The sequence below is a fragment of the Kitasatospora phosalacinea genome, from assembly GCF_000717185.1.
Lineage (GTDB): Bacteria > Actinomycetota > Actinomycetes > Streptomycetales > Streptomycetaceae > Kitasatospora > Kitasatospora phosalacinea_A.
Window position 1 is genome coordinate 1 of record NZ_JNYE01000048.1, and the last position, 53,541, is coordinate 53,541.

At 73.4% G+C, this 53,541-nt stretch carries 41 protein-coding genes, 2 pseudogenes and 1 riboswitch; of the genes and pseudogenes, 9 read left to right on the top strand and 34 right to left on the bottom strand.

Features of this window, described 5'->3' with window-relative positions:
- From OO57_RS41290 to OO57_RS20720, 17 genes and pseudogenes are all read right to left on the bottom strand, one after another.
- Nucleotides 1-562 (bottom strand): annotated as a pseudogene (locus OO57_RS41290) (thiamine pyrophosphate-binding protein); the annotation flags it as partial.
- A gap of 276 nt (nt 563-838) precedes the next feature.
- Entirely contained in the window at nt 839-3,793 is a 2,955-nt protein-coding gene (locus tag OO57_RS20645; protein ID WP_033254055.1) for a putative bifunctional diguanylate cyclase/phosphodiesterase, read from the bottom strand.
- A gap of 447 nt (nt 3,794-4,240) precedes the next feature.
- Nucleotides 4,241-7,273 carry a helix-turn-helix transcriptional regulator gene (locus tag OO57_RS20650; protein WP_234337429.1) on the bottom strand — a complete coding sequence of 1,011 codons (3,033 nt, stop codon included), beginning with the start codon at nt 7,271-7,273 and terminating at the stop codon, nt 4,241-4,243.
- A 74-nt stretch (nt 7,274-7,347) separates the two neighbouring features.
- Nucleotides 7,348-7,551 carry a hypothetical protein gene (locus OO57_RS20655; RefSeq protein ID WP_033254057.1) on the bottom strand — a complete coding sequence of 68 codons (204 nt, stop codon included), beginning with the start codon at nt 7,549-7,551 and terminating at the stop codon, nt 7,348-7,350.
- Nucleotides 7,552-7,817: 266 nt separating this feature from the next.
- Nucleotides 7,818-9,320 carry an Asp-tRNA(Asn)/Glu-tRNA(Gln) amidotransferase subunit GatB gene (gene gatB / locus OO57_RS20660; RefSeq protein ID WP_033254058.1) on the bottom strand — a complete coding sequence of 501 codons (1,503 nt, stop codon included), beginning with the start codon at nt 9,318-9,320 and terminating at the stop codon, nt 7,818-7,820.
- A gap of 26 nt (nt 9,321-9,346) precedes the next feature.
- Entirely contained in the window at nt 9,347-9,586 is a 240-nt protein-coding gene (locus tag OO57_RS20665; RefSeq protein ID WP_033254059.1) for a hypothetical protein, read from the bottom strand.
- The gene (gatA, locus tag OO57_RS20670) at nt 9,583-11,076 is read right to left on the bottom strand and encodes an Asp-tRNA(Asn)/Glu-tRNA(Gln) amidotransferase subunit GatA (RefSeq protein WP_033254060.1); all 1,494 of its coding nucleotides are present in this window, start codon (nt 11,074-11,076) and stop codon (nt 9,583-9,585) included. The genes OO57_RS20665 and gatA overlap by 4 nt, the downstream gene beginning before the upstream one ends.
- 5 nt (nt 11,077-11,081) lie before the next feature.
- Nucleotides 11,082-11,378, bottom strand: a complete 297-nt coding sequence (gatC, locus tag OO57_RS20675; RefSeq protein ID WP_014138188.1) for an Asp-tRNA(Asn)/Glu-tRNA(Gln) amidotransferase subunit GatC — start codon at nt 11,376-11,378, stop codon at nt 11,082-11,084.
- Nucleotides 11,379-11,522: 144 nt separating this feature from the next.
- Nucleotides 11,523-13,076: pseudogene (locus tag OO57_RS20680) on the bottom strand (putative bifunctional diguanylate cyclase/phosphodiesterase); the annotation flags it as partial.
- Between the two features lie 336 nt (nt 13,077-13,412).
- Nucleotides 13,413-15,746 carry an NAD-dependent DNA ligase LigA gene (ligA, locus tag OO57_RS20685; protein ID WP_418909902.1) on the bottom strand — a complete coding sequence of 778 codons (2,334 nt, stop codon included), beginning with the start codon at nt 15,744-15,746 and terminating at the stop codon, nt 13,413-13,415.
- Between the two features lie 20 nt (nt 15,747-15,766).
- On the bottom strand, nt 15,767-16,720 hold the full coding sequence (locus tag OO57_RS20690) for a methionine synthase (RefSeq protein WP_234337432.1): 954 nt from the start codon (nt 16,718-16,720) through the stop codon (nt 15,767-15,769).
- Nucleotides 16,721-16,838: 118 nt separating this feature from the next.
- The gene (locus OO57_RS20695) at nt 16,839-17,528 is read right to left on the bottom strand and encodes an SDR family oxidoreductase (RefSeq protein WP_033254061.1); all 690 of its coding nucleotides are present in this window, start codon (nt 17,526-17,528) and stop codon (nt 16,839-16,841) included.
- Between the two features lie 11 nt (nt 17,529-17,539).
- Nucleotides 17,540-18,076, bottom strand: coding sequence for a TIGR00730 family Rossman fold protein (locus OO57_RS20700; RefSeq protein WP_033254062.1), 537 nt, complete (start codon nt 18,074-18,076; stop codon nt 17,540-17,542).
- Nucleotides 18,077-18,148: 72 nt separating this feature from the next.
- Nucleotides 18,149-19,282 carry a tRNA 2-thiouridine(34) synthase MnmA gene (gene mnmA, locus OO57_RS20705; RefSeq protein ID WP_033254063.1) on the bottom strand — a complete coding sequence of 378 codons (1,134 nt, stop codon included), beginning with the start codon at nt 19,280-19,282 and terminating at the stop codon, nt 18,149-18,151.
- Nucleotides 19,283-19,353: 71 nt separating this feature from the next.
- Nucleotides 19,354-20,760 carry an MFS transporter gene (locus tag OO57_RS20710; protein WP_033254064.1) on the bottom strand — a complete coding sequence of 469 codons (1,407 nt, stop codon included), beginning with the start codon at nt 20,758-20,760 and terminating at the stop codon, nt 19,354-19,356.
- A 103-nt stretch (nt 20,761-20,863) separates the two neighbouring features.
- Complete coding sequence (locus OO57_RS20715) at nt 20,864-21,355, bottom strand: MarR family winged helix-turn-helix transcriptional regulator (RefSeq protein ID WP_033254065.1); 492 nt, start codon at nt 21,353-21,355, stop codon at nt 20,864-20,866.
- Between the two features lie 48 nt (nt 21,356-21,403).
- Nucleotides 21,404-22,585: a cysteine desulfurase family protein gene (locus tag OO57_RS20720; RefSeq protein ID WP_033254066.1), complete on the bottom strand. Its 1,182-nt coding sequence runs from the start codon at nt 22,583-22,585 to the stop codon at nt 21,404-21,406.
- Nucleotides 22,586-22,688: 103 nt separating this feature from the next.
- Here OO57_RS20720 and OO57_RS20725 point away from each other — a divergent pair, with 103 nt between their 5' ends.
- On the top strand, nt 22,689-23,510 hold the full coding sequence (locus tag OO57_RS20725; RefSeq protein WP_033254067.1) for an IclR family transcriptional regulator: 822 nt from the start codon (nt 22,689-22,691) through the stop codon (nt 23,508-23,510).
- Here OO57_RS20725 and OO57_RS20730 read toward each other — a convergent pair.
- From OO57_RS20730 to OO57_RS20775, 10 genes are all read right to left on the bottom strand, one after another.
- Nucleotides 23,446-24,105, bottom strand: a complete 660-nt coding sequence (locus OO57_RS20730) for a trimeric intracellular cation channel family protein (protein WP_033254068.1) — start codon at nt 24,103-24,105, stop codon at nt 23,446-23,448. The genes OO57_RS20725 and OO57_RS20730 overlap by 65 nt on opposite strands.
- 54 nt (nt 24,106-24,159) lie before the next feature.
- A complete protein-coding gene (locus OO57_RS20735; RefSeq protein WP_033254069.1) occupies nt 24,160-24,939 on the bottom strand; it encodes a hypothetical protein in 780 nt (259 codons plus the stop codon).
- A 123-nt stretch (nt 24,940-25,062) separates the two neighbouring features.
- Nucleotides 25,063-25,974, bottom strand: coding sequence for a DUF6891 domain-containing protein (locus tag OO57_RS20740; protein WP_033254070.1), 912 nt, complete (start codon nt 25,972-25,974; stop codon nt 25,063-25,065).
- Between the two features lie 95 nt (nt 25,975-26,069).
- A complete protein-coding gene (locus tag OO57_RS20745; protein WP_033254071.1) occupies nt 26,070-27,119 on the bottom strand; it encodes an ABC transporter ATP-binding protein in 1,050 nt (349 codons plus the stop codon).
- 28 nt (nt 27,120-27,147) lie between these two features.
- Entirely contained in the window at nt 27,148-28,212 is a 1,065-nt protein-coding gene (locus OO57_RS20750) for an ABC transporter ATP-binding protein (protein ID WP_033254072.1), read from the bottom strand.
- Entirely contained in the window at nt 28,209-29,207 is a 999-nt protein-coding gene (locus tag OO57_RS20755) for an ABC transporter permease (RefSeq protein ID WP_033254073.1), read from the bottom strand. Before OO57_RS20755 ends, OO57_RS20750 begins: the two co-directional genes overlap by 4 nt.
- A 117-nt stretch (nt 29,208-29,324) precedes the next feature.
- Complete coding sequence (locus OO57_RS20760; protein WP_033254074.1) at nt 29,325-31,109, bottom strand: ABC transporter substrate-binding protein; 1,785 nt, start codon at nt 31,107-31,109, stop codon at nt 29,325-29,327.
- Between the two features lie 28 nt (nt 31,110-31,137).
- Nucleotides 31,138-32,136: an ABC transporter permease gene (locus tag OO57_RS20765; protein WP_033254075.1), complete on the bottom strand. Its 999-nt coding sequence runs from the start codon at nt 32,134-32,136 to the stop codon at nt 31,138-31,140.
- A gap of 601 nt (nt 32,137-32,737) precedes the next feature.
- On the bottom strand, nt 32,738-33,562 hold the full coding sequence (locus OO57_RS20770; protein WP_033254076.1) for an enhanced serine sensitivity protein SseB C-terminal domain-containing protein: 825 nt from the start codon (nt 33,560-33,562) through the stop codon (nt 32,738-32,740).
- Nucleotides 33,563-33,689: 127 nt separating this feature from the next.
- A complete protein-coding gene (locus OO57_RS20775; RefSeq protein WP_033254077.1) occupies nt 33,690-34,457 on the bottom strand; it encodes an enhanced serine sensitivity protein SseB in 768 nt (255 codons plus the stop codon).
- A gap of 138 nt (nt 34,458-34,595) precedes the next feature.
- Nucleotides 34,596-34,698, top strand: a riboswitch (glycine riboswitch).
- A 151-nt stretch (nt 34,699-34,849) separates the two neighbouring features.
- On the opposite strand from OO57_RS20775, the gene gcvT reads away from it, so the two are divergent.
- The 4 genes from gcvT to OO57_RS20795 all read left to right on the top strand — a co-directional run bounded on the left by gcvT (nt 34,850) and on the right by OO57_RS20795 (nt 39,250).
- Nucleotides 34,850-35,968, top strand: a complete 1,119-nt coding sequence (gene gcvT / locus OO57_RS20780; protein WP_033254078.1) for a glycine cleavage system aminomethyltransferase GcvT — start codon at nt 34,850-34,852, stop codon at nt 35,966-35,968.
- A gap of 91 nt (nt 35,969-36,059) precedes the next feature.
- Nucleotides 36,060-36,434, top strand: a complete 375-nt coding sequence (gene gcvH / locus OO57_RS20785; RefSeq protein WP_030919412.1) for a glycine cleavage system protein GcvH — start codon at nt 36,060-36,062, stop codon at nt 36,432-36,434.
- 16 nt (nt 36,435-36,450) lie between these two features.
- On the top strand, nt 36,451-37,719 hold the full coding sequence (gene glyA / locus OO57_RS20790; RefSeq protein WP_033254079.1) for a serine hydroxymethyltransferase: 1,269 nt from the start codon (nt 36,451-36,453) through the stop codon (nt 37,717-37,719).
- A gap of 163 nt (nt 37,720-37,882) precedes the next feature.
- Nucleotides 37,883-39,250 carry an L-serine ammonia-lyase gene (locus tag OO57_RS20795; protein WP_033254080.1) on the top strand — a complete coding sequence of 456 codons (1,368 nt, stop codon included), beginning with the start codon at nt 37,883-37,885 and terminating at the stop codon, nt 39,248-39,250.
- A 237-nt stretch (nt 39,251-39,487) separates the two neighbouring features.
- On the opposite strand, the gene OO57_RS20800 is transcribed toward OO57_RS20795, so the two are convergent.
- The 4 genes from OO57_RS20800 to OO57_RS20815 all read right to left on the bottom strand — a co-directional run bounded on the left by OO57_RS20800 (nt 39,488) and on the right by OO57_RS20815 (nt 44,209).
- Nucleotides 39,488-39,922, bottom strand: a complete 435-nt coding sequence (locus tag OO57_RS20800) for an ATP-binding protein (protein WP_033254091.1) — start codon at nt 39,920-39,922, stop codon at nt 39,488-39,490.
- 226 nt (nt 39,923-40,148) lie between these two features.
- Nucleotides 40,149-41,366, bottom strand: a complete 1,218-nt coding sequence (locus OO57_RS20805) for a L,D-transpeptidase (RefSeq protein ID WP_033254092.1) — start codon at nt 41,364-41,366, stop codon at nt 40,149-40,151.
- 180 nt (nt 41,367-41,546) lie between these two features.
- Complete coding sequence (locus tag OO57_RS20810; RefSeq protein WP_081973838.1) at nt 41,547-42,824, bottom strand: L,D-transpeptidase; 1,278 nt, start codon at nt 42,822-42,824, stop codon at nt 41,547-41,549.
- 191 nt (nt 42,825-43,015) lie between these two features.
- Nucleotides 43,016-44,209 (bottom strand): L,D-transpeptidase, encoded by a 1,194-nt coding sequence (locus OO57_RS20815; RefSeq protein ID WP_063737609.1) that lies wholly within the window; start codon nt 44,207-44,209, stop codon nt 43,016-43,018.
- A 219-nt stretch (nt 44,210-44,428) separates the two neighbouring features.
- On the opposite strand from OO57_RS20815, the gene glgX reads away from it, so the two are divergent.
- From glgX to OO57_RS20830, 3 genes are all read left to right on the top strand, one after another.
- Nucleotides 44,429-46,630, top strand: a complete 2,202-nt coding sequence (gene glgX / locus OO57_RS20820) for a glycogen debranching protein GlgX (protein ID WP_033254082.1) — start codon at nt 44,429-44,431, stop codon at nt 46,628-46,630.
- A gap of 90 nt (nt 46,631-46,720) precedes the next feature.
- Nucleotides 46,721-48,565: an ABC transporter ATP-binding protein gene (locus OO57_RS20825; RefSeq protein ID WP_106974053.1), complete on the top strand. Its 1,845-nt coding sequence runs from the start codon at nt 46,721-46,723 to the stop codon at nt 48,563-48,565.
- Entirely contained in the window at nt 48,562-50,394 is a 1,833-nt protein-coding gene (locus tag OO57_RS20830; RefSeq protein WP_033254084.1) for an ABC transporter ATP-binding protein, read from the top strand. The genes OO57_RS20825 and OO57_RS20830 overlap by 4 nt, the downstream gene beginning before the upstream one ends.
- 11 nt (nt 50,395-50,405) lie before the next feature.
- On the opposite strand, the gene OO57_RS20835 is transcribed toward OO57_RS20830, so the two are convergent.
- From OO57_RS20835 to OO57_RS20845, 3 genes are all read right to left on the bottom strand, one after another.
- Nucleotides 50,406-50,855, bottom strand: coding sequence for an SRPBCC family protein (locus tag OO57_RS20835; protein WP_234337431.1), 450 nt, complete (start codon nt 50,853-50,855; stop codon nt 50,406-50,408).
- A gap of 110 nt (nt 50,856-50,965) precedes the next feature.
- Nucleotides 50,966-51,301, bottom strand: a complete 336-nt coding sequence (locus OO57_RS20840; protein WP_033254085.1) for an ArsR/SmtB family transcription factor — start codon at nt 51,299-51,301, stop codon at nt 50,966-50,968.
- Nucleotides 51,298-51,762, bottom strand: coding sequence for an SRPBCC family protein (locus OO57_RS20845; protein WP_033254086.1), 465 nt, complete (start codon nt 51,760-51,762; stop codon nt 51,298-51,300). The genes OO57_RS20840 and OO57_RS20845 overlap by 4 nt, the downstream gene beginning before the upstream one ends.
- A 202-nt stretch (nt 51,763-51,964) precedes the next feature.
- Here OO57_RS20845 and OO57_RS20850 point away from each other — a divergent pair, with 202 nt between their 5' ends.
- Nucleotides 51,965-53,452 (top strand): amino acid permease, encoded by a 1,488-nt coding sequence (locus OO57_RS20850; RefSeq protein ID WP_033254087.1) that lies wholly within the window; start codon nt 51,965-51,967, stop codon nt 53,450-53,452.
- Nucleotides 53,453-53,541: the final 89 nt, after the last annotated feature.

The window sequence follows — 53,541 nt, forward strand, 5'->3', positions numbered from 1 at the left end:
CGTTGGCCTTCAGCACGCCGCCGCCGACGTACAGCACCGGGCGCTTGGCGTTCACCAGCAGCTTCGCGGCCTCGCGGATCTGCTTGGCGTGCGGCTTGGTGACGGGGCGGTAACCGGGCAGCGCGGCCTCGGCCGGCCAGCGGAAGACGGTCTGCGCCTGCAGCGCGTCCTTGGCGATGTCGACCAGGACCGGGCCGGGGCGGCCGGTGGCGGCGATGTGGAACGCCTCCGCGATCACCCGCGGGATCTCGGCCGGCCGCCTCCTGGAAGGCGTCCGTGCCGATCGCCTTGGAGGCGACCTGGCCGGTGATCGCGACGATCGGCACCGAGTCCATGTACGCGTCGGCGATCGGGGTGACCAGGTTGGTCGCACCGGGGCCGGAGGTGGCCATGCAGCGGGCAGGATCGCACCACCGGGGATGCCGAAGACGGTGTCGGCGCCCACGGCCTCGAGCGAGCGGATGAGCGACTGCGCGCCGGTCATGGTCTCGGTGGTCTGGGGACCCGGAGCGTGGGCGGCCGGGTGGTCCCCGCGGCGGGGGGTTGCGGCGTGCTCAGTCATCTGCCTGTCTCTTCTCGGGTTCTGCTCGGGGGGTGCCGGTCCGGGCCGCCGGGCGGTCCCTGGCCGGTCTCCGGCTCTGCCTCAATCGTCCGGATTTCAGGTGGTCGAGGCCAGTTGTGGTGCGGTGGCCCACCAGGATTCGTGCAACAAAAAACCCCTCGTGCCAAGGGCATGCGAGGGGGAGGCGCGTCGGGCTGCTGTTCAGCCGACGCGCCCGCCAAGTACGAGAATTCGGGTGGTCATGGCATCGACCTTCCTCCCACGCAGTGGCGGGTGTCAAGCTGGCGGAACGGCCGTCTCACCATGCGGTCCGCCGCTCGGACCGCCCACGGCGTGCCGCTGCGGCAGCTCCAGGCCGGGGTGCGGGGGGCCGGGGCGGGCCTCGGCCAGACCGCCGCCCGCCCGCGGGTCGGGGGTGAGCAGCGGACGGCGGCCCGGACCGCCCTGGGGCTGGCGCGGCACCGGGTAGCCGCGGCGCAGCAGGGCGCGGCGCAGCCGCAGTTCGTCCAGCGGCCGGTCGAAGGCCAGCCCCTGGCCGCGGCGGCAGCCCAGTTCCTGGAGGACGGCGACCTGCCGGGGGTGGTCGACGCCGTCGGCGCCGGTGACCAGGCCGAGGTCGCGGGCCAGGCGCAGCGCGTGCCCGGCCAGGGCGCGGGTGAGGGCGGAGTCGGCGACGTCCTGGACGAGGGTGCGGTCGAGCTTGAGCGCGTCGAACGGCAGCCGGACGAGGGCGCCGAGCGAGCCGCCCCCGGCGCCGAACCCGGCGAGCGCGGTGGAGACCCCGAGGCGGCGCAGCGCGGCGAGGCGGCGGCCGAGTTCGTCGGCCAGCGCGTCCGGGCCGGTCCGGGCGACCTCGACGACCAGCAGGTCGGGCGGCAGTCCGGTGTCGCGCAGCGCCGCGGCCAGGGTCTCGTACATGCCGGGGGCGCAGATCCGTTCGGCGGCGAGCCGGACGGTGACCGGGACGGGCGGGGCGGCGGGGCCGTCGGCGCGGCGGCGGGCGGCGGCGGCGACGGCCTCGGTGAGCAGCCAGCGGGTGAAGCGGGTGGCGGCGTCGCCGGAGTCGGCGGTGCGCAGGAACTCGGCGGGGGTGAGCAGCAGTCCGCCGGCCGAGCGCCAGCGGGCCTGGGCCTCGACGCCGGTGAGGCGGCCCCCGGCGAGTTCGACCACGGGCTGGTGCAGCAGCGTGAAGGAGCCCTCCCGGACGGCGGCCCGCAGCCGTTCCTCCAGTTCGCTGCGGCGGTCGAGCTCGGCCCGCATCGCCGGGGTGTAGAGCACCACCCGGCCCTTGCCGCTGGACTTGGCCCGGTACATCGCCAGGTCGGCGTTGCGGAGCAGTTCGTCGGCGGCGGCCCCGGCGGCGTCCGCCGCGCCCTCGGGGGCGGCCTCGGGGGCGGCCTCGGGCACCGGCAGCGGGGCGTCCGGGCCGAAGGCGATGCCGATGGAGGCGGCGACGCCCAGTTCGGCGCCGCCGATCCAGTACGGCTCGGAGAGCGCGCCGCGGATCCGCTCGGCCAGGTCGCGGACCTGCGGGTGGCCGAGCCGTCCGCGCACCAGCACGGCGAACTCGTCGCCGCCGAACCGGGCCACGGTGTCCTCGCTGCGGACGGCGGACTGCAGGCGGCGGGCGGCCTGCACCAGCAGTTCGTCGCCGACCTGGTGCCCGGCGGTGTCGTTGACGGCCTTGAAGCCGTCCAGGTCGAGGAAGAGCACGGCGACGGCGGTGCCGACCGGCCCCTGCGCGGAGAGCGCGGCCCGGACCCGGTCGGCGAACAGCGCGCGGTTGGGCAGGTCGGTGAGCGGGTCGTGGAACGCGTTGTGCTGCAACTGGGCCTGCAGGCGGACGCGTTCGGTGATGTCCCGGCTGTTGAGGATCAGGCCGTCGCGGTACGGGTTGACGGTGGACTCGACGTGCAGCCACTCGCCCTCGCCGGAGCGGATCCGGCACTCGACCCGGGCGGAGGGCTCGCCGTTGCTGAACCGGGCGCCCCTGGTGCGGGCCAGGATCCGGCGGACCTCGGCCAGCACCCGGTCGACGTCCTCCGGGTGGACCAGGTTGAGCAGGTTGCCGCCGACCAGGTCCTCCGGGTCCCGGTTGTAGACCCGCAGCGCGGCGGGGCTGACGTAGGACAGCGCCCCGGACGGCCCGGCGATCATGATGACGTCGCTGGAGCCCTGCACCAGGGAGCGGAAGTGCGCCTCCTTGGTGGCGAGTTCCTGCGCCAGCGAGAGGTTGTCCAGCAGCATCACGCCCTGCCGGACGATCAGCGCCAGGCCGACCGTGCTGGCGGCCGCCAGCATCACCCGGTCCAGCGGGCGGCCGCCGAGCGCGTTGTAGAGGATCCCGGCGGTGCAGACCGCGGCGGCCGCGTACGGGGTGAGCGCGCTGAACGTGGACGCGACCCGACGGCGCGGCAAGCCCTGGGCGGACGGGTGCTGGCGGGACGGGCGGCGGCCGTGCTGCCAGGGCGCCCAGGCCAGCAGCAGCGAGCCGGCGAACCAGCCCGCGTCCAGCAGTTCGCCGGAGTGGTAGTCACTGTGGAACTGCGGGGTGGTGAACAGCGCGTCGCAGACCACGGTCAGCGCCAGGCCGATCATCGCGGTGTGCACGGCGGCCCGGTTGCCGTCCCGGCCGCGGAAGCGCAGGCCGACCACCAGGCTGACCAGCAGGATGTCCAGCACCGGGTAGCCGAGGGCGAGGGCCAGCTTCAGCGGGTCGTCCCCGTCGCCCGCCGCGACCCGGCCCAGCGCCAGGCTCCAGCTGAGCGTGAACAGCGAACCGGCCACCAGCCAGCCGTCCAGCAGCAGGCAGAGCCAGCCCGCCGGGGTGCGCGGGCGCTGGGCCAGCACCAGCAGGCCGGTGATGGCCAGCGGGGCGAACAGCAGGAAGGCGTAGTCGGCGAACGAGTCCTGGGGCAGCGGCTGCCGCAGCACCACCTCGTACCAGCCCCAGGCGCCGTTGCCGAACGCGACCATCGCCGAGGAGAGCCCGAACAGCAGCCAGGCCGGCCGGGTGAGGCCCCCCACCGCGACGCCGTGCGCGAGACAGGAGAGGGCGGCCGCGAGGGCCGCCCCGGCGAGACCGAAGTCCCCCATCACCAGCGCGAGTTCACTCGACCCCCAGCCGACCGCGGCGCCCGCGGCGTACCCGGCGCAGAGCACCACGAGCAGCCCGGCGATCCACCGGCGGAACGGGGCTCGGGCAGGCGGCGCCGACTCGGTGGAGTTCAATCGACATCTCCCCCTCCGGCCCGCGGCCGTACCGGTGTTCCCGCTTCGGACCCTACACCACTGCGGTCACGCACTGGCACGCACTCTCAACTTAGAGTAATGAACCGCAGGTGGAGCGGAGCGGGTTACGCCGGGGATCGCCCGTTCGGCGCAGGCACGAACCCGCCGGGCAGGGCGGTGCGGGGTCCGGTCGGCCCGGGAACGGCGGCCGAACGCTCTGCTGCCCACGGCGGTCCCGCCCCGGGAAGGCGCCCCGGCCCCGGCCGGTCGGCACGCCGCGGCAGCGGCAGCGGCAGCGGCCCGGACGCCGCGTCAGGAACCCCGGGCGGCGGGCACCTCCTCGGGGAACAGCCGCAGCCGGCACGGCCGACAGCAGCTACCCCGCCGCGGCCGCCAGACCGCGAACCACCACGCCCCCACCCTCACCCAGCACCCCCGACACGGAGGTCAGGAACCCAGGGCGGCGGGCTCCTCGTCGGGGAACAGCCGCAGCCGGTGGGCCAGCGCGGCCGCCTCGCCGCGGCCGCCGACGGCGAGCTTGGCGAGGATGTTGGAGACGTGCACGCTGGCGGTCTTCGGCGAGATGAACAGGTGCTCGGCGATCTGCCGGTTGCTGCGGCCGAGGGCGAGCTGGCGCAGCACGTCCCGTTCGCGCGGGGTGAGGCCGAGGCCGTCGCCGGGGCTGCCGGCCGGGTGGTCGCGGTGGCCGAGGCCGAGGCGGTCGGCGAGCAGGTCGGCGTCCCGGCGGGTGGTCAGGTCGCCGCGGCGGCGGGCGAGTTCGGCGGCTTCGCGGAGCAGGTCGGCGGCCTGTTCGCGGTCGCCGGCCGCGGCGGTGTCCTCGGCGGCGCGCAGCAGGGCGAGCGAGAGCGGTCCGGGCAGGGCGGCGGCGCGCAGTTCGGTGACGGCGGTCTGCCGGTGGCCGGCGGTGGGGCGGCCCGCGGCGCGGGCGAGTTCACCGGCGAGCAGGGCGGCCCAGCCGCGGTGGAGGGCGCAGCGCGGGGTGAGCCGGGCGGCGAGGTCGGCGATCCGGGCGAGGGCCCGCTCGCCGTCGGGGGTGCGCGGGTGCTGGTCGGCCTCGGCTTCGGCGGCGTGGGTGAGCAGCGGGAGCAGGTGGCCGTCCTGTCCGGCGAGGACGGTGCCGTCGAGCGCTTCGGCGAGCCGGGCGCGGGCCTCGTCGGGGCGGCCGAGGCGGACGGCGAGCCGGATGCCGAGGGCGGCGGTGGGCAGCACGTGCTGGGGTTGGGCGCCGCCGCCGCCGCTGGCGTGGGCGGCGGCCCAGTGGGTCTCGGCCTCGGCGGTGTCGCCGCGCAGCAGGGCGAGTTCGCCGCGCAGGCGGTCCATGAACTCGCCGTGGGTGTCGGCCTCGGGCTTGTCGTCCCAGTCGGCGAGGACGGCGGCGGCCTCCTCGGTGCGGCCGGCGGCGAGCAGCGCCTCGGCGAGGTTGCCGGTGAGGATGGGGCCGGTGTTGAGCAGCAGTCCGCTGCGGCGGGCGGCGTCGAGGCCGGTGCGGGCGGCGGTGGCGGACTCCTCGGCGCGGCCGTAGGAGAGCAGCAGGCTGGCGAGGTTGTTGAGGCTGCGGACGTGGACGTCGTCGTTGCCGAGCGGGCGGGCCTGGGCGACGGCCTCGGTGAGCAGGTCGACGGCGCGTTCGCCCTCGTCGAAGTCGCCGAGCAGCCCGGCCAGGGTGACCCGGGCGTGCACCTCGACGGAGGGGGCGCCGACCTGGCGGGCGATGGCGACGGCGCGTTCGGCGGCGGCGACGGCGGCGGGGCCGGGGTTGCGGAGCAGCCCGTGCGCGGCCTCCAGGGAGAGCGCCTCGGCCTGGACGACGGACGGGCCGAGGTCCTGCACCAGCCGGTGCACGTACTGGATCTCCTCCAGGCCGCCGCTGCGCTTGAGCTGGTCGAGCATCTTGGCGCGCTGCAGCCGGAACCAGGCGGCGCGCAGCGGGTTGCGGGCCTCGTCGACCAGCGAGAGGGCGCGGCGGGCCAGGCTCTGGCCGCGGTCGCGGTCGCCCGCGCGGCGGGCGGCGACCACCGCTTCGGCCAGCACGTCGACGAGTTGGAGGCGGTCGCAGCCGTCGTGCTCGCCGTCGTCGCAGGCGCAGGGCGGGTAGGTGTCGGCCCAGTCGTAGGGGCGCAGGGTGGTGGCGAGGGCCTGTTCGGAGACGGCGTCCCAGAGTTCGATGGCGCGTTCGAGCATCTTGAGCTGTTCGGCGAAGGCGTTGCGGCGGCGGGCGTCCCGGGCGGCGTCGAGGGCGGCGGGCAGGGCGCGGGCGGGCTGGTGGGCGTGGTACCAGTAGTCGGCCAGCCGGGCGGTGCGCTGTTCGGCGCGGACGAGTTCCGGGTCGGCCTCCAGGACGGTGGCGAAGCGCCGGTTGATGCCCTGGCGCTCGCCGGGCAGCAGGTCGTCGGAGACGGCCTCGCGGACGAGCGCGTGCCGGAACCGGTAGCCCTCGCCGTCGGTGTCGGGGCGCAGGATGTTGGCGCCGACGGCGGTGCGCAGCGCGGAGATCAGCGCGTCCTCGCCGCCGGCGCCGCTGCCCCCGCTCTCGGCGACGACGGCGGCGAGCAGGCCGTGCTCGATCCGGGAGCCGCCCTCGGCGGCGATCCGGACGATCCGCTGGGTCTCCTCGGGCAGTGCCTCGACCCGCACCAGCAGGATGTCGCGCAGCGACTCGGTGACGCAGGCCAGGCAGCCGCTGCGGTAGGCGGTGGCGAGTTCCTCGACGAAGAACGGGTTGCCCTCGGAGCGGCGGTGGATGCGGTCCACCACGTCCCGTCCGGGGGTCTCGGGGCCGAGGATGCCGGCCAGTTGGGCGGCCACCTCGGGCCGGTCCAGGCGCTCCAGTTCGAGCCGCTGGACGGTGCGCAGCCGCTCCAGCTCGGCCAGGAACGGGCGCAGCGGGTGGCGGCGGTGCAGGTCGTCGGTGCGGTAGGTGGCGACGATCAGCACCCGGGAGCGGTGCAGGGTGCGGACCAGGTAGGCGAGCAGTTCCCGGGTGGAGCGGTCCGACCAGTGCAGGTCCTCGACGGCGAGGACCAGCGTCCGGTCCCCGGTCAGCCGCTCGAACAGCCGGGCGGTGTGCTCGAACAGCCGGGCCCGGCCGTACTCGTCGTTGCCCTCCCCGTCGGCCTCCCCGAAGTCCGGCAGCAGCCGGGCGAGGTGGCCCTCCAGCCCGGCCGCGGCCGCGTCGAGCTCCGGCCCGATCCGCCGGTGCAGGCGGCGCAGCGCGGCCGAGAGCGGGGCGTACGGGAGGCCCTCGGCGCCGACCTCCAGGCAGGCGCCGAGCGCGGTCACCGCCCCGTCCGCCTCGGCCTGCGCCAGGAACTCCTCGATCAGCCGGGTCTTGCCGACCCCCGCCTCGCCGCCGACCAGCACGGCCTGCGGCTCCCCCGCCCCCGCCCGGCCCAGGGCCGCGCCGAGCAGGCCGGTCTCCCGGCCGCGTCCGACGAAGACCGGGCTGACTGTCTGCTCCATGTCCGTGAGCATGCCACAGCCCTCGGACCACGCCGAGCGGTTATCCCGGTCCGCGGACGGGCCGGGCCCGCCGGTCATCCGGCGCAGCCGGCCGCGGCGCCCGAACGGCCCTTCTCGACAACCGACTTGGTGCGCGGCGCGGCCTCCCGGCGGACCGCCCGCACCACCCGCCCGACCAGCCCGGTGCGCGGGCCGGCCGCCTCGCGGGCCAGCCGCTCGGCGGCGGCCAGGTCGTGCAGTTCGCGTTCCCGGACCTTGAACAACTCGTACTCGTACACGGTGTTTCCCCTCGTCGTCTGCTGGTGTCCAGCCTCCGCCCCCAGGGGGGTGCGCCACATCGGGAGCCTGCCCGATCTCCGCGGGCCCCGGGCGGGGAAAACGCCGGTGCCCGCCCCCTCCCGGGGACGGGCACCGTGCTCGGCGGGGCCTAAGGGGCCTCCTTAGGCCCCGCCGCACCGCTCTAGGACCGGCTTAGGCCGGCTTCTCCAGGCTGCGCTCGACGGTCCTCACCCGGCAAGCCGCTCCAGGCTGCGCTCGACGGTCCTCACGCGGCAAGCCGCTCCAGGATCAGGTCCTTGACCCGGGCCGCGTCGGCCTGCCCGCGGGTGGTCTTCATGACCGCGCCGACCAGCGCGCCCACCGCCTGGACCTTGCCGTCGCGGATCTTCGCGGCGACGTCCGGGTTGTCGGCGATGGCCTGGTCGACGGCCGCGCCGAGCGCCGAGTCGTCCGAGACGACGGCCAGGCCGCGCTTCGCGACCACGTCGTCCGGCTCGCCCTCGCCCGCGAGGACGCCCTCGATGACCTGGCGGGCCAGCTTGTCGTTGAGCTTGCCTTCGGCGACCAGCGCGCACACCCGGGCGACCTGGGCCGGGGTGATCGGCTGCTCGGACAGCTCGGTGCCGGTCTCGTTGGCGCGCCGCGCCAGCTCGCCCATCCACCACTTGCGGGCCTGGTCGGCGGGGGCGCCGGCCGCGATGGTCTCCGAGATCGGCTCCACCGCACCGGCGTTGAGCACCGACTGCATGTCCTTGTCGCTCAGGCCCCACTCGGCCTGCAGCCGGGCCCGGCGGACCCGGGGCAGCTCGGGCAGCGCGGCCCGCAGCTCCTCGACCCACTCCCGGGCCGGGGCGACCGGCACCAGGTCGGGCTCGGGGAAGTACCGGTAGTCCTCGGCGTTGTCCTTGATCCGGCCGGCCGTGGTGGAGCCGTCCTCCTCGTGGAAGTGCCGGGTCTCCTGGACGATGGTGCCGCCGTCGGTGAGGACGGTGGCGTGCCGCTGGATCTCGAACCGGGCGGCCCGCTCGACGCTGCGCAGCGAGTTGACGTTCTTGGTCTCGCTGCGGGTGCCGAACGCCGTGGTCCCGTTGGGCCGCAGCGACAGGTTGACGTCGCAGCGCATCTGGCCCTTGTCCATCCGGGCCTCGGAGACGCCCAGCGCCTTGATCAGCTCGCGCAGCTCGGCGACGTACGCCTTCGCGACCTCCGGCGCCCGGTGGCCCGCGCCCTCGATCGGCTTGGTGACGATCTCGATCAGCGGGATGCCGGCCCGGTTGTAGTCCAGCAGCGAGTACTCCGCGCCGTGGATGCGGCCGGTGGCGCCGCCGACGTGGGTGGACTTGCCGGTGTCCTCCTCCATGTGGGCGCGCTCGATCTCCACCCGGAAGACCTCGCCGTCCTCCAGCTGCACGTCGAGGTAGCCGTTGAAGGCGATCGGCTCGTCGTACTGGCTGGTCTGGAAGTTCTTCGGCATGTCCGGGTAGAAGTAGTTCTTCCGGGCGAACCGGCACCACTCGGCGATCTCGCAGTTCAGCGCGAGGCCGATCCGGACCGCCGACTCCACGCCGACCGCGTTGACCACCGGCAGCGAACCGGGCAGGCCGAGGCAGGTCGGGCAGGTCTGCGAGTTCGGCTCCGCACCGAGTTCGGTGGAGCAGCCGCAGAACATCTTGGTCTTGGTACCCAGCTCGACGTGGACCTCAAGGCCCATCACCGGGTCGTACGAGGCGAGAGCCTCCTCGTAGGAGACCAGGCTCATGACGCTCACAGCGTCCCTTCTTCAGTCATGGAGGTTCAGCCGAGCAGGACGTCGTCGTCGCCGAGACGCTTGAGCTCGCGGACGAGGAGCGCGGTGCCGGTGATCAGGGCGGCGGCGCCGACCAGGGCGTTGACCAGCTTGAGGGTGTCGTTCTCGTCGCGGGCCTTGCGGACGTCCTTGGCGATGGAGAGCGCGCCGAAGGCGCTGGTGCCGATGGACAGCCACAGGCCGGGCTTCGAGTGCTTCCAGCCCTTGGCCTTCTCGATCTTGCTCATAGTGCCGGTGCCTCCTCCAGCAGGGCGTGGCCCCACTTGTCGTTGAGCGCGGCCTCGACGGCGCCGCCCACGCGGTAGAGGCGGTCGTCCGCCATCGCGGGGGCGATGATCTGCAGGCCGACCGGGAGATTGTCCTCCGGGGCGAGTCCGCAGGGCAGCGACATGGCCGCGTTGCCCGCGAGGTTCGAGGGAATGGTGCACAGGTCGGCGAGGTACATCGCCAGCGGGTCGTCGGTGCGCTCGCCGAGGCGGAAGGCGGTGGTCGGGGTGGTCGGGGAGACCAGCACGTCCACGCCCGCGAAGGCGGCGTCGAAGTCCCGGGAGATCAGGGTGCGGACCTTCTGCGCCGAGCCGTAGTAGGCGTCGTAGTAGCCGGAGGACAGCGCGTAGGTGCCGAGGATGATGCGGCGCTTGACCTCGGCGCCGAAGCCGGCCTCGCGGGTGAGCGCGGTGACCTGCTCGGCGGAGCGGGTGCCGTCGTCGCCGACCCGCAGGCCGTAGCGCATGGCGTCGAACCGGGCCAGGTTGGAGGAGGCCTCGGACGGGGCGATCAGGTAGTAGGCGGGCATCGCCAGCGTGAAGGACGGGCAGGAGACCTCGACGACCTCGGCGCCCAGCTCGCGCAGCAGCTCGACGGACTCCTCGAAGCGCTGCATCACGCCCGCCTGGTAGCCCTCGCCCGCGAACTCCTTGACGACGCCGATCCGCATGCCGCGCACGTCGCGCATCTTCGCGGCGGCGACCACGTCGGGGACGGGGGCGTCGACGGAGGTGGAGTCCAGCGGGTCGTGCCCGGCGATGACCTCGTGCAGCAGCGCCGTGTCGAGCACGGTGCGGGCGCACGGGCCGCCCTGGTCGAGCGAGGAGGAGAAGGCGACCAGGCCGTAGCGGGACACCGAGCCGTAGGTGGGCTTGACGCCGACGGTGCCGGTGACGGCGCCGGGCTGGCGGATCGAGCCGCCGGTGTCGGTGCCGATCGCCAGCGGGGCCTCGAAGGCGGCCAGCGCGGCCGCGGAGCCGCCGCCGGAGCCGCCGGGGATGCGGGTGAGGTCCCACGGGTTGCCGGTCGGGCCGTAGGCGGAGTTCTCGGTGGAGGAGCCCATCGCGAACTCGTCCATGTTGGTCTTGCCGAGGATGACGACGTCGGCGCCCTTCAGGCGCTTGGTCAGGGTCGCGTCGTACGGCGGGACCCAGCCCTCCAGGATCTTCGACCCGCAGGTGGTCGGGATGCCCTCGGTGGTGAAGACGTCCTTGAGCGCGAGCGGCACGCCCGCGAGCGGGCCCAGCTCGGCGCCGGAGGCGCGCTTGGCGTCGACGGCGCGGGCCGCGGCGAGCGCGCCCTCGCGGTCGACGTGCAGGAAGGCGTTGACCTTCTTGTCGACGGCGTCGATCCGGTCCAGGTGGGCCTGGGCGACCTCGACCGCCGTGACCTCGCCCTTGGCGATCGCGGTGGCCGTCTCGGCCGCCGTGTACTTGATCAGCTCGGTCATCTCGGTCAGTCCTCCCCGAGGATCTGCGGCACGCGGAAACGCTGGTCCTCGCTCGCCGGGGCGCCGGACAGCGCCTGCTCCGGGGTCAGCGACGGTCGCACCTCGTCCGCGCGCATCACGTTGGTGAGCGGGAGCGGGTGGGAGGTCGGCGGGACGTCCTGCCCCGCGACCTCGGAAACGCGGGCGACCGCGCCGATGATCACGTCGAGCTGCTCGGCGAAGTGGTCCAACTCCTCCGCCTGCAACTCCAGACGCGACAGCCGGGCGAGGTGGGCGACCTCCTCGCGCGTGATGCCAGGCATGCAGCGATCCTCAAGGGTGAGTTCTGGTGGGCCGGGCCTTGCCCGCTGGGCACGCCGGTCCTTTCGGTCCTAAGGGGCCATCCTATGGGCAGAAGGGGGACCACCTAGGAACGGTTTCTAGGTGGTCCCCCTGCGCGGGTGCGCTCAGCGCGGCAGCGACTCCACCGGCGGCGCGTCGTTGCGCCGCACCAGCAGCCAGGCGGTGGCCTGGTCGGCGGGCAGCGCCGCGGAGACCAGCCAGCCCTGGACGGCGTCGACGCCCATGTCCTGCAGCCGCTCCCAGGTCTCGTCGTCCTCGACGCCCTCGGCGACCACGGTCAGGCCCAGCGAGTGGGCGAGCTCCACGGAGCAGCGGACCACGGCGGCGTCGTGGTCGTCGGCGACCATCCGGGAGACGAAGGAGCGGTCGATCTTGAGCTCGCCGACCGGCAGGCTGCGCAGCCGCACCAGCGAGGAGTGGCCGGTGCCGAAGTCGTCCAGGGACATCCGGACGCCGTAGCGGCGCAGTTCGGCGAGGGTGTCGGCGGCGCGGCGGCTGTCGTCGAGCAGCAGCCGTTCGGTGATCTCCAGTTGGAGGGCGGCGGCGGGGACCTGGTGCCGGGTGAGGTGTCCGGCGACCCGGGCGGCGAAGCCGGGGCTGAGGACGTCGCGGGGCGAGACGTTGACGGCGACCGGGACCATCAGGCCCTGGTGGCGCCAGCGGGCGATCTGCCCGACGGCGCTCTCCAGCACGTAGTCGGTGAGCCGGGGCATCAGTCCGGAGGACTCGGCGAGCGCGATGAACTCGTCGGGCGCGACCCGCCCCTGCCCGGGGCGCTCCCAGCGGACCAGCGCCTCCAGGCCGACGACGCTGCCGTCGAAGGCGACCTTGGGCTGGTAGTGCAGCTGGACCTCGTTCATCTCGATGGCCCGCCGCAGGTCGCCGAGCAGGCCGATCCGGTACGGGGTGTCGAGGTCGCGGGACTCGTCGTAGCACTCGACGCCGCTGCGGCCGTGCTGGGCGTGGCCCATCGCGACGTCGGCCCGGCGCAGAAGCGATTCTGCATCCTGGGCGTGGGCGGGGTAGGCGCACACTCCGGCGCTGGCCTCCAGGACGAGCAGTAAGCCGTCCAGCCGGATCGGCGCGGCGAGTTCGGCGATCAGCGCCTTCGCGGTCCGCTCCAGCGCCTCGGTGCTGCCCACCCCCGGCAGCAGCACGGCGAACTCGTCGCCGCCCATCCGGGCCACCACCGGGCGCTCCCCGCGGCGGACCGGCGGGGGCAGCGCGGTGCCGTCCTCGCCCTCCCTGGGGCCGCCGGATCCGGTGCGCAGGGCGCGGTGCAGCCGCCGGGCGATGTGCACCAGCAGCCGGTCGCCCGCGGTGTGGCCGAGGGCGTCGTTGAGGGAGCGGAAGCGGTCCAGGTCGAGCAGGATCAGGCCGACGCCGCGGTCGGGTTCGGCCTCGTGCCTGGCCAGCGCCTCCTGGGTGGCGATCAGCAGGGCCTGCCGGTTGGGCAGGTCGGTGAGCGGGTCGGTGAGCTGGTCCCGTGCCCGGTCCCGGGCGATCCGCCAGGCGGCGACGAGCACGGCGAGGGGAACCGCGAACAGTGGGAGCAGTTCGGGTTCGTAGCGGTACACCAGGACGGCCAGCGGGATGAGCGGCGCGGCCCCGGCCAGCAGCACGCCGAGCAACAGGACCGCCCCTGCCACCCCCTGCGGCGGGCGTGTGGGCGCGCCGCCGGTCGTACGATCCATAAGCCCAGTCCTCCGTCGGGCCCGCCCCCCGGCGGGGCCGCCTCACGGTGAGGCACCCCTCTCCGGGAGGTGCCGGTGGACGTCAGACGAGGGCGTGTCCCCGGGGCCCCGGTGGAAGACCGGCGCCACACACTCCTGCTGACAGTTCGTAGCGCCCAGGGTAAGCCGGGGTGCCCCACCTGGGCGCACTTTCGGGCCAGCTCTGAGCGCAACGTCATATCCGCGCGTTGTTCAGTGACACAATGCCCGATTTCCTTCTCGAACACCCGGCTGACGCGGCATCAGGACGATAACGACCCGTCAGGAAACCTTCTCCTCCGTCCCTTCTCCGACATTCTCCCCCACCGCGTCCGGCTCGTTCGTGCCGGTTCCGACGGGTTCCGGGGCGTTCAGCGGTTCCAGGCCGAGGTGTTCCCGGGCGGCGTCCGCGCCCCGGTCGAGCAGGACGGCGAATCCCTCGTCGTCCAGCACCGGAACGCCCAGTTGCAGCGCCTTGTCGTGCTTGGAACCGGGATTGTCGCCGACCACCACGAAGTGCGTCTTCTTCGACACCGAGCCGGTGACCTTGGCCCCGCGCGAGGTCAGCGCCTCCTTGGCGCCGTCCCGGGTGTGCCCGGCGAGGGTGCCGGTGACCACCACGGTCAGGCCCTCCAGGGGGCGCTCGGCCGGCTCGTCCCCGGCCTCCTCGGTGAAGGCGACGCCCGCGGCGCGCCACTTCTCCAGGATCTCCCGGTGCCAGTCCTCGGCGTACCACTCCTTGACGGCGCGGGCGATGGTCGGGCCGATGCCCTCGACGGCGGCGAGCTCGGCCTCGTCGGCGGCGAAGACCCGGTCCAGGTCGCGGAACTCGCGGGCCAGCGCCTGGGCGGCGACCGGGCCGACGTGCCGGATCGACAGGCCGTTCAGGAAGCGCCACAGCTGGCTGGTCCGGGCGGCCCGCAGGTTGTCGAGCAGCGCGGTGGTGGTCTTCTTGGCCGTGCCCGCGTTGTTGGCGAAGAAGAACACCTCCTTCTCCTCGCCGGTCTCGTCGTCCAGCTTGGGCATGCCGGTCTTCGGATCGCGCAGCAGCACCTTGATCGGCAGCAGCTGCTCCTCGGTCAGGTCGAAGATGTCGCCCTCGTTGCGCACCGGCGGCTCGACCGGCGGGAGCGGCTGGGTGAGCGCGGTGGCGGCGACGTAGCCGAGGCCCTCGACGTCCAGGCTGCTGCGGCCGCCGAGGAAGGCGATCCGCTCGCGGATCTGGGCCGGGCAGTACCGGGCGTTGGGGCAGCGCAGGTCGATGTCGCCCTCGGACATCGGGCGCAGCCCGCTGCCGCACTCCGGGCACTCGGCGGGCATCACGAACTCCCGCTCGCTGCCGTCCCGCAGGTCGTAGACCGGGCCGAGGATCTCCGGGATGACGTCCCCGGCCTTGCGCAGCACGACGGTGTCGCCGAGCAGCACGTCCTTGGCCTTCACCACCTGCTGGTTGTGCAGGGTGGCGTACTGCACCATCGAGCCGGCCACCTTCACCGGCTCGGCCAGCACCGCGTACGGGGTGGCCCGGCCGGTGCGGCCGATGCCGATCTTGATCTCGGCGAGCTTGCCGGTGACCTCCTCCGGCGGGTACTTCCAGGCGATCGCCCAGCGCGGCGACTTGGAGGTGGAGCCGAGCCGGCCCTGCAGCGGGATCTCGTCGACCTTGACCACCACGCCGTCGATCTCGTGCTCGACCGAGTGCCGCTGCTCGCCGAAGCGCTTGACGAACGCCCGCACCTCGTCCAGCGTGCCGACCACCTGGTTGTGCTTGGCGGTGGGCAGGCCCCAGTCGTGCAGCAGCTGGTACGCGTGCGACTGGCAGTCGATGTCGAAGCCCTTCCGGGCGCCGATGCCGTGCACCACCATCCGCAGCCCGCGGGCCTTGGTGATCAGCGGGTCCTTCTGGCGCAGCGAACCGGCGGCGGCGTTGCGCGGGTTCATGTACAGCTTGGTCATCGCCAGCAGCCGCTTGCCCGCCGCGGCGCGCTCGACGTTCTCCAGGCGGCGGCGCTCGTTCTCCTCCGCGATGGCGGCGTTCAGCGCGTCGAAGGCGTCGTTGGAGAGGTAGACCTCGCCGCGGACCTCGACCAGCTCCGGCAGGTCGTCGCCGTGCAGCCGGTGCGGGATGCCCTCGATGGTGCGGACGTTGGCGGTGATGTCGTCGCCGACCGTGCCGGTGCCGCGGGTGGCGGCCAGCGTCAACTCGCCGCGCTGGTACGTCAGGTTGACGGCCAGGCCGTCCACCTTCAGCTCGCACAGGTAGTGGTAGTCGATGCCGGACAGCTCGGTGGCGACCCGCTCGGCCCAGGCGGCCAGCTCCTCGTCGTCCATCGCGTTGTCCAGGCTGAGCAGCCGCTCCCGGTGCACCACGGCGGCGAACTGCTCGTTCGAGCTGCCGCCGACCTGCTGGCTCGGCGAGTCGGGCGTCACCAGCACCGGGTGCGCGGCCTCCAGCGCCTCCAACTCCCGCATCAGGGCGTCGAACTCGCCGTCGCTGATGACCGGGGCGTCGTGGTCGTAGTACCGGGCCCGGTGCTCCTCGATCTCGGTCGCCAGCTCGGCGTGCCGCGCCCGCACCTCCGCCGGGATCTCCTCCCAGCCCTCCACAGCCGCCACCGCGCCGTCCTCCTCGCTCGTCACTCCGGGTTGTCCACCAGGCTGCGGGCCGCCCGCACCGCCGCGGCCAGTGCCCGCCGCGCGTACGCCGGGGAGGCCCCCGCCAGCCCGCACGTCGGCGTCACCACCACCCGGCGGCCCAGCAGTTCGGGGGCCAGCCCGAGCCTGCGCCACAACGTCCTGACACCCTGGACACTACCGGCCGGGTCCGACGTTTCGACGTCGGTGGAGGGCACCACACCGGCGAGGATCAGCGTGCCGCCCTCGACCGCCTCGCCCAGGTCGTCGTCGTCGCGTTCGGTCAGCAGGCCGAAGTCCAGGCTGATCCCGGCGGCCCCGGCCCGGCGCAGCAGCGGGACCGGCACCCCGGGCGCGCAACTGTGCACCAGGACGGGCGCGTCCAGGCCGCCGATCAGCTCGCGCAGGGCCTGCTCGGCGCGTTGGCGGTCGACGGAGCGCAGCCGCTGGAAGCCGCTGGCGGTCCTCACCGATCCGGCCAGGACGGCGGGCAGCAGCGGCTCGTCCAGCTGCAGGACCACGGTGGCGCCGGGGACGCGGCGGCGGACGTCGGCGAGGTGGCGGCGCAGGCCCTCGGTGAGCGAGCCGGCGATGTCGCGGCAGGCCCCGGGGTCGCTGAGCGCCTTCTCGCCGTGCCGCAGTTCGATCGATCCGGCCAGCGTCCAGGGGCCGACGGCCTGCACCTTGAGCAGCCCGGCGTAGTCCTGGGTGTACTCCTCCAGCGCGTCGAGGTCCTCGCCGAGCCAGGACACCGCCCGCTTGGTGTCGCGCCCGGGGCGGTCGGTGAAGCGCCAGCCGCTGGGCTCGGTCTGCACGAACAGCTCGGTGAGCAGCCCGGCGCCGCGCCCGATCATGTCGGCGCCGGGGCCGCGCGAGGGCAGTTCGGGCAGGTGCGGCAGCTGCTCCAGCTCGGCCGCCACGCCGCGGGTCATCTCCCGCACGTCACCGCCGGGCATCGACCCCACTCCGGTCGCCGCACCGGACAGCTCCGCGAAAACGTCCACGTCAGTCACGGGGAGAGCCTACGAGCACGGCGGGGGGCGCGGGAAACGGCCCGCACCCCCCGCGGTCGTCCTACCTGCCGGGCCGGACGGTGATCTCGGTGATCTCGGCGTCCCGCGGCAGGTCGAGCGCGGTGAGGACGGCGGTGGCGACCGACTCCGGCGCGATCCAGCGCTCCGGGTCGTACTCCGCGCCCTCCTGCTGGTGCACCTTCTGCTGCATCGGGGTGGCCGTCCGCCCCGGGTAGACGCTGGTCACCCGGACGCCGTTGGCGTGCTCCTCCTGCCGCAGCGCGTCGGCCAGCGCGCGCACCGCGAACTTGCTGGCCGCGTACGAGCCCCAGGTCGGGTCGGCGCGCAGCCCGGCGCCGGAGTTGACGAACACCACGTGGCCGCGGGCCAGCCGCAGCGAGGGCAGCAGCAGGCGGGTCAGCTCGGCGGGGGCGACCGCGTTGACGTTGAGCTGGTGCTGCCAGGCCTTGACCGGGGTCTCGGCGACCGTGCCGAGTTCGACCACCCCGGCGACGTGCAGCAGCGAGTCGAGTTCGACCGGCAGCGCCTGGTGCCCGAAGGCCCAGGACAGCTTGGCCGGGTCGTCCAGGTCGCCGACCAGGGTCCTCGCGTCGGGGTAGCGCTCGCGCAGCTGGGCGGCGCGGCGCGCGTCGCGGACGAGCAGCCAGAGCTCCTCGCCGCGGGCGGTGAGCTTGTCGGCGACGACGGCGCCGATGCCGGAGCCGGCGCCGGTGATCAGGTGGACACCCACGGTGGTCTTCCTTACTGGGGCTGGTGTGCGGACAGGTGGGCGAGCGCCTCGGCCGGGGTCTGCACGAAGGCCACCAGCTCGGCGAGCGGACGGGGCAGGAAGCCCTCGGCGTCCATCCGCTCCAGCTGGAGGCGCAGGCCGGTGTAGAAGCCCTCGCTGTCCAGGACCACCACCGGCTTGTCGTGCAGGCCGTGCTTCTTCAGCTCCAGCACCTCGGTGATCTCGTCCAGCGTCCCGACCCCGCCGACCAGCACCACCAGCGCGTCGCCGTGGGCCAGCAGCTCGGCCTTCCGGGTCGGCAGGTCCGGCATGGTCACCAGCTCGTCCGCCCCCTCGTACGCCTTGTGCCGCAGGAACTCCACCGAGATCCCGACCAGCCGCCCCCCGGCGGCCCTGACCCCGTCGGCGAGCTCGCCCATCAGCCCGGCGTGCGACCCGCCCCACACCAGCGTGTGCCCGGCCTCGCCGAGCAGTCGGGCGAACTCGGCCGCCGGGGCGGTGTACTTGGCGTCGAGGGAGTTGGCGGAGCAGAAGACCGTGATGTTCATAGTGCTCCCAGTCCTATCACCGCCCGCCGCGCCCGGGTCAAACCGTTAAGGGCCGCCCTGGGTGCCTGGGTGCTAGACCCCGACGGCCCGCTCGGTGGAGGCGATGGTCGCCGAGCCGACCACCCGGGTGCCGTCGTACAGCACCACGGCCTGCCCGGGGGCGATGCCGCGGGCCGGGGTGTCGAGGCGGACGTGCAGTTCGTCCTCGCCCAGCACGGCGGTGACCGGGACCTCCTCGCCGTGCGCCCGCAGCTGGGCGGTGTAGCGGCCCTCGCCCGCGGCGGGGGTGCCGCACCAGCGGGGGCGGATGGCGGTGAGGGCGTGCACGTCGAGTCCTTCGACCGGGCCGACGGTGACGGTGTTGTCGACCGGGGAGATGTCGAGGACGTAGCGGGGCTTGCCGTCGGCGGCGGGGCGGCCGAGGCGCAGGCCCTTGCGCTGGCCGATGGTGAAGCCGTAGGCGCCGTCGTGCTCGCCGAGCTTGGTGCCGTCGGTGTCGAGGATGTCGCCGGTGGCGGTGCCGAGGCGTTCGGCCAGGAAGCCCTGGGTGTCGCCGTCGGTGATGAAGCAGATGTCGTGGCTGTCGGGCTTCTTGGCGACGGCGAGGCCGCGCCGTTCGGCCTCTTCGCGGATGACGTCCTTGGTGGTGTCGCCGAGCGGGAACAGCGAGTGGGCGAGCTGTTCGGCGTCGAGCACGCCGAGGACGTACGACTGGTCCTTGGCGGCGTCGACGGCGCGGTGCAGTTCGCGGGTGCCGTCGGCGTGGTCGACGATCCGGGCGTAGTGGCCGGTGCAGACGGCGTCGAAGCCGAGGGCGATCGCCTTGTCGAGCAGCGCGGCGAACTTGATCTTCTCGTTGCAGCGCAGGCACGGGTTGGGGGTGCGACCGGCGGCGTACTCGGCGACGAAGTCGTCGATCACGTCCTCGCGGAAGCGCTCGGCCAAGTCCCAGACGTAGAACGGGATGCCGATCACGTCGGCGGCGCGGCGGGCGTCCCGGGAGTCCTCCAGGGTGCAGCAGCCGCGGGCGCCGGTCCGGAAGGACTGCGGGTTGCTGGCGAGCGCCAGGTGGACGCCGGTCACCTCGTGGCCCGCTTCGACGGCCCGGGCGGCGGCGACGGCGGAGTCGACGCCGCCGGACATCGCGGCGAGCACGCGCAGGCGGCCGGTGGGCGGGGTGGTCGGGGCGCCGGGGAAGTCAGTCATGGTGCCTCCAAGCGTAACGGGGGCCCGGCCGGCGTCGTGGACGCGGCCGGGCCCCCCGGGGGGCGGGCGGATCAGCTGTGCACCAGGACCGGCGGTTCGGCGGCGGCGGGTGCGGCCGGGCGGCCGGGGCGGGGCAGGGCGAGGGCCAGCAGGAAGGCGGCGGCCAGCAGGGCGGCGCCGGTGCCGAAGGCGAGGTGGAAGCCGCCGGCGCCGCGTCCGGCGGCCAGTGCGGTGAGGACGGCGACGCCGAGCGCGGCGCCGACCTGCTGGGTGGTGTTGAGCAGGCCGGAGAGCAGGCCGGCGTCCTCGGGGCGGGCGTCGGCCATGCCGAGGGCGGTGAGGGCGGTGGCGGCGAGGCCGAACCCGGCGGCGCTGAGCACGGTGGGCAGCACGTCGGCGGCGTAGTCCAGGTGTCCGGCGGGGAGCCGGGTGAGCAGGGCGATGCCGACGGTGAGCAGGGCCAGGCCGAGCAGCAGGGTGCGGCGTTCGCCGAGCCGGGCGATGGTGCGGGCGGCGAGCAGCAGGGAGACGGCGGCGATGGTGAGGGCGGCGGGCAGCATCGCCAGGCCGGTGGCGAGGGCGCTGTAGTGCTGGACTTGCTGGAGGTACAGGGCGAGCAGGATCTGGAAGCCGAACAGGGCGGCCAGCATGAGGAGTTGGATCAGGTTGGCGAGCGCGGTGGTGCGCCGGGCGAGGATCCGCAGCGGGAGCAGCGGGGTGGCGGTGCGGGCCTGCCGGAGCAGGAAGGCGGCGAGCAGGACGAGGGCGGCGGCGCCGGTGGCGAGGGTGCGGGCGGAGGTCCAGCCGGCCGGGCCGCCCTCGACGATGGTGTAGACGCCGAGCATCAGTCCGGCGGTGACCAGGACGGCGCCGGGGGCGTCGGCGCCCGCCTTGAGGCCGGGGCCGCGGTCGTCGGCGAGCAGGCGGCGTCCGGCGAGCAGGGCGGCGGCGCCGATCGGCAGGTTGATGAAGAAGATCCAGTGCCAGCCGAGGCCCTGGGTGAGGACGCCGCCGAGGACCTGGCCGAGCGAGGCGCCCGCGGCGCCGGTGAAGCCGACGGCGCCGAAGGCCTTGGCCCGTTCGACGGGGTCCGGGAAGAGCGCGACGACCATGCCGAGGCCGACGGCGGAGGCCATCGCCCCGCCCGCGCCCTGGAGGAAGCGGGCGGCGATCAGCGTCCCGGAGTTCACCGCGAGGCCGCACAGCACGGAGGCGACGGTGAAGGCGGCGATCCCGGCGAGGTAGACGCGGCGGCGGCCGAGCAGGTCGCCGAGGCGTCCGGCGAGCAGCAGCAGTCCGCCGAAGGCGACGACGTAGGCGTCCACCACCCAGGCCAGTCCGGCCGTCCCGATGTGCAGGTCGGCCTGGATGGCGGGTAGCGCGACGGTGGTGATGGACCCGTCCAGGATCACCATCAGCATCCCGGCGCACACCACCGCGAGGGCCAGCCAGCGGGCGCGTGACGAGTTCTCGGACATGGGTCTCTCCCTCCCGTGGGGAGCGCGGACGCGCTCCCCCGACAAGAGAAACCGTAGCAGATAGTTTTGTAATAGACGATCTACAGCGGAACGTCCTGCGGGGCTACCCCTGCCGGGACCGCCGCGGCCGGCGCACCACGCCGCCCTCGCCGACCATCGGGAACTCCGCCGCCTGCTGGAGCCGGTCCAGCGCGTCCACGAACACCTGCCGCTCCCCCGCCGACAGCTCGCCCAGCGCCTCGCCGTGCACCCGGTCGACGATCACCTCGCCGCGCCGCACCAGCTCCTCGCCCGCGGGCGTCACGCGGATGACCTTCACCCGCCGGTCGGTCGCGGACGGGTGGCGCTCGGCCAGGCCGTCGCGCTCCAGCTCGTCGGCGGTGACCACCATGGTGGTCTTGTCCAGCCCGGCGATCGCCGCCAGCTGCGACTGGGTGCGCTCGGCCTCCATGGCGTGCAGCAGCACGCAGTGCTTGCGCGGGGAGCTGTCGATCTCGGCCAGGGCCAGCGACAGGCGGGTGTTCATGGCGTGCGCGGCCTGGGCCAGCAACCCGGTGAGGTCGCGGACGGTGCGCTCGGGCAGGGGTGCGTTCATGCCCCCAGAGTACGTCCGGAAGCAGAAGGTTCCGTTCGGAACCTCATGTCAGCGGGCGGCGCGCACCAGCCCGGCCCGCCGGGCCCGCTCCACCGCGCCGGGCAGCGCCGCGGCCAGCGCCGCCACGTCGGCGGCGGTGGAGGTGTGGCCGAGCGAGAAGCGCAGCGAGGCCCGGGCCAGCTCCGGGTCGACGCCCATCGCCAGCAGCACGTGGCTGGGCTGCGGGACGCCGGCCGAGCAGGCCGAGCCGGTGGAGCACTCCACACCCGCCGCGTCCAGCAGCATCAGCAGCGCGTCGCCCTCGCAGCCGGGGAAGGAGAAGTGCGCGTTGGCGGGCAGCCGCCCGTCGGCGCCCGGGTCGCCGTTGAGCACCGCGTCCGGCGCGGCCGAGCGGACCACGGCCAGCAGCTCGTCGCGCAGCGCGCCGACCGCGCCCGCGTACCCGGGCCGGCGCTCCACGGCCAGCGCGGCGGCCACCGCGAACCCGGCCGCGCCCGGCACGTCCAGCGTGCCGGAGCGGACGTCGCGCTCCTGGCCGCCGCCGTGCAGCAGCGGGACGGGCTTGGCGGAGCGGGCCAGCAGCAGCGCGCCGACCCCGTACGGGCCGCCGACCTTGTGGCCGGTGACGGTGAGCGCGGTCAGCCCGGAGTCGGCGAAGGAGACCGGCACCTGGCCGAGCGCCTGCACCGCGTCGGAGTGCATCGGTACGTCGAACTCGGCGGCGACGGCCGCGAGTTCGCGGATCGGCTGAATCGTGCCGACCTCGTTGTTGGCCCACATCACGGTGACCAGCGCGACCGTCTCCGGGGCCCGCTCGATCGCCTCGCGCAGCGCCTCGGGGTGCACCCGGCCCAGCCCGTCCACCGGCAGGTACTCGACCTCGGCGCCCTCGTGCGCGGCCAGCCAGTGCACCGCGTCCAGCACCGCGTGGTGCTCGACCGGGCTGCACAGCACCCGGCGGCGGGCCGGGTCGGCGTCGTGCCGGGACCAGTACAGGCCCTTGACCGCCAGGTTGTCGGACTCGGTGCCGCCGCCGGTGAGCACGATCTCGCTGGGCCGGGCGCCCAGCGACTCGCCGAGCGACTCCCGGGACTCCTCGACCACCCGGCGGGCCCGCCGCCCGGCGGCGTGCAGGGAGGAGGCGTTGCCGACGGCCCCGAACTGCGCCGTCATCGCGGCGATCGACTCGGGCAGCATCGGGGTGGTGGCGGCGTGGTCGAGGTAAGCCATAGCGGGAACCAGTGTAGGCGGCCCTAGAGTCACGATTTGGCCATTGCACCCTCTGCAACGCGCCGTTAGCCTTCCGGCCACGCCGATGTGAGAGGGAGGGGCCGTGTCCCAGACGGTCGACCGTGCGCTGACCATCCTGGCGTCGCTCGGCGAGGGCCCGGCGTCGCTGGAGCAGGCCGCCGCGAAGATCGGCGTGCACAAGTCCACCGCGCTGCGGCTGCTGCGCACCTTGCAGGAGCACGGTTTCGTCCACCGGCAGTCCGACCAGCGCTACCGGCTCGGCGGCCGGCTGTTCGCGCTCGCCCACCAGGCGCTGGAGGGCATCGACATCCGGCAGGTCGCCGCCCCGTACCTGGCGGTGCTGAACGAGCGCTACGGGCACACCGTGCACCTGTCCGTGCTGGAGGAGGACGAGGTGCTGTACCTCGACAAGGTCGAGGCGAAGTACCCGGACCACGGCCGCAGCTGGCTCGGCGAGGCCAGCCGGATCGGCAAGCGCGCCCCCGCGGTGGCGACCGCGGCGGGCAAGGTGCTGCTGGCCGACCTCCCCGCGGAGAAGCTGGCCGCGTTCCTCGAGGCGGCCGACTTCCCGGCCCGCACCCCGCAGTCGATCCGCGGCCCGGAGGAGTTCCGGGCCGAGCTGGCCGAGGTGCGCCGCCGCGGCTGGGCGGTGGACCAGGCCGAGTACCAGGAGTCGGTGAACTGCATCGCCGCCCCGATCGCGGGCACCGAGGGCACCGCCATCGCCGCCTGCTCGATCTCCGCCCCGGTCCGGGTCGCCTCGGTGACCGAGCTGAGCAAGCTGCTGCCGGAGCTGCTCTGCACGGTCGAGGCGATCTCGCTGGCGTACGGCGGCTCGCCTACTCCTCGCTGGTGCGAGAACCGTTGCGGTGCCAAGCACGAGGTGCGCGCCAGCCGTACTTGAGCGCCAGCAACCGCATGGTGAACGCGACCACCGCGGCCAGCGAGGCGTACAGCGGGGTCAGCTGCCCGACGCCGATCAGGACCGCCACCACGGCCGAGCCGACCAGCGCCGGGACGGCGTATATCTCGCGGTCCCAGCGCAGCAGCGAGGGCGGCTCCATCGCCAGCAGGTCGCGGATCACGCCGCCGCCCGCCGCGGTCAGCATGCCGCAGGCCACCGAGGGGATCGCGCCCAGCCCGTAGGTGTGCGCCTTGATGGTGCCGGTGACGCAGAACAGGCCCAGGCCCGCCGCGTCCAGCACCATCACCGCCCGGGTGATCCGCTCCACCTCGGGGTGCAGGAAGAACACCACCACCCCGGCGACGAGCGGGGTGGGGAAGTACCCGAAGCTGGTGAACGCGGCCACCGGCAGCGCCCCGATGACCAGGTCCCGCAGCACGCCGCCGCCCAGCGCGGTGGCCTCGGCCAGCACGCAGATGCCGAAGATGTCCATGTTCTTGCGGACCGCCATCAGGCCGCCGGACAGCGCGAACACGAAGATGCCGACCAGGTCGAGGGTCTGCTGGACGTTGTGCGGGAAGATCTCGGAGGTCACCTGGTCAGTCTGCACGTCGGCTCACGCACCCCCCTCACCCCGGCCGCCGGGCGGTCAGGCGAACTGCTCGTGCGGCGCGGGCCCGCCCAGCGCGTTCAGCCTGGCCGGCATCTCCAGCGTGGTCATCCGCCGCCAGCCGCCCGCCCGCTCGTACGCGTACACCGCGTGGATGCCCGCCGCCAGCGCCGCCGCCTTCGCCCGCGGCCAGCGCAGCAGCTCGCCCAGGTGCGCCATCACGGCCAGGCTGACGTCCCGGTAGGTGCGGATCTCCGCCCGGGCGGTGGTCTGCAGGGTGTCCAGGATCGCCCGGCCGTGCCCGTGGTACGCGAGCCGCAGCAGCTCCTCGTGGCAGAACGCCAGGTGGTTGTCCTCGTCGTTGGAGATCATCCGCACCGCCCGCCCCAGCTCCGGGTGGTCGCCGAAGATCTTCTTCAGCATCAGCATCTGCTCGGACGCCCGCTGCTCGGTGACCCGGCTGTGCGCCAGGTACGTGATCACGTCCCGCTCGGTCAGCGGCTCGTCGCGGCGCAGCCGGGCGTGCGCCAGGCCGATGCCCTGCCGCTCCAGGATCATCGTGTAGTCGGTGTCGTCCGGGACGTCCCGCTCGGCCAGGCCGCGCTTGTGCATCAGCGCCTTGAAGATCCGGCCGTGCTTGTCCTCGTCGGCGCCGTGCCGGGCCACCTTCGGCGCCAGCACCGGGTCGGGCACCAGCCGGGCGATCCGGCCGTTCTCCCAACCGCCCTGGTCCTCGCCCTTCGCGGCGATCGAGCAGAACAGCCGGAACGCCTGGTCGTCGTCGTGGATCTCCTGGAACAGACTGCGGGCCGACAGCATGGTGACCTACCCCTCGCGCGGGAGCCGGGACATTCCGCTCCAGTCAAGGCACCGCCCCGGCCCCCGGCAACAGCTCGGCCCGCGGGCTGCGCCGTACGAAGGACGGCCTGACCCGGCGCGGCCCTAGCCGACCAGCCGGCGCCGCCAGTCCAGGCCGGTCACCCGGACCGCGTCGTCCGGCTCCCCGTTCCACGCCGCCGTCAGGCCCGCCCCGGCCAGGGCCGCGACGACCTCCCGGCCGACCGCGGCGGTGGTCTCCGGCGAGCCGTCGAAGCCGCCGTACAGCAGCCACAGGTCGCCGCCCGCGGCCGCGCCGTCGGTGCACTGGGAGTGGAAGTAGACGAAGCCGCGGGCCTCCGGGCGCTCCGCGCCGATCTCGGTGTCGCCGCAGGTGCGGCAGCAGGTGAAGTTCTCCCGGGCGGTGATCCCGGTCGCCTCCAGCGCGGCGAACGCCCGGGTGAGCCGTTCCGGGTCGGTCTCGCCGGTCCAGGCGCGCTGCTCGGCGACGCGCTCCAGCCACAGCCGGTCGGCCAGCTGCCTGGCCTGCTCCTTGCCGACCGGCCGGTTCCCGCCGTCGACCAGGTACTCCTCGGCGACCTCGGCCGCCTGCGCGAGCGTCGCGTACCCGCCCACCAGCAGCCGCCGCACCTCCGCGACCAGGCTCTCCTCGTCCTCCGCGGACAGCTCCAGCGGCGCGGGCTCCGGGTCGGGCCCGAAGTCGATCCGCTCCCACTCCTGGCCTGCCGCCCAGTCGGCGTCCTGCCGGGCCCAGCCGGTCAGCAGCTCGGCGACCCGCTCCAGCTCGGCCACCTGCGTCCCGTAGTGCCGGGACCGCGCGCCGTCCCGGTGCTCGACCGTCCAGGCGCCGTCCTCCGGGCAGGCCTGCGCGTAGGTGTCCGGCAGGTCGGGGACGCGCTGGAGCACCAGGAAGGCACCCTTCCACTGCCCCATGTCCCGTACCAGGTCGGCGAGTTCGCCCTCCGACACCCGCACCCCGACCCGACCCGACCTGTCCTGCACCGCGATCTCCAGCATGCCCCCACCCTGCCACCCGCCCCTGTCAGCGGGCCGCACGGCGAAGGTCCGCCCGCGGGGACGGACCCCGCCGGACGGACCTCGTGGACGGCGGGCTACTCGCCAGCGTTCTCCGGGAAGTGGCACGCCACCTGGTGCCCGGCCTCGGTGGTGGCGAGCGGCGGCTCCTGGCTCGCGCACACGTCCTGCGCCTTCCAGCAGCGGGTGCGGAAGCGGCAGCCGGACGGCGGGTTGAGCGGGGAGGGGACGTCGCCGGTCAGCAGGATGCGCTCGCGGCGCTCCTTGCGGCGCGGGTCGGGCACCGGCACCGCGGACATCAGCGCGTTGGTGTAGGGGTGCATCGGCCGGGCGTAGAGCGCGTCCCGGTCGGCGATCTCGACCACCTTGCCGAGGTACATCACGGCGACCCGGTCGGAGACGTGCCGGACGACCGAGAGGTCGTGCGCGATGATCAGGTAGGTGAGGCCGAGCTCCTTCTGCAGGTCGTCCAGCAGGTTGACCACCTGGGCCTGGATGGAGACGTCCAGCGCGGAGACCGGTTCGTCGGCCACGATCATCTTGGGGCGCAGGGCGAGCGCGCGGGCGATGCCGATGCGCTGGCGCTGGCCGCCGGAGAACTCGTGCGGGTAGCGGTTGTAGTGCTCGGGGCTGAGGCCGCAGAGCTCCAGCAGGTCCTGGACGGCCCGCTTGACGCCGTGTTCGGTGGCGACCTTCTGGAGCCGGAAGGGCGCGCCGACGATGGTGCCGATGGTGTGCCGGGGGTTCAGCGAGGAGTACGGGTCCTGGAAGATCATCTGGATGTCGCGCCGGTACGGCCGCATCGCCGCGACGCCCAGGTGGGTGATGTCGGCGCCCTCGAACTCGATCGTCCCGCCGGTGGGTTCGTCGAGCCGGGTGACCAGCCGCCCCATGGTGGACTTGCCGCAGCCGGACTCGCCGACCACGCCGAGGGTCTCGCCGGCCCGGACCTCGAAGTCGATGCCGTCGACCGCCCGCACCGCGCCGACCTGGCGCTTCAGCAGCCCCTTGGTGACCGGGAAGTGCCGGGTCAGTCCGGCGACCTTCAACAGGGGTCCGCGGTCGGGCCCGGGCGCCTGGGCGGGCACCTTCGCGAGCTGCGGCACCGCCGCCTGACTGTCCGTCATCGCTGCTCTCCAAATGGGTGGTACGTGCTCACAGCCGGGGCGCGATCTCTTCGGTGAAGATCCGGTGGCGTTCGGCGATCGGCAGGTGGCAGGCGGCGTGGTGCCGGGGCGCGGCCTCGGCGAGCGCGGGCACCTCGCTGGTGGAGCGGCCGCCGGTGAGCTCGGCGTACGGGCAGCGCGGGTGGAACGCGCAGCCGGACGGCACGTTGATCAGGCTCGGCGGGGTGCCCTTGACCGGGATCAGCCGGTCCTGGAGCTCCCGGTCGAGGCGGGGCATCGAGCCGAGCAGGCCCCAGGTGTAGGGGTGCTCGGGGGATTCGAAGATGGTGGCGGCGGGGCCGCGCTCGACGGGCTTGCCGCCGTACATGACCAGGATGTCGTCGGCGAGCTCGGCGACCACGCCCAGGTCGTGGGTGATGATGATGACCGCCGAGCCGAACTCCTTCTGCAGGTCGCGGATCAGGTCGAGGATCTGCGCCTGGACGGTGACGTCGAGGGCGGTGGTCGGCTCGTCGGCGATCAGCAGCGAGGGGTCGTTGACCAGCGCCATCGCGATCATGGCGCGCTGGCGCATGCCGCCGGAGAACTCGTGCGGGTAGTTGTCGACCCGCCGGTCGGGCTGCGGGATGCCGACCCGGTCGAGCATCTCGACCGCGCGCTTGCGGGCCTCCTTCTTGGAGGCGCCGGGGTGGTGGGCCCGGTAGCCCTCGACGATCTGGGCGCCGACCGTGTAGTAGGGGTGCATCGCGGTCAGCGGGTCCTGGAAGATCATCGCCATCTTCTGGCCGCGGAGCTTGCGCACCCGGTCGGGGTCGGCGGCGACCAGGTCCTCGCCGTCCAACCAGATCTCGCCGGAGATCCGCGGGGCGCCGCGCTTGGTGCCGGTGCGGTGCAGGCCCATGATCGACAGCGAGGTGACGGACTTCCCGGAGCCGGACTCGCCGACGATGCCGAGCGTCTTGCCGCGCTCCAGGTCGAAGCTCAGTCCGTTGACGGACTTGACCAGCCCGTCGTCGGTGGGGAAGTGCACTTTCAGGTCGCGGACGGACAGGAAGCTCTTGTCTGCCAGGTTGGGCTGGTCGGTGTTGCTCATGTCAGCCTCACCCGGGGGTCGACGACGGCGTACAGCAGGTCAACCACGAGGTTGGCCATGACGATGAAGAAGGCGGCGAACAGGGTCACGCCCATGATCACCGGGAGGTCGCTGGACTGGATCGAGGTGACCGCCTCGTAGCCGAGCCCGCGCAGGTTGAAGGTCTTCTCGGTGAGCACGGCGCCGCCGAGCAGACCGCCGAGGTCCATGCCGAAGATGGTCAGGATCGGGGTCAGCGTGGAGCGCATGGCGTGCTTGCCGATGACCACCGGCTCCTTGAGGCCCTTGGCACGCGCGGTGCGGATGTAGTCCTCGCCGAGGACGTCCAGCAGGGTGGCGCGACTGAGCCGGGCGTAGGTCGCCGCGTACAGGAACGCCAGGGTCACCCAGGGCAGCACCAGCCCCTCGAACCAGGCGAGCGGGTCGTCGGTGAGGTCGGTGTAGTTGATCGGGAACCAGCCGAGCTGGTGGCCGAAGACGGCGAGCGCGACGAGGCCGGTGAAGTAGATCGGCAGCGAGACGCCGGCCAGCGCGACGGACATGGTGAGGCGGTCCAGCGCGGTGCCGCGGCGCAGCGCGGAGACGACGCCGGTGGCGGTGCCGAAGACCAGCCAGAGCACGCAGGCGCCGGCGGCGAGCGAGAAGTCCACGCCGACCCGGTTGAGCAGGAGCGGCCAGACCTCCCGCTCGGTCTTGAACGAGTAGCCCAGGCAGGGGGCCGCGCAGTGGGTCATGTCGGTGCCTGCGTTGTAGTCGCGGCCGACGAACACGCCCTTCAGGAAGAGCCAGAACTGTTCGATGATCGACTTGTCGAGGCCCATCTTGTGGCGGATGCCCTCGACGGCCACCTTGTCCGCGATCTTGCCCACGTAGAGCATCGCGGGGTCGGTCCCGGTGAGTTTCGGCACCATGAAGAAGATGCCGAAGGTCACCGCGGCGACCACCAACAGCATGAAGACGACGTTGACCAGTCGCCTGAAGAGATACACGAGCACTGCGGTCGGCCCTGCCGCGGGCCGGCCGGGTCCCCCGGTGGGGGGCGTCCCGGCCGGCCCGGGCAGGGCCTTCACCTGCCCTTCGGACTAGCGGTGAGAACTAAGGGGCGGGCCAGGTCACTTGCCGTCGGAGACGCCGAGCGCCTGGAAGTCCACCTCGCCGAAGGCGTCGGAGATGTAGACGTTGGTCAGGCGCGGGTTGCGCCAGTTGAGGGCCTTGTCGGCGACCATCGGCAGGTAGTAGGCGCCGTCGATGACCTTGTGGTTGATCTTCTTGTAGAGCTCGGCGGCCTTGGCCGGGTCGGTCGCCTGGGCGGCCTGGTCGAACCAGCCGTTGATCTCCGGGTCGTTGATCTCGGCGTAGTTGTTGTTGCCGTTCTGGGTGATGAAGCGGCCGTCGACCAGCGGCTGCAGGTAGCCGGAGCCGGTCGGGTAGTCGGCGCCCCAGCCCATCACGATCAGGCCGTAGCCCTTGGACTTGACCACGTCGGGCGCACCGATGACCGAGGAGATCAGCTTGCCGTCGTACTGGTCGACGGTGACGTCGATGTTGACCGCCTTGAGCGCGGTCTGCAGGGCCACCGCGGAGTTGACCTCCTTCGGCTTGTTGCCGCGCACCGCGATGGTGGTCTTGAAGCCGTCCGCCTTGCCGCAGGCCTTCAGCTCCTCCTTGGCCTTGTCCAGGTTCGGCTTGCCCTTGGTCAGGCCGAACGGGTCGTAGTCGTCGGAGCCGAGGATGTTCGGGGGCAGCATCGAGCCGTACAGCGAACCGGCCACCGAGCCGCCGCGGGCGGTCTGCAGGGCGGTGGTGTCGGCCGCGTACAGCACCGCGTTGCGGCAATGGACGTTGTCGAACGGGGCGACCGTCGGGGCCATCGTGACGTACCGGATGAAGCCGTTGTACGGGTCGTCGGTGTTGGCCTTGAGCGACGGGTCCTGGAGCACCTTGACCTGGGCGGCCTGCGACAGGCCGGTCTGGGCCCAGTCGAGGTCGGCGGTGTTCGCCAGCAGGCGGGCGTCCATGTCGTCGGCGTTGGTGGTGACGGTCAGCTTGACCACGTCCGGCAGCGCCTTGCGGAACGGGTCGGAGGCCGGGTCCCAGTTCTCGTTGCGGACCAGCTCGTAGCCCTTGCCCGGCTCGACCGACTTGAACTTGTACGGGCCGGAGGAGACCGGCTTGTCGCCGTACTTGGAGCCGGCGTCCAGCTTCTGCGGGACGGGGGCGGCGGAGCCCATGGCCAGCAGGAACGGGAAGTCCGAGTTCGGCTTGGCCAGGTGGAAGACGATCGTGGTGTCGTCCGGGGTCTCCACCGTCTTGAGGCCGAGCTTGTTCGGGTCGGAGTCGGTGTAGGGGCCCTTGTAGTTCTGGCCCTGGTCCAGCTCGTTGATCAGGTAGGTCGGGCCGCCGGAGACGACGTCCTGCGCGAAGATGCGCTCGATGCCGTACTTGATGTCCTTCGAGGTGATGACCGAGCCGTCCTCGAACTTCAGGCCGGGCTTCAGCTTGAAGGTGTAGGTCTTGGCGTCGGCGGAGACCTCGGGCTGGGCGGAGGCCAGGTCGGGGACGAGCTTCAGGCCGTCCTTGCCGGGCTTGCCGTCGAAGGCGAGCAGGGTGCGGGTGTAGAAGCGCTCGTAGTTCCACACCGAGGCGTAGTACGCGCGACCGGGGTCGAGCGAGTCCACGTCGGTGGTGGTCCACATCTCCAGGGTCCCGCCCTTCTTGGTGGACGGGTTCACCACCTTGTCGGCCGCCGCGTTGAAGCCCGCCGCCGCACCGGCCTTGCCCGAGGCGTTGTCGCCCCCGCCGTTGCTGCCGCCGCCCTTGCTGCCGCCGCAGGCGGCCGTGGTGAGGGCGAGGGTGGCCACCAGCGCGGCGGCCGCGAGCGTCCTGTTTCGCTTCATGGGTTGGGGAACCTCCAGAGTTGCGGGCTCAGTTGCCCTTGGGGTCGAGAGCGTCACGCAGGCCGTCACCGAAGAGGTTGAAGGCGAGCACGGTGATGAAGATGGCGAGACCGGGGACCACCATGTACATGGGGTCCGCCTGGTAGATCCCGACCGCGTCCGAGAGCATCTGCCCCCAGGACGGGGTGGGCGGCCGGACGCCGGCCCCGAGGAAGCTGAGCGCCGCCTCGTTCAGGATGTTGGTGGGGATGATCAGGGTCGCGTAGACCAGGATCGGCGCCGTCAGGTTGGGCAGCAGCTCGCGGAACAGGATGTGCGCGCGCCCCGCACCGAGGCTGCGGGCGGCGTCCACGAACTCGCGTTCGCGCAGTGACATGGCCTGGCCGCGGACGATGCGCCCGATGTACGGCCAGCCGAAGAAGCCGATCACGGTCACCAGGACCGCCACCCGCACGCCGGTGTCGCCCAGGCCGAGCAGCTTGTTGGGCATCACCGAGACCAGCGCGATGCTGAACAGCAGCTGCGGGAAGGCCAGCAGGACGTCCATGGTCCGGCTGATGACCGAGTCCACCCAGCCGCCGAAGTACCCGGCCATGATGCCCATCACGACGCCGATGCAGACCGACAGCGCGGCGGCGAGGAAGGCCACCAGCAGCGAGATCTGCGCGCCGTAGACGATCCGGGAGAACACGTCGCGGCCGAAGGTCGGGTCGACCCCGAGCAGGAAGTCGCCGCTGATGCCGCCGAACGCGCCCTTGGGCAGGCCCAGGTCGGGGTTGATCTGGTCCGGGTGCGGCTCGTCGACCGGGTGTCCGAACAGCGCGGTCAGCACCGGGGCGAAGACCGCCGCCAGGATCAGCAGCACCACGACGGCGCCGCCGGCCAGCGCGACCTTGTCGCGCTTGAGCCGGCTCCAGGCGATGCGGCCCGGCGAGCGGCCCTCGATCTTCTTGGGCGGCTCGGGAGTTGACGCGCCGTCAGGCTGCGCCCCGGACGCCGGACCCGAGGTCTCGGTGGGTGTGGTCATGAGTCAGTTCGTTCCCCTCGCCGACGGTGGCCGGCCCACGGAGTCGCGTGCGGTGCGGAAGTGCAGAGCGGTTTCGGTGGTGCCGGGCGCCGGTGCGGCGGTGCAGAAGTGCGTTGAGCAAGCAGGGCGTTGCTGGTGGTGCCGGGTTTCCTCCGGACGGCCCTCCGGTCAGGGGGGCGCCCGGGACGGCGACGGTCCGGGCGGGACGTCTCCGACGTGCACGGTGCGGCCGCACGAGAGGTGCATCGTGCGGTTCATGCGATGGCCGGGTGCGTTCACCTTCGTGAGGATCAACTCGCACCCCGCATTGCGCAGCACTCTCTGTCATGGGAAGTGCCCGGCGGAAGACCCCCCTGCCGAAGGATGCCCAACTGTGATCTGTCGGCATGCACTTCCGTTGCACGCGCATATCGCTCTTCACACAGCTGTTACGTGTCCGTCAAGAGGAACACTGACGACACCCCGCCACTGGCGGGAAAACGCCAGTTGGCACAGGGGGTTGCGCGCGTAGATCACGAGTCGGCAAGAGCTGGCAAAAAACCCCCGCCGACCCTGGGAAAAGGTCGGAGCGGGGGTTTTTCGGCAGTGCGTCAGGGTAGGTTCAACGGCCCGGATAGCCCGGCCAAGGGGCCTGCGGCCACCCCTGGGTGGGCCCGGCCGGTGGTTGCGCTCCGTAACCAAAGCCGGTCGGGTGGGGCTGCGGGGCGCCCTGCCGGTCGAAGAACGGGCGGGCGTTGGCCCGCATCCACATCGCCACCGGGTCGTACTCGTCCGCCATCATCACGGTGGACACCCCGGGCCCCTCCGGCGCCTGCGCGGCGGCCCGCTGCACCAGCGCCCGGGCCGCCTCCACCGACGGCGGGGAGGTGTCGTACAGGTCGAGCCCGATCGCCAGGTACGCCTCGCCCAGCACCGGCTGCACCCAGGCCCGCCGCAGCGAGCGCAGCGGGCGCACCTCGCCCGCCTGCTGCTCCAGCACGGCGAAGAACGGCGAGGCCTGCACGGCGGGTTCGGAGATCCGCAGCGGGCCGGCCGGCAGCCGGTCCAGGCCGAGCGCGATCCGCCGCAGGTCGGCCCAGGGCACGCCGACGCCGCCGCCGGGGCGGTGCGGGTCGAGCCACAGGCCCCAGCGCGAGCGGTACAGCGAGGCGGCGATCTCCGGGCCGGAGACCACCTCGTGGGCGCGCGTCCAGCCGCTGGCCGCGAGCTGCGCCGGGGAGGTCGCGCAGGGCGCGTAGCCGTGCCCGCCGACGTCCATGTTCCCGTACTGGGCGTCCGGGCTGCCGGGGCTGCCGTGCCACAGCAGCATCCAGACCTGCCCGCCGGCCAGGGCGCGCAGCAGGCCCTCGTACGCCTCCCAGCGCTCCGGTGCGACTGCTGCGAGGGCGTGCTCGACCGCCCCCGGGTCGCCGGCTGCTCCCGTCACGTCGCCGCCCTACTCTCTCGTCCGCTCGCCACCGTGCTCCGGTGTGCCGGGGCAACCCTATGGGGCGCACCCGACGGCCGTCATGCCGCCGTACCGCGCGCGGCCGAGGAGCGGGGCCGGGCCGCCGTCACGGGCGCACGTAGAAGGGCTGCACCCGCCCCAGCAGCCAGTCCACCACCGGGTCGGCGACCAGGTCGAGCAGCACCAGGTGGACGCCCCAGCCGGGCGGCGCGGTTCCCAGCGCCCGGCCCAGCGCGGTGTTCACCTCGGCCGGGTCGGCGGGGGCCGCCGGGTCGAGCTGCACGCCGACGTACAGCAGGGTCGGCTCGCCCTCCACCCGGGCCAGCGCCCGGCGGGCCGTCAGCACCCCGGGCAGCGCGACGAGTTCGCTGGTGACGGCGGCCAGGAAGGCGTACGGCTCCTGGTGCGGCTCGGGCTCCTTGAGCGCCACCCGGGCACCCTCGGCGACGCCCTGCGCCTCCCACCCCTCGCCGCGCGGTCCGCGCCGCAGCTCGCCGACGCCCTCCGGCGGCACCGGGATGCCCACCGGCGCCTCCGGGTTGACCGCGATGCCGATGCCCAGCGGCAGCCCGCGGGCGAACTCCCACATCGGGGCGATCGCGAACGGGATGCCCGGGCAGTGCTGCAGGTACTGCTCCTGCGAGGAGTACACCGGCACGTACGGCGCCCCGGCCAGCTCGAGCGTCGGCAGGTCGAGCGCCTCGGCGTCCGGGGTGGTGCCGGAGGGCAGCGGGATCCACACCTGGCTGCGGGCCAGCACCTCGATCACCCGGGGCGTCGCGCCCGGGTCGCCGAGCGCGGCGGTCAGCACCCGTTCCAGCTCGTTGGCCGGCCAGGCCCCGCCCTCCGGAACCCCACCCAGCGGGAACCCCATGTCGCCCCTCCACGTCCGCAGTTGCGATCAGGTTAGCGGCGCGCGGGGGCGCCCCGGGCCGCCGGCGGTCGGGCCCCTCTCCCACGAGCGGGCCCCGGCGTGCCATGATGGGCCCGCCCAAACTTCATACCGGCCGCTCGAACCCGCGCGGGAGAGCCGGAACGGCCGCTCAGGCCGCACCCGGCGCCGAAGGAGCAAGTCCTCCCCGGAATCTCTCAGGCACCCCTACCGCCCGGGCTAGGCAGATCTGGAAAGTGGACACGGCCGCGCCGTGCGCCCACCCACGGTGCAAGCCGCCATCCTGTTCAGGAGGCGGCGAAGCTCTCAGGTTCGACGACAGATGGGGGAGACTCGCCCCAGCCTGCCCGTTTCCAGATCCCGGGAGTCCTGTCGTGCCCCTCCGCCTGACCGCGCTCGACGCGCTGCACCGCTCGCTCGGCGCCACCATGACCGACTTCGCGGGCTGGGACATGCCGCTGCGCTACGGCAGCGAGCGCGAGGAGCACCTCGCCGTCCGCACCCGGGCCGGCCTGTTCGACCTCTCGCACATGGGCGAGATCACCGTCTCCGGCCCGCAGGCCGGCGAGCTGCTCGACCACGCCCTGGTCGGCTTCGTCTCCGCGCTCGGCGTGCTGCGCGCCCGCTACACCATGATCTGCCGCGAGGACGGCGGCATCCTGGACGACCTGATCGTCTACCGCACCGCCGAGGACGAGTACCTGGTGGTCGCCAACGCCTCCAACGCCCAGGTCGTGCTGGACGCGCTGACCGAGCGCGCGGCCGGCTTCGACGCCGTCGTCCGCGACGACCGCGACGCCTACGCGCTGCTCGCCGTCCAGGGCCCGGAGGCGAACGGCATCCTGGCCAAGCTGACCGACGCCGACCTGCCCGGCCTCAAGTACTACGCCCTGCTGCCCGCCACGGTGGCCGACCGCCGGGTGTGGCTGGCCCGCACCGGCTACACCGGCGAGGACGGCTTCGAGGTGTTCTGCGCCCCCGCCGACGCCGAGCACCTGTGGACGGCCCTGACGGAGGCCGGCACCGCCGAGGGCCTCGTCCCGTGCGGCCTGTCCTGCCGCGACACGCTGCGCCTGGAGGCGGGCATGCCGCTGTACGGGCACGAGCTGTCCACCGAGCTGACCCCGTTCGACGCGGGCCTGGGCCGGGTGGTGCGCTTCGACAAGACCACCAACGGCGGCGCGTTCGTCGGCCGCGAGGCGCTGGAGAAGGCCGCGGCGCAGGCCGGGGACAACCCGCCGCGCAAGCTGGTCGGCCTGGTCTCCGAGGGCAAGCGCGTCCCGCGCGCCGAGTACTCCGTGGTGGACGCCGAGGGCGCCGTGATCGGCCGGATCACCTCCGGCTCGCCCTCCCCGACCCTGGGCAGGCCGATCGCCATCGCCTACGTGGACGCCGCCCACGCCGAGCCCGGCACCGCCGTCGCGGTGGACGTGCGCGGCAAGGCCGAGCCGGTCGAGGTCGTCGCGCTGCCGTTCTACAAGCGCGCCCGCTGACCCCCCTCCGCTCCCCCCGCAGTCCTCTTCCGGTTCGTCCGCCCAGCGGACGGCCGCGCCCTCCCCTCCCGCGATCCTGGAGAATGACGCCATGAGCAACCCCACGCACCTGCAGTACACCAAGGAGCACGAGTGGCTGACCGCCGCCGTGGACGGGGTGTCGACGGTCGGCATCACCGCACACGCGGCCGACGCCCTCGGTGACATCGTGTACGTCCAGCTCCCGGCGGTCGGTGACACCGTCACCGCGGGTGAGACCTGTGGCGAGCTCGAGTCCACCAAGTCGGTCAGCGACCTCTTCTCCCCCGCCACCGGCGAGGTCACCGAGGTCAACCAGGCCGTCATCGACGAGCCGGCCCTGGTCAACTCGGAGCCCTTCGAGGGCGGTTGGCTGTTCAAGGTCCGGGTCGAGGCGACCGACGAGCTGCTCGACGCCGACGGCTACACCGCCTTCACCGGCGCCTGACCGGGAGACCCCCCTGATGACGGTTCTCAACCAGTCCCTGCACGCGCTCGACCCGGAGATCGCCGCCGCGGTCGACGCCGAGCTGCACCGCCAGCAGACCACCCTGGAAATGATCGCCTCCGAGAACTTCGCCCCGGTGGCGGTCATGGAGGCCCAGGGCTCGGTGCTCACCAACAAGTACGCCGAGGGCTACCCCGGCCGCCGCTACTACGGCGGCTGCGAGCACGTCGACGTGGTCGAGCAGATCGCCATCGACCGGATCAAGGAGCTGTTCGGCGCCGAGCACGCCAACGTGCAGCCGCACTCCGGCGCGCAGGCGAACGCCGCGGCGATGTTCGCGCTGATCCAGCCGGGCGACACCATCCTGGGCCTGAACCTGGCCCACGGCGGCCACCTGACCCACGGCATGAAGATCAACTTCTCCGGCAAGCTCTACAACGTGGTCGCCTACCACGTGGACGAGAAGTCCGGCCAGGTCGACATGGCCGAGGTCGAGCGCCTCGCCAAGGAGCACCAGCCCAAGCTGATCATCGCCGGCTGGTCCGCCTACCCCCGCCAGCTGGACTTCGCCGAGTTCCGCCGGGTCGCGGACGAGGTCGGCGCCCTGCTGATGGTCGACATGGCGCACTTCGCCGGCCTGGTCGCCGCCGGTCTGCACCCCTCCCCGGTGCCGTACGCGGACGTGGTCACCACCACCACCCACAAGACCCTGGGCGGCCCGCGCGGCGGCGTCATCCTCTCCAAGGCCGAGCACGCCAAGAAGATCAACTCCGCGGTCTTCCCCGGCCAGCAGGGCGGCCCGCTGGAGCACGTGATCGCCGCCAAGGCGGTCGCGTTCAAGGTCGCGGCCTCCGAGGAGTTCAAGGAGCGCCAGCGCCGCACCCTGGAGGGCGCGAAGATCCTCGCCGAGCGCCTGCTCCAGGACGACGTGACCTCCTCCGGCGTCTCCGTGCTGTCCGGCGGCACCGACGTCCACCTGGTCCTGGTCGACCTGCGCAACAGCGAGCTCAACGGCCAGGACGCCGAGGACCGCCTGCACGAGGTCGGCATCACGGTCAACCGCAACGCCGTCCCGAACGACCCGCGCCCGCCGATGGTCACCTCCGGCCTGCGCATCGGCACCCCGGCGCTGGCCACCCGCGGCTTCGGCGCCGAGGACTTCCGCGAGGTCGCCGACGTCATCGCCGAGGCCCTCAAGCCGGGCTTCGACGAGGCGAAGGCCGAGGCCCTCAAGGCCCGGGTCACCGCGCTCGCCGCCAAGCACCCGCTCTACCCGGAGCTGTAACACCCCCGCTCGTTCCGGCCGCCCGACCGGCGGCCCACCCGAGCTTTCCCGGGGCACCGCGCACACTGGAAGACGTGCGCGCGGTGCCCCGTTCCATGCCGCGCCCCGTCCACGAGACGGGACCCAGCACCACCACCACGAGACCGGACAAGGACGTCACCCCGTGGCCATCAGCGTCTTCGACCTCTTCTCCATCGGCATCGGCCCCTCCTCCTCGCACACCGTGGGCCCGATGCGCGCGGCCCGGATGTTCGCCCGCCGCCTCGACTCCGAGGGCCTGCTGGACCGGGTCGCCGCCGTCCGGGCCGAGCTGTACGGCTCGCTCGGCGCCACCGGCCACGGCCACGGCACCCCCAAGGCCGTCCTGCTCGGCCTGGAGGGCCGCTCCCCCCGCACGGTCGACGTCGACCGCGCCGACCTCGACGTCGAGCGGATCCGCGCCGAGAAGCGGCTCGACCTGCTCGGCCGCCACCAGATCCCCTTCGACCCCGACCGCGACCTCGTCCTGCACCGCCGCAGGGCCCTCCCGTACCACGCCAACGGCATGGCGCTATGGGCGCACGACGCCTCCGGCGAGGTGCTGCTGGAGAAGACCTACTACTCGGTCGGCGGCGGCTTCGTCGTCGACGAGGCCGCCATCGGCGAGGCCCGGGTCAAGCCCGACGACACCGTCCTGCGCCACCCCTTCCGCACCGGCGGGGAACTGCTGCGCCTGACCAGGGAGACCGGCCTGTCCATCTCCGGCCTGATGCTGGAGAACGAGAAGGCCTGGCGCACCGAGGCGGAGATCCGGGCCGGGCTGCTGGAGATCTGGGCCGTCATGCAGGAGTGCGTCGCCGCGGGCATGGCCCGCGAGGGCATCCTCCCCGGCGGCCTCAAGGTCCGCCGCCGCGCCGCGAGCGCCGCCCGCGCCCTGCGCGCCGAGGGCGTCGGCCCGGGCAACGCGATGGAGTGGGTCACCCTCTACGCGATGGCCGTCAACGAGGAGAACGCCTCCGGCCGCCGCGTCGTCACCGCCCCCACCAACGGCGCCGCGGGCATCATCCCGGCCGTCCTGCACTACTACCTGAACTTCATCTCGGGCGCGGACGAGGACGGCATCGTCCGCTTCCTGCTCGCGGCGGGCGCGATCGGCATGCTCTTCAAGGAGAACGCCTCCATCTCCGGCGCCGAGGTCGGCTGCCAGGGCGAGGTCGGCTCCGCCTGCTCGATGGCCGCGGGCGGCCTCGCCGAGGTCCTCGGCGGCACCCCTGAGCAGGTCGAGAACGCCGCCGAGATCGGCATCGAGCACAACCTCGGCCTCACCTGCGACCCGGTCGGCGGCCTGGTCCAGATCCCCTGCATCGAACGCAACGGCATGGCCTCCGTGAAGGCCGTCACCGCCGCCCGGATGGCCCTGCGCGGCGACGGCCGGCACCACGTCTCGCTCGACAAGGCGATCAAGACCATGAAGGAGACCGGCGCCGACATGAAGGTCAAGTACAAGGAGACCTCGCGCGGCGGCCTCGCGGTCAACGTCATCGAGTGCTGAGAGCCGCGGCGCGCACCCCCGGAAACGGTACGGGGCCCCTGTCCGCGGTTGTTCGCGGTCCGGGGCCCCCGTGCGTCATCCGGGGGCCAAGGGGGTGCGTGCCGCCGGATGGGAAGTGTCGGGTTGTGCTGCCCGACTTGCATGACTATCGCACGCTATGGGTGGGCGGACAAAATTGAAACCAAGGCGTGTGGCTCAGTTCACCTTCGGATACCAGGCGGGCGGCGCGGGGGCGGATCAGGCGGTGGTGGCGGCCCGTTCGCGGATCTTCATCTCGAACCAGACGCCCTTGCCGCGCGGCAGCAGGTCGGCGCCCCAGCGGTCGGCGAGGGACTCGACCAGGCGCAGGCCGTGGCCGTTCTGGTAGCCGACCTCGGGGGCCCGGATCAGGCAGGGCAGGGCGCGCGAGGAGTCGCGGACCTCGACGCGGAGCCAGCCGGGGCGGCGGGTGACCTTGAGTCCGATCATCCGACCACCGGTGTGCCGGACGGCGTTGGCGACCAGTTCACCCGTGAGCAACTCCCCCGCCTCCATGAGCTGGTGGAGTTTCCACGTCCGTAAGACGGAGAGCACCAGGCGGCGGGCCACCCCGGCCGACTGGGGGCGGGAGGGCAGGCGGACCTCCTCCGCGGCGTCGGGGTCGCTGAGGACGCCGAAGAAGAGGTGCTCCATCTCCTCCGGCGTCAGCCGCTCCAGGTCGGCCAGCACCACGCCGGAGCCGATCCCTGACGGATCGTCACCGCCGGTGCGGGCCGGTGGAAGTGATGACCGCTCTGCTTCGCCCCATGCCGCCATGCGCCCCATCATTGCGGAACGCGAGCGGGTGCGTACGGACAATGAGCAAACGATCACTATTCATTTGGCATATGCCGTCAGCAACCGAACGGACGCCCGAGCGTCACCACTGCGCCCAGGGGGTGTTCCAGCCGCTCAGTCCGTTGGACGGGTCGACCACCTTGCCCTTGGAGTTGACCACCTTGAACACGTCCCCGACCAGGCTGGAGTCGTAGAGCTTGCCCGCGGGGGCGCTCGCGCTGCCGGACTTGGTGTCGGTGACGCCGATGCAGCCGTGGCTGCCGTTGGAGCGGCCGATCACGCCCGCGCTCCACGAGTTGCCGTGCACGTAGGTGCCCGAGTCCGTCAACCTCATGGCGTGCGGAACCACCAGGTCGTACTCGTCGCCGGAGCCCTCCTTGGTGACGCCGGCCGAGGTCATCCGGGTGGTGCCCTCCTTGGCCTCCACCACCATGACGCCGTTCCAGGTGTCGTAGCCGGGCTTGCCCGCGGTGAACGCGACGGTGTCGACCTGCTGGCCGTCCCGGACGACCGCCATCTTGTGGGTGCTGACGTCGACGGTGGAGATCTGCGAGCGGCCGATGGTGAACGGCTCGTCCTTGTTCACGTCGCCGTAGACGCCGGGCGCGGTCTCCACGTTCTTCAGCTTGTAGTGGATGGTGACCTTGGTGCCGGGGTTCCAGTAGTTCTCCGGCCGGAAGTCGAGCCGCTTGTCGCCGAACCAGTGGCCCCGGACGGCGGTGCCGTCGGAGGCCTCGAAGGTGATGCCCGCCTCCACCGCGTCCTTGTTCTTCACCGACCGGTCGAACCGCACCGAGACGATCATGCCGACGCCGTAGGTGCCGTTGTCGGCGATGTTGTCGGTGGTCCCGGCCTCCTTGTCGGGGGTGAGGGTGGTGAAGGTGGAGCGCGCGTTGGCGACCACGCCCTTGGTGTCCTCGGCGAGCGCGTCGACGGTGTAGGCGGTGCTGACCGCCAGGCCCGCCTTGGGGCTCCAGCCGGTGCCGTCGGCGGTGATCTCGCCCGGGACCTCGGTGCCGTCCGGGCCGGTGACCTTGACCGAGGTGAGCTTGCCGTTGGCGGCCGAGACCTTGACGGCGCCGTTCGGCTTGACGCCGGTGGTGCCGTTGGCGGGTTCGATCGCGATGCTCGCGGCCGAGACCGCGGGGGCGGCGTCGCCGGAGCCCTCACCGGCTCCGGTGCTGGCGGCGGCCGGGCCCTTGGGGCTGTCGGCCTTCGCCGAGCCGGTGCTGCACCCGGCCGTCGTCACCATCAGGACCAGGGCGCCCGCGAGCGCCCCCACCGCGTATCCCGCGCGCATCGCCTTCACGTTCCGCTCTCCCCACACCCCGCACCTCGGCCGGTCCGGTGACCGGCCTTTCGGTTGATATGACGGGTCGAGCGGCGGAAACGTTGCGGGGGAAGTGTCCCGGTACGGTCACGAACCGCCGACGGCCCGGCGGTCGGATGACCACCGGGCCGTCACCGTGCGGGCACGGGCCTACCACTTGCTCCACGGGACGGTCCAGCCGCTCCAGCCGTTGTCACCGGCGACGGTCTGGCCCCTGGAGTTCTTGATCTTCACCACGTCCCCGACCATGGAGGACTTGAAGAACTTGCCGCCGTTGGAGCTGTCGCTGCCGCCCTTCGCGTCGGCCAGGCCGACGCAGCCGTGGCTGGCGTTGGACTTGCCGAAGGCGCTGCTCCAGTAGTTGCCGTGCACGTAGGTGCCGGAGGTGGTCAGGCGCATCGCGTGCGGCACGTCCTGGACGTCGTACTCGGCGCCCTTGACGTTGGCGACGGTGGCCGAGTTCATCCGGGTGACCGGCTCCTTGGAGGAGATCACCATGGTGCCGTTCCAGGACGGGTTCTCGTCGTTGCCCGCGGTGATCGGGACGACCTCGGTCCTGCCGCCGCCGTGGTCCACCGTCATGGTGTGGGCCGCCGCGTCCACCGTGGAGACCTGGTAGCGGCCGATGGTGAACGGCTCGTCCTTGTCGATGTCGCCGTACACGCCGGGGGCCACCTCGACGTTCTTCAGGCGGTACTTGACCGTCACCTTGGTGCCGGGCGCCCAGAAGTTCTCCGGCCGGAAGTCCAGCCGCTGGTTGCCGAACCAGTGGCCGCGGGCCACCGTGCCGTCGGAGCCGGTGACGGTGACGCCCGCCTCCACCGCCTCCTTGTTCTTGATCGCCTTGCCGAACCGCACCGAGACGATCATGCCGACGCCGTAGGTGCCGTTGTCGGCGATGTTGTCGTTGGTCGAGGCGGTCTTCGCCGGGGTCAGCGTGGTGAAGCTGGTGGTCGAGGCGGCGACCAGGCCCGCCGAGTCGACCGCCTGCACGGCGACGCTGTAGGTGGTGCCGACGGCCAGCTGGCCGGTGGGCTTCCAGCTCAGGCCGTCGTCGGAGATCTTGCCCGCGACCGCCTTGCCGTTCTTGTCGGTCACCGCCACGGAGGTGAGCTTCCCGCTCGCCACCGCGACCTGGAGGCCGTCCTTCGGCTGCACGTCGGTCGCGCCGTCGGCGGGCGTGACGGTCAGCTGCGCCGCCGAGGTCTTCGGGGCCGCGTCGGCCGTGGACCCGCCGCCGCTCCCGCCCCCGGTGGTGCCCGCGGTGGCGCCCGCGGTGCCCTTGGCGTCGGTCGAACCGCCGCCGTTGTCGTCGTTGCAGGCCGCGGTGCCGAGCAGCAGGACGCCGCCCACCAGCAGCGCCGTCGCGGACCGCCTGGCCCGCCGCCCGCGCCCCGTCACCGCTCCGGCCGTACGAACCGTCTCCACCGCGCTGCTCCCCTCCCGGTATTCCCGGCGAATACACGTGCTGACGCCCGGGATCGGTTCCACCGGGTCGGCGTCGATCCGGGCCCCGTTCCCGCTCTGCTCCGGTCGCGCGCGGTCAGGATAACCGGCCCGGTCGGGTGAAACTTCGGCGGGAGCCGGGTGCCGGTTCGGTGAACCCCCGGCGGAGGCCGTCAGGAGCGGCGCAGGGCGCTGCCCGCGGTCCAGTGCGCCCAGTCCAGGTTCCAGCCGGAGAGGCCGTTGTCGGGGGCGACCCGGTCGCCGCGGGAGCCGCGGACCTCGACCACGTCGCCGGTGATGGTGTGGCGGTAGAGCCAGCCGGCCGGGGAGTCCGCGGAGCCGCCCTTGGCGTCGGGCAGGCCGATGCAGCCGTGGCTGGTGTTGGCGGCGCCGAAGACCGCGGGGTCGCTCCAGTAGTTGCCGTGGACGAAGGTGCCGGAGGCGGTCAGCCGCAGCGCGTGCGGGACGTCCTTGATGTCGTACTCGTCGCCGAGCCCGACCGTCCGGGAGTTCATCCTGGTCACTTCGAAGCGCTCGGAGACCACCATGGTGCCGAGGTAGGTGGAGTGCTCGGGGCTGCCGCCGCTGACCGGCAGGGTCCGCAGCACCCGGCCGTCCTGGCGGACGGTCATGGTGTGGGCGTCCAGGTCGACGGCGGCGACCAGCGAGCGGCCGACGGTGAAGTGGACGTCCTTGTCCTGGGTGCCGAGGTAGCCGGGCGCGCCCTCGACGTCCTTGAGCCGCAGCAGCAGGGTGACCCGGGTGCCGGCCGGCCAGTAGTCCTCCGGACGGAAGTCGAGCCGCCGGTCGCCGAACCAGTGCGGGGCGATCTCCAACGGCGGGTCGGAGACGACGGCGACCGCCCTCTCGACCGCGGCCCGGTCCGCGATCGGGTGCGAGAAGCGCAGCGAGACGGGCATGCCGACGCCGACGGTGGAGCCGTCCTCGGGGGTGAAGAAGCCGACGAAGGTGTGCTCGGGGGCGACGGTGGCGAAGCCCGCGTGCTGGACGGCGCGCAGGCCCGCGCTGTCCTCGGCGACGGCGTCCAGGGTGTACGCGGTGGCGGTGGCGAGCCGGTGGTCGGCCGTCCAGCCGGTGCGGTCGGCGGTGAGCGTGCCGGGGACGGGCGCGCCGCGGTCGTCGGCGAGCCGGACGGTCAGCAGCCGGCCGCCGGTGACCGACACCGCGACCCGGCCGTCCACCGGGACGTCCTGCGCGCCGTCGCCGGGCTCCAGCGCGAGCTGGGCGCGGGAGACCGGCGGGGCCGCGTCGCCGTCCGGGGCCCGGTCGCCGCCGGAGCAGCCCGCCAGCAGCACCAGCCCGAGCGCCGCCGCCCGCCGTGCCCAGAGCCGTACCGCGGCGCGCATGCCGTCCTCCGTGTCCGCATTCGTCAGCTACCACCCGATACCGGACACAACGAGCGGTTCCGCCCGTCGGACACGACCGAATGGTTTCCGCACCCGGCTCCGCTGGGCACATGATCGATCACGGTGCGTCACGCTGCCCGACCCGGGGTGACGAGGGCCGTCGGACAGGGAACAACCGGAAGAACGGGGACGGGCCCCCGGATTGCTGGGAGGGTCGCCATGACGGCGTGGCAGGAGCTGGGTACGGGCACGGCCCGGGAGGCGCGGTCGGCCGCCCGGTGGAACGGCTCGGCGCCCCGGCCCGGGGCCGCCCCGCCGTGGCCGGGCAGCTGGCAGCCGCTGGGCGCCCGGTTCCGCACCGACGCGGAGGGCGGCCGGGGCACCAACTTCGCGCTCTGGGCGCCGAACGCCGAGGCCGTCGACCTGTGCCTGTTCGACGAGCGCGGCCGGGAGAGCAGGCACCGGCTGACCGAGCAGACGTACCAGACCTGGCACGGCTACCTGCCCGGCGTGCTGCCCGGCACCCGCTACGGCTTCCGCGTCCACGGCCGGTGGGACCCGTGGACCGGCGCCCGGCACAATCCCGCCAAGCTGCTGCTCGACCCGTACGCCCGGGCGGTCGACGGCGGCTACACCGCCCACGACGCGACCTGCGCGGCCGTCCGCAACTGGCCCGAGCGGGACGTGGCGGACACCGTCCGGGACGACCGGGACTCCGCGCCGTACGTGCCCAAGGCCGTGGTGGTGCACGACGACGACGACTGGTACGACGACCAGCGGCCGAAGACCCCGTGGGCCGAGACGGTGCTGTACGAGCTGCACGTGCGCGGCTTCACCATGCGCCACCCCGAGGTGCCGCCCGAGCTGCGCGGCACCTACGCGGGCCTGGCGCACCCCGCCGCGGTCGCGCACCTGACCCGGCTGGGGGTGACGGCGGTGGAGCTGCTGCCGGTGCACCACCACGTCAGCGAGGACCACCTGCAGGCGCGCGGGCTGGTCAACTACTGGGGCTACAACACGCTCGGCTACTTCGCCCCGCACGCGGGCTACTCGGCGAGCGGCAGCCGGGGCCAGCAGGTCGGCGAGTTCAAGCGGATGGTGCGGGCGCTGCACGCGGCGGGCATCGAGGTGATCCTCGACGTGGTCTACAACCACACCGCCGAGCAGGGCGTGATGGGCCCGGCGCTGTCGTTCCGCGGCATCGACAACGCGGGCTACTACCGGCCGGACCGCTCCCGCCGCGGCTACGCCGACTACACCGGCTGCGGCAACACCCTGGACACCCGCCGTCCGCAGGTGATCCGGCTGGTCACCGACTCGCTGCGGTACTGGGTCGCCGAGATGGGCGTGGACGGCTTCCGCTTCGACCTGGCCGCCGCGCTGGCCCGCGGCGGGGACGGCGTGGAGATGGAGCACCCCTTCCTGGCCGCCGTCTCGCAGGACCCGCTGCTCAGCCGGGTCAAGCTGATCGCCGAGCCGTGGGACGTCGGCCCGGGCGGCTACCAGGTCGGCGGGTTCCCGCCGCTGTGGGGCGAGTGGAACGACCACTACCGGGACACCGTCCGGGACTTCTGGCGCGGCGCCCGGCCGGACGTGCGGGAGCTGGCGACCCGGCTCTCCGGCTCCTCCGACCTGTACCAGCGCGGCGGCCGCCGCCCGTACGCCTCGGTCAACTTCGTCACCGCGCACGACGGCTTCACGCTGCGCGACCTGGTCAGCTACGACCGCAAGCACAACGGGGCCAACGGCGAGGACAACCGGGACGGCACCGACGACAACCGGTCCTGGAACCACGGCGCGGAGGGCGAGACCGACGACCCGGCGGTCCGCTCGCTGCGGGTGCGCCAGCTGCGCAACCTGCTGACCACGCTGCTGCTCTCCAGCGGGGTGCCGATGATCACCGCGGGCGACGAGATGGGGCGCACCCAGGGCGGCAACAACAACGCGTACTGCCAGGACAACGGGACGAGCTGGCTGGACTGGTCGCTGCTGGACGACCCCGACTGGCGCTCGCTGACCGAGCTGACCGCCAAGCTGGTGCACCTGCGGCGGGCCCACCCGGTGCTGCGGCAGCGGGCGTTCTTCTCCGGCCGCCCGGCCGGGCCGGACGGGCAGCAGGACCTCGCCTGGCTGACCCCGGCGGGCCGGGAGATGACCGACGCGGACTGGTTCTCGCCCGGGCAGGCGCTGGCGATGCGGCTGTCCGGCCGGGCGATGTCCGAGCGCGACCCGCAAGGCCGGGAGGTCCGGGACGCCGACTTCCTGCTGCTGCTGAACGCGGCCGCCGAGCCCCGGCGCTTCACCCTGCCCGGCCCGCACGTCCCGGTGCTGGACACCGCGCTGGCCGGGCCGCCGGACGCGGCGCCGGTGACGGAGGTGCTGCTGACCGGCCGCTCGGCGGTGCTGCTGACGGCGGAGTGACCTCCGCCGGGCCGCGGCCTGGCCGGTTCTCGCCGACAGGGGCAAAAAACCGGATGAGAAATGTCAGCGGGACGGCCTACCCTCTCGGCGATGGCCGAGAACCAGACCCCCGCTCCGCCCACCCCCGCGGACCCGAACGAACCGCCCACAGGCGGCGCCCACGGTTCACCCGTACCGGTACCCCGGTCCGCGGTGCGCTCGCTGCTGCGCCTGTGGCCCTACGCGCGCGAGGCCCGCTGGCGGATCTTCGGCTCGATGGCCGCCGCCGGGCTCGCCTCGCTCAGCGCGCTGGCCGTCCCGGTCGTGCTGCGCCGGATCGTCGACGGCCCGGTCGCCGAGCGCGACCTGTCCGGCCTGTGGCCGCTGGCCGGGGTGCTGCTGCTGCTCGGCGTCGCCGAGGCGGTGCTGTTCGGCGTCCGCCGGGTGATCGTGGCCCGCCCGCTGGCCCGGGTCGAGACCAGGCTCCGCGGAGACCTGTTCGCCAAGCTCCAGCGGCTTCCGGTCTCCTTCCACGACCGCTGGCCCTCCGGCCAGCTGCTCTCCCGCGCCACCTCGGACATGTTCGTGCTGCGGCTGTTCCTGGCCTTCCCGCTGGTCTTCCTGGTCGTCAACTCCACGGTCTTCCTGACCGGCACGGCGCTGATGTTCGTGCTGGACTGGCGGCTCGCCCTGATCACCCTCGTCCCGGTGGTCCCGCTGCTGTTCTTCACCCGCCGCTTCGAGGCCGGGTACTCGACCGCCTCCCGGCTCGCCCAGGACCAGAACGGCGACCTCGCCACCGTGGTCGAGGAGTCGGTGCTCGGCATCCGGATCCTCAAGGCCTTCGGCCGGCACCGCACCATGGCCGAGGAGTTCCGCCGCCACAGCGTCGAGCTGCGCGGTACCGAACTGCGCAAGGCCGGCCTGCTCGGCAACCTGTGGGCGGTCATCGTCGGCCTGCCCGAGCTCGCCCTCGGCGCCGTCCTGGCCACCGGCGCCGTCCTGGTCGCGCACGACCAGCTCTCGGTCGGCACCCTGGTCGCCTTCCTGTCGACCGCGCTCGCCCTGCGCTGGCCGGTCGAGTCGCTCGGCTGGCTGCTCGGCTTCGCCGCCGAGGCCGCCAGCGCCGCCAACCGCTACTTCGAGGTGATGGACGAACCGGAGCCGGCCGACCCGCCGTCCGGCACGGTCCCCTCCGGGGACCGCGGCATCCGCTTCACCGGCGTCCGCTTCCGCTACCCGGACGCGCCCGACGGCACCCCCGACCTGCTGGCCGGCGTCGACCTGCACGTCCGCCCCGGCGAGACGCTCGCCCTGGTCGGCGCCACCGGCAGCGGCAAGACCACCCTCACCGCGCTGCTCCCCCGGCTGTACGAGCCCACCGCGGGCTCGATCACCCTGGACGGCACCGACCTCCGCGACCTGCCGCGCGAGCAGCTGCGCCGCGAGGTCGCCATCGCCTTCGAGGACCCCACCCTGTTCTCCGCCACCGTCCGGGAGAACGTCCTGATGGGCGCCCCCGGTGCGACGCCCGAGCAGGTCGCCGCCGCCCTCGCCACCGCGCAGGCCGGCTTCGTCGACCGGCTGCCGGACGGCCTCGGCACCGAGGTCGGCGAGCAGGGCCTGAGCCTGTCCGGCGGCCAGCGCCAGCGCCTCGCGCTGGCCCGCGCCGTGGTCGGCGAGCCCCGCTTCCTCGTCCTGGACGACCCGCTCTCCGCGCTCGACGTGCACACCGAGGCCCTGGTCGAGCGCGCCCTGCGGCAGGTCCTGGCCGGCACCACCGCCCTGGTCGTCGCGCACCGCCCGTCCACCGTGCTGCTGGCCGACCGGGTCGCGCTGCTCGCCGACGGCCGGATCGCCGCCGTCGGCACCCACCAGGAGCTGCTGCGCTCCTGTCCCGCCTACCGGGCCCTGATGTCCGGCGAGCCCGAGCTGGAAGGGGCGCTGGCCCGATGAGCACCGCCGTCGCCGAACCCGCCGCCGCGGAGGACGACCTCCTCCCCCCGGCCGCCGACGACCAGGACATCCCCGTCCCGCCCGGCGCCCCGCGCGCCCTGCTGGGCTCGCTGCTCGCCCCGCACCGCCGCCGGATCGCCGTCACCGTCCTCGCCGTCCTGCTCCAGCAGGCCGCCCTGCAGGCCGGGCCGCTGCTGGTCGCCGTCGCCATCGACCGCGGCGTCCCCGCCCTGCGTGACCACGACGCCGGGCCGCTGGTCGCCGTCACCGCCGCGTACCTCGGCTGCGCACTGCTCGCGACCCTGCTGCAGCGGGCGTTCATCCGGTCCGCCGCCCGGATCAACCAGGACGTCCTGCTGGACCTGCGCGGCCGGATCTTCCGGCACGCCCAGCGGCTCAGCCTGGACTTCCACGAGCGCTACACCTCCGGCCGGATCATCTCCCGCGCCACCAGCGACGTGGACACCCTGCGCGAGCTGCTCGCCGAGGGCCTGCAGGAACTCCTGATGGTCTGCCTGTCCGTCGGCTACATCACGGTCGTCCTGGTCGTGGTCGACTGGCGCCTCGGCCTGGCCGCGCTGGTCTCCTTCCTGCCGATGTCCCTGATCATCCGCTCCTTCCGGCGCCGCTCCCAGCAGGTCTACCGCCGCTCGCGCACCGTCACCGCCTCGCTCATCGTCCGCTTCACCGAGACCATGAACGGCATCCGCCCGGTGCAGGCGTTCCGCCGCGAGGCCGCCAACGAGGAGGCCTTCGGCGCCGTCAACCGGCAGTCCGCCACCGCCACCGCGGACGGCCTGCTGGAGATGGCCCGGTACGTCTTCCTCTCCCGGCTCACCGCCAACGTCTGGATCACCGGCGTGGTCGTCCTCGGCGCCTTCCTGGTCACCGACGGCAGCCTCGAACTCGGCGTCCTCACCGCCTTCGTGCTCTACCTGCGCCGCCTGTACGACCCGATCGACCAGCTGGCGATGTTCCTGAACAGCTACCAGTCGGCGGCCGCCGCGCTGGAGAAGATCTCCGGCCTGCTCGCCCACGAGCCGTCCGTGCCCGAGCCCGCCGAGCCCGCCGAGCTGCCCGCCGCCGCGGGCAAGGGCCGCGAGGTCGCCTTCCGCTCGGTCTCCTTCGCCTACGCCGACGGCAAGGAGGTCCTCCCGCCGTTCGACCTGCGGCTCCCCGCCGGGCGGACCACCGCCGTGGTCGGCGCCACCGGCGCGGGCAAGTCCACCCTGGCCAAGCTGCTCGCCCGCTTCTACGACCCCACCACCGGCAGCGTCGCCCTCGACGGCGTCGACCTGCGCGAGCTCTCCACCGACGACCTGCGCGCCGAGGTCGTGATGGTCACCCAGGAGTCCTTCCTCTTCTCCGGGACGGTCGCCGAGAACATCGCCGTCGGCAAGCCCGACGCCACCCGCGCCGAGGTCGAGGCGGCCGCCCGCGCGATCGGCGCCCACCCGTTCATCGCCGCCCTCCCCGACGGCTACGACACCGACGTCCGCAAGCGCGGCGGCCGCATCTCCGCCGGGCAGCGCCAACTCGTCGCCTTCGCCCGCGCCCTGCTCGCCGACCCGGCCGTCCTGATCCTCGACGAGGCCACCTCCTCGCTCGACGTCCCCGGCGAGCAGGCCGTCCAGCACGCCATGCGGACGGTCCTGGCCGGCCGGACCGCCGTGATCATCGCCCACCGCCTCTCCACCGTCGAGATCGCCGACCGCGTCCTCGTCATGGACCAGGGCCGCATCGTCGAGGACGGCACCCCCGCCGCCCTGATCGCGGGCGAGGGCCGCTTCGCCACCCTCCACCGGACCTGGCGGGACAGCCTGGTCTGACGCACCGTCCGCTAGTGCCAGTTGCTGATCCGGACGTCGCGGGGCGAGGGCTCGCCCTCGCCGGTCTCGGCCAGCTTCTTGAGGCTCATCAGGTAGATCGCCCACTTGGTGCTGCAGTGGTGCATGAACTCCACCGGCTCCCGCCAGCCCTCGTGCCGGAACAGGACGATCGTGCAGTCGTCCTCCTGCCCGAGCTCGAAGACGACCTGCGTGCCGATCCACTCCTCGGGGCCCGCGACGACCTCCCAGCGCACGTGCTCCGCGGGCCGGGCCTCCAGCACCTTCATGTCGAACCCGCCGGGCGGGAAGCGGAAGCGGACGACGCCGCCGGGGGCCGGGTCGCCGTCCGTGTCCTCCGTCCACCAGCCGGCCAGGCCCTCGACGGTCGTCAGGGCCTCGTAGACGGCCTCGGGGGTCGCCGTGACGCCGATCCTGTGCAGGATGTCCACCGTCTCGGACACCTCTTCCTGGTACGGGCGCCCGCGGGCGGGCGCGGTTCGTCGTCGCCACCGGGGTGGTGGCGGCGTTCGGTCCGGTCGTGCGGTCGGTCGCGGCGGGCGGGGGTGCGGGGTCAGTCCCGGCGCTGCCGGATCGCCTCGGCGATCCGCTTGATCCGGTGCAGCCGGGCGTCCCAGGCGGCCCCGACCGCCGACAGCTGGGCGACCGCGCGGGCGAGTTGGGCCTCGTCGACCTCGTAGCGGCGCTCGCGGCCGGACGGCGTGCCGTGCACCAGGCCCGCCCGGTCGAGCACGCCGAGGTGCTTGGCGACGGCCTGCCGGGTGACCGGCAGCTGCCCGCTCAGCGTGGTCGCCGTCCCGCCGCCGTCGGCGAGCAGCAGGTCGAGCATCCGCCGCCGGGTGGGGTCCCCCACCGCGGACCAGAGCCGGTCGTCGACCGTGGCGCTCACGGCGCCGGCACCGGCCGTGCGGCGTACGCGACGAGGCGGGGCAGGAAGAAGTTCCAGCCGTCGACGTGCTCGCGGTACTGCTCCTCCAGGACGGCCGCCGCCCAGCCCTGCTCCCGGAACCCGGTCTCGGTGAAGCGCAGCAGCGTGCCGGCGCCCGACGGCACCAGGTCGAAGACCACCAGGAGCGAGTTGGCCGGTGCCGCGGCCTCGTCCGGGTCGTGGGTCCACCGGAACGAGAACCGCCGGGGCGGGTCGGCCTCGACCACCGTGAGCGGTACGACCTTCGCGTCCGGCGCGGACCGGTCGCCGAAGGTGATGGCCCCGGTGGCGCCGGGCACGGGCGCGAACTCCGCCTCGTCCGGCCACCACTCCCGCAGGTGTTCGGGCGCGCTGACCACCTCGTAGACCACGTCGGGCGTGGCGTCGATGTGGATCTCCCGCTCGATGCTGCCGAACTCCATCGCGCCCCTCCAATCTCTCGCAACCTTTGGTTGCTCTTCACAGTAGACCGCCCCCCGGCCACACGCAACCTCTGGTTGCTCGAACTGCGGGCCCCCGTGAGGAGACGGCAACCGCCGGGCAACTCCCGGGCAACACCCGGGAATCCGCGAGCCCCTAATTTCTGTCACCCGACAGAAAACGCCTGCGGAAGGCCGGTGCCCCATGACCACCAGCACGACGTCCGCGCCCCCGGCCGCCGCCGTCGCGGCCGACTACCCCCAGCAACTGCACCGCACCATCGGCCGGTTCGGCTCCTTCGCGGCCGGCTTCTCCTTCATCTCGGTCCTCACCACGGTCTTCCAGCTGTTCGCGTTCGGCTACGGCGCGGCCGGCCCGGCGTTCGTCTGGACCTGGCCCGTCGTGCTGCTCGGCCAACTGCTGGTGGCCGCGTGCTTCGCCGAACTCGCGGCCCGCCACCCCTTCTCGGGCGCGATCTACCAGTGGGCGAGCCGGATGGCCGGCCCGGTGTACGGGTGGTTCACGGGCTGGCTGATGGTGCTGGGCCAGGTCGTCGTGGTGGCCGCGGCGGCCCTCGCGCTGCAGGTGGTGCTGCCCGCGCTGTGGCCCGGCTTCCAGCTGCTGGGCGGCGACCCGTCGCCGACCACGACGAGCGGCGCGGCGAACGCCGTCCTGCTCGGGGTGGCGCTGATCGCGCTGACCACCCTGGTGAACGCCGTCGACAACCGGGTGCTGACGCTGGTCAACGGCGTCGGGGTGGGCGCGGAGATCCTGGGCATCGCCCTGATCGTGGCCGCGCTGTTCGGCCACGCCGAGCAGCCCCCGCGGGAACTGCTGCACACCGCACCGGGCGGCGGCGGCGGGTGGGCGCTGCTGGTGGGGGCGTTCACCGCGGCGTACGTGATGATCGGGTTCGACAGCGCGGGCGAGCTCTCCGAGGAGACCGTCGCCCCGCGCCGGACCGCGCCCCGGACGATCCTGACCGCACTGGCCGTCGCGGGCCTGAGCGGCGGGCTGCTGCTGCTCGGCGGGGTGCTGGCCGCACCGAGCCTGACCGACGGGCGGCTGGCCGCGGAGGGGCTGCCGTACGTGCTGACCAGCCGGCTGGGCGACGGGCTGGGGCGGGTGCTGCTCGCGGACGTCGCGGTCGCGGTGTGCGTCGGCACCCTGGCGATGCAGACGGCGGGCGCCCGGATGGTGTTCTCGATGGCCCGCGACGGCGCGCTGCCGGGCTCGCGCCGCCTGGCCGCGGTCGCGCCGCGCAGCGGGATGCCGGGCTGGGCGGCGCTCGCGGTGGGCGCCGGGGCGGTCGGCTTCCTGCTGCTCGACCTGGCGGCCCCGGCGGCGTTCGTGGCGCTCTCCGCGACCTGCGTGGCCCTGGTGTACGCGGCGTACGCGCTGGTGGTGGGCTCGGTGCTGGTCCGCCGCCTGCGCGGCCTGCCGCTGGACGAGGGCGCGCCCGCGGCGGACGAGACGGGCCGTCCGCTGTTCTCGCTGGGCCGCTGGGGCCTGCCGGTGAACGCGGCGGCGCTGCTGTACGGGGTGGCGATGACGGTGAACCTGGCGTGGCCGCGCGCGGCCGTGTACGACCCGGAGGGCGGCCACTGGTACCTGCGCTGGTTCGCCCTGCTGACCTTCGCCGCGGCCCTCGCCACCGGCGCGGCCTACCGCCTGCGCCGCCGACGCCCCTGACCTCCCGCCCCCGCCCACGGCCGCCCGCACCCCGGGCGGCCTCCGCGCGTCCGCCCTCCCGCGGCCTTCCCCCCCCCCCAGCCCTTCCC

Coding starts and splice junctions, on each gene's coding strand:
- OO57_RS20650 (WP_234337429.1), bottom strand. CDS start 7,273: ATGGAGCAGACAGTCAGCCCGGTCTTCGTCGGACGCGGCCGGGAGACC.
- OO57_RS20665 (WP_033254059.1), bottom strand. CDS start 9,586: ATGAGCAAGATCGAGAAGGCCAAGGGCTGGAAGCACTCGAAGCCCGGC.
- gatA (WP_033254060.1), bottom strand. CDS start 11,076: ATGACCGAGCTGATCAAGTACACGGCGGCCGAGACGGCCACCGCGATC.
- gatC (WP_014138188.1), bottom strand. CDS start 11,378: ATGCCTGGCATCACGCGCGAGGAGGTCGCCCACCTCGCCCGGCTGTCG.
- OO57_RS20690 (WP_234337432.1), bottom strand. CDS start 16,720: ATGCCCGGCGGTGACGTGCGGGAGATGACCCGCGGCGTGGCGGCCGAG.
- OO57_RS20700 (WP_033254062.1), bottom strand. CDS start 18,076: ATGAACATCACGGTCTTCTGCTCCGCCAACTCCCTCGACGCCAAGTAC.
- mnmA (WP_033254063.1), bottom strand. CDS start 19,282: ATGACTGACTTCCCCGGCGCCCCGACCACCCCGCCCACCGGCCGCCTG.
- OO57_RS20710 (WP_033254064.1), bottom strand. CDS start 20,760: ATGTCCGAGAACTCGTCACGCGCCCGCTGGCTGGCCCTCGCGGTGGTG.
- OO57_RS20715 (WP_033254065.1), bottom strand. CDS start 21,355: ATGAACGCACCCCTGCCCGAGCGCACCGTCCGCGACCTCACCGGGTTG.
- OO57_RS20720 (WP_033254066.1), bottom strand. CDS start 22,585: ATGGCTTACCTCGACCACGCCGCCACCACCCCGATGCTGCCCGAGTCG.
- OO57_RS20735 (WP_033254069.1), bottom strand. CDS start 24,939: ATGCTGTCGGCCCGCAGTCTGTTCCAGGAGATCCACGACGACGACCAG.
- OO57_RS20740 (WP_033254070.1), bottom strand. CDS start 25,974: ATGCTGGAGATCGCGGTGCAGGACAGGTCGGGTCGGGTCGGGGTGCGG.
- OO57_RS20745 (WP_033254071.1), bottom strand. CDS start 27,119: ATGACGGACAGTCAGGCGGCGGTGCCGCAGCTCGCGAAGGTGCCCGCC.
- OO57_RS20750 (WP_033254072.1), bottom strand. CDS start 28,212: ATGAGCAACACCGACCAGCCCAACCTGGCAGACAAGAGCTTCCTGTCC.
- OO57_RS20760 (WP_033254074.1), bottom strand. CDS start 31,109: ATGAAGCGAAACAGGACGCTCGCGGCCGCCGCGCTGGTGGCCACCCTC.
- OO57_RS20765 (WP_033254075.1), bottom strand. CDS start 32,136: ATGACCACACCCACCGAGACCTCGGGTCCGGCGTCCGGGGCGCAGCCT.
- OO57_RS20775 (WP_033254077.1), bottom strand. CDS start 34,457: ATGGGGTTCCCGCTGGGTGGGGTTCCGGAGGGCGGGGCCTGGCCGGCC.
- gcvH (WP_030919412.1), top strand. CDS start 36,060: ATGAGCAACCCCACGCACCTGCAGTACACCAAGGAGCACGAGTGGCTG.
- glyA (WP_033254079.1), top strand. CDS start 36,451: ATGACGGTTCTCAACCAGTCCCTGCACGCGCTCGACCCGGAGATCGCC.
- OO57_RS20800 (WP_033254091.1), bottom strand. CDS start 39,922: ATGGAGCACCTCTTCTTCGGCGTCCTCAGCGACCCCGACGCCGCGGAG.
- OO57_RS20805 (WP_033254092.1), bottom strand. CDS start 41,366: ATGCGCGCGGGATACGCGGTGGGGGCGCTCGCGGGCGCCCTGGTCCTG.
- OO57_RS20815 (WP_063737609.1), bottom strand. CDS start 44,209: ATGCGCGCCGCGGTACGGCTCTGGGCACGGCGGGCGGCGGCGCTCGGG.
- glgX (WP_033254082.1), top strand. CDS start 44,429: ATGACGGCGTGGCAGGAGCTGGGTACGGGCACGGCCCGGGAGGCGCGG.
- OO57_RS20825 (WP_106974053.1), top strand. CDS start 46,721: ATGGCCGAGAACCAGACCCCCGCTCCGCCCACCCCCGCGGACCCGAAC.
- OO57_RS20830 (WP_033254084.1), top strand. CDS start 48,562: ATGAGCACCGCCGTCGCCGAACCCGCCGCCGCGGAGGACGACCTCCTC.
- OO57_RS20845 (WP_033254086.1), bottom strand. CDS start 51,762: ATGGAGTTCGGCAGCATCGAGCGGGAGATCCACATCGACGCCACGCCC.
- OO57_RS20850 (WP_033254087.1), top strand. CDS start 51,965: ATGACCACCAGCACGACGTCCGCGCCCCCGGCCGCCGCCGTCGCGGCC.